This window comes from Caulobacter sp. DMC95, assembly GCF_056313785.1.
This window is the reverse complement of record NZ_JBQUZP010000001.1, coordinates 485,178-540,361: the sequence shown is the minus strand read 5'-3', so window position 1 is coordinate 540,361 and position 55,184 is coordinate 485,178. Positions and strand designations below refer to the sequence as shown.

Below are 55,184 nucleotides of genomic sequence, written 5' to 3'. Positions count from 1 at the left end.
GCGCCGTACTTCCGTGGCTTCCCGAAGGACGGCGACAACGCCCATCCGATCGGCCCCGACTTCGCTCATCGCGCTGCCCCGACCTACTTCAACGTCCGCAAGACGTCGATCTATGGCGGCTCGAACGAGATCCAGCGCAACATCATCGCCAAGATGGTGCTGGGGCTCTAGCGCTCAAAGACAACGATCCGGGCCGCCGAGCGGCCCGGTCTCGCTTCTCATGATTTCAACGACCCGGCGCGAAAACCGGGCGACAGAAGAACGGAAACCCAGGGATGGATTTCAACTTCACCGAAGAGCAGTCGATGGTCCGCGACTCCGTCGCGAGCTTCCTTCAGGACAAGTACGACTTCGACACTCGCCGCAAGATCGTCAGCTCGGACGCCGGTTGGCGCGCCGATTACTGGAAGGCCTTCGCTGAGGAGCTCGGCATTCTGGGCGCCTCGTTCAGCGAGGAACTGGGCGGCCTGGGCGGCGGCGCGATCGACAACATGATCATCATGGAAGAGTTCGGTAAGGCGCTCGTCATCGAGCCGTACCTGGGCACCGTGGTGATCGGCGGCGGCTTCATGAAGCACTCGGGCTACGCCGGCGCGGCGTCGGTCATCGAAGGCATTGTCGGCGGCTCGACCACGATCGCCTTCGCCTACGCCGAACCGCAGGCCCGCTACACCTGGCAAGACCTGAAGACGACGGCCAAGAAGGACGGCTCGGGCTGGGTGCTGAATGGCCACAAGGCCGTCGTGGTCGGCGCGCCGTTCGCCACCCACCTGATCGTCACGGCTCGCACGGGCGGCGCTCAACGCGACGCCGGCGGCGTGGGCGTGTTCATTATCGACAAGAGCCTGCCGGGCGTCGTGACCCGCGACTATCCGACGGTCGACGGCAACCGCGCCTCGGAAGTCTATTTCGAGAACGTCTCGATCCCGGCCGAAGCCCTGATCTCGGAAAGCGGTCTGGCCTTGGTCGAGCAGGTCATGGACGAAGCCACGGCCGCCGTTGGCGCTGAGGCGGTCGGCGTGCTGCGCAAGCTGCATGAAGGCACGCTGGACTACGCCAAGCAGCGCAAGCAGTTCGGCACCTCGATCGCCAACTTCCAGGTGCTGCAGCACCGGATGGTCGACATGTTCATTGAGGTCGAGCAGTCGGTGTCGATGACCTATATGGCCACCATCAAGGTTGGCGAGAGCGCCGCTGAGCGCGCCAAGGCCGTCTCGGCGATGAAGGTCCGGATCGGTCGGGCCTGCAAGTTCGTCGGCCAGAACGCCATCCAGATCCACGGCGGCATGGGCATGACCGACGAGCTGGCGATCGGCCATTACTTCAAGCGCGCGACCATGATCGAAGGCCTGTTCGGCTCGGTCGACCATCACCTGAAGCGCTACGAATCCCTATCGTTCGACGCGGCGGCCTAACGCCGCCTACGGACCAACGGGTTGAAATGAAGAAGCCGCCTGCGTCATCGCGACGCGGGCGGCTTTCCTTTGCGCGGTAGCCATCTGCGCCAGGTCCAGCCCGTTGTCAGCTTCGGTGGTCGGGAAACGCCGGCGGTGCAAAGTCTGCCTCAAAACTGACAGTATGCGGACTAAAATTCGGAAGCTTTTCAGGTGTCTGCCTTTAGCTCATCCGCATACGGATATGCTCTCTATACGGACTAATTATGGTTGCGAGGCCTGGCCATGCGCGCATTCTTGGCGGTGACGCGCTGACGACTAGGAGGGTGAAAACCCCTGTAAGCCGCGCGCGTCTCCTGGTCCTAACGGCAATGTCTGGGAGACGCCGCCATGAACGTATCGAAGATGAACCACGCCATGCTTTCGTTCGCCTTGCTGGGCGGCATGCTTGTGGGCGGCAGGCCCAGTTCGAAGCCGCCGAAGTCTTCCTCGCCAAAGTCTGGGCGAAAGTAGCAGGCGTCATCCAACAAAGAACAAGGCCTCCGCCAGCCAAGGCGGAGGCCCCTGCCTCTTGGTCTGATGAAGAGCCTCAGCCCTTCTTGGCGGCCGTGTTGCACTCGGCCAGCGCTTCGCCCTCGATCGCGGCGCCGCGATAGGTGAACGCCGTCAGTTCGCCGACTTGGGCGGCCAGTTTACGGCAGGCGCGAGCGGCCGGCAGCGAGCGGGCCTTGGTCGTGGTGCAAGTGTCGCCGATGCAGCGCCAAGCCGAGCCATCGTGAATGAACGACTCGGTCGTCGGGGCGATCTTCAGCTTAAGCGAGGCGCTCTCGGTGTCAGCGGCGAAGGCCGGCGTGACGAGCGCGCAGGCCAAAAGGCCCGCGAAAATGGCGGTACGCATTCCTACAGTCTCCTATCCCCGCGCTGGATGGGAGTTCCAGCGCATGAGCGCGCGATCGGGAGCGTCGCGCGCCTGCGGCATAGTTCGTTTTCTTTGAAAACTAAGTCAAGCGCCGAAGCGTGTCTGGCGCGCCCGATTGATAGATTTCGGTGTCCCAAGCCAGAAGGGCGGGCGTGACGTCCTCGGCCCGTTCGACAGAACGCCAAGCGTTCGCGAGATCGGGTGGGGTAAGCCCTTGGTCGATCGTATGCCGGATCAGGGCGAACAGCGGATCCCAGAAGCCGCCGGGGTTATGGAACACAATCGGCTTCTGGTGAAGATCTAAACGGCGCCAAGATAGAAGTTCGATGATCTCTTCCAGAGTGCCGATGCCGCCGGGCAACACGACGAAGGCGTCCGAGCGCTCGAACATCATCATCTTTCGCTCGTGCATGCTGTCGACGATGACCGTCTCCACGTCGTCGAAGGGCTGTTCTCGACCGCGCAGGAAGGTGGGAATGATCCCCAGAACCGCCCCGCCGGCCGCGTGAGCGCCCCGAGCCGCGGCCCCCATCAACCCAACGCCGCCTCCGCCATAGACCAGCTTCAAGCCTGCCTTGGCGAAGCTCTCGCCGACGGCGAAGGCCGCAGTGATGTAAGCCGGGTTGGCGTCGTTCGACGAGCCGCAGTAGACGCAGACGGCGTCCAGGCGCATGGACTCGTGGGACATCGTCGTCCACTCCAAAAAGACAATGGCGCACGGGGATCGCGCGCCACCAGTTCGTTCCTATTTGAGGCCGCATGATCAGGATTCGCTCGCGGGGTTTCAAGCTATCGATCACGGTGCTCGCCGCAGCTACGCTACTCGGCGCCTGTGATCCTGGCGCGTCGAGCGACCCCAAGCGCTCCGAGAAGGCGGATAGCGCCGAGGCGGGCTATCTCCCGCCGCCGGCGCTCCAGAGCGTTCAGCGAACCAGCGGGCGCCTAACCCTGGCGGGCGTGGCGCTTCCCAACGCCGACCTGCGTCTAGGCTCGCCCGACGGTGAGGTCGTCTTGGGCAAGGCGGACGGCGAGGGACGGTGGACCGTTGTCGTGCCGATCCAGGCGGGCGTCCGCCTGTTTGGGCTCTCGATGACGCGTGACGGGCGCACGGTGCAGGCGGAAGGCTATGTGATGGTCTCCGAGGAGGGTCATGTCGCTCTGCTCCGTGCAGGCGCCGGCGCATGGCGGCTGGCGCCATCGTCGACCGCGCCCAGAATTCTGGCGGTCGACATCGATCGCGCCGGTGGCGCGGTCGTCTCGGGTGTCGCTGCGCCAGGGGCGGGTTTGAATGTCCGGGTTGATCGCGTCGTCAGCGGCGGCGGTCGCGCGGATGACGCTGGCCGCTTCTTTGTGGCGCTGAAAGACCCGATGTCTCGGGGCGCTCACGACATCCAGGTCGGCGGCGAGGGCGGTGAAGATCAGGTGACGATCCCGGCCACGCCGCCCTTGGCGCTCACCTCGGGTCCCGTTCGGTCCGAGCGAGTCGCGACGGGTTGGCGCATCGACTGGGTGACGCCGGGCGGCGGCGTTCAGACCACCCTGCTGATCCACGGCGATCGTCGATGAGGGGGCTGGGCGGTCCGCCGTCACCCGGCCGCGAAGCGGTGGCCGGAGCGATCGCCAAGGCTGATCAGCCTGTTCGCTTCTGGAAGGCGATGGGCGATCTCGCTCAGCTGGTGCTGCGATCCAAGGCGCCCGGCCTGCGTTGGCGGGTCGCCGTCGCCTTGCTGCTGACCTTGGTGGGTAAGGTGCTCGGCGTCCTGGCGCCGCTCATGCTGGGCGAGGCGGTGAATCGGTTGTCCGTGGGGCAGGGCGTGGCGGTGACGGTCACCCTGACCTTCGCAAGCCTTGCGGCGGGCTGGGCTCTGGTGCGTTTCATTTCGGCGGCTGCGCCTCAGGCGCGCGACACGATCTTCACGCCCGTGGCCCAGGCGGCGCAGAACCGCGCAGCGGTCGAGACCTTCTCGCACGCTCTGTCGCTGTCGATCGATTTCCATCAGTCCAAGCGCACCGGTTCGCTGTCGCGGGTCATCGATCGCGGCGCGCGGTCGATGGACTTCTTGCTTCGCAGCCTGGTGTTCAACCTGGCGCCGACCGGGATCGAGCTGATCCTGGCCGCCGCCGTCCTGGCCAAGGCCTATGACTGGCGGTTCGCTGCGGTCGCGCTGGTGACGGTCGCCATCTACGGCTACCTGACCTTCGCCATCTCGGACTGGCGGATCGGTCATCGTCGCGCACTGAACGAGGCCGACGCCGAGGCGGCTGGTCGCGCAGTCGACGCGCTCTTGAACTATGAGACGGTCAAGTCATTCGGCGGCGAGGCGCGAGCGGTCGCGGGTTATGAGCGCGCATTGGACGTCTATGGCCGGGCTAACATCAAGGCGGCGCAGTCCCTCAATCTGCTGAACCTTGTCCAATCAGCGGTCATGAGCGTCGGTTTGGGCGTGATGGCGGTGCTGGCCGGATCGGAAGCCGCGCACGGCCGGATGGGCCCCGGGGACGTCACGGCGGCCGTCCTGATCCTGATCAACCTCTATGCCCCGCTGAACATCCTCGGCTTCGCCTACCGCGAGATCCGCCAGTCGCTAATCGACATGGAAGCGATGCTAAGCCTTCGCCGGCAATCGGCCGACGTGGCCGATGCGCCGGACGCCAAGGATCTGCCGCCTTGCGCTGACCAACGCGGCGGAGCGGTAGCGTTCGAAACGGTGTCGTTCCGCCATGGCGCGCGGTCCGAGGGACTCAGCGACGTTTCGCTCACCGTCGCCCCAGGCTCCACCGTTGCGATTGTAGGGCCTTCGGGAGCAGGCAAGACAACGCTGGTGCGCCTGGCGTTGCGGATGATTGATCCTCAAGCCGGACGGGTCACGCTGGACGGCCAAGACCTCAAGGCCCTGACTCAAACGTCGCTGCGCAAGGCCGTTGCGCTGGTGCCGCAAGATGTGGCGCTATTCAACGACACGCTCGCGGCCAATATCGCCTTCGCCAGACCTGAGGTCGGCGAAAGCGAAGTGTGGGCGGCCGCTGAAGCGGCGGAGCTCGGCGACTTCATCCGCAGTCTCCCGGAGGGCATGGCGACCAAGGTCGGTGAGCGGGGTTTGAAGCTGTCGGGCGGTGAGCGCCAGCGCGTCGGGATCGCCCGTGCGCTGCTGGCCGAGCCGCGCGTGCTCATCCTGGACGAGGCGACCAGTGCGCTCGACAGTCGCACAGAAGCGGCCATCCAGGCGACTTTGCGTAAGGCTAGGGCGGGGCGCACGACCCTGGTGGTGGCGCACCGCCTTTCGACGATCGCTGACGCCGATGAAATTGTCGTGCTTCGCCGGGGAAAGGTTGTCGAGCGCGGTCGTCATGAGGCCCTGCTGGCCGCCGGGGGCGAGTACGCCGCGCTATGGCGTCGTCAGACCCGTGAACGCGAACCGGTTTAGGGATTGCCGCCGGCCCAGCGGGACCTATATCGCCATCAACCGACTTCCTGGAGCCCCGCCATGCGCTACCTGCACACGATGATCCGCGTTCGCGATCTGGACGCCTCGCTGCGGTTCTACTGCGAAGGTCTGGGCCTGCAGGAAATGTATCGCATGGAGAACGAGAAAGGCCGATTCACCCTGGTCTTCCTCGCCGCTCCGGAGGACGTCGAACTGGCCAAGGCGCGCAAGGCGCCGCTGGTCGAGCTGACCTACAACTGGGACGACGAGGAGTACGGCGGCGGTCGCAATTTCGGCCACCTGGCCTATCGGGTCGACAATATCTATGAGACCTGCCAGCGCTTGATGGACATGGGCGTTACCATCAATCGTCCCCCCCGCGACGGTCACATGGCCTTTGTGCGCTCGCCCGACAACATCTCCATAGAGCTGCTGCAGGACGGCGATTTGCCCGCAGCCGAGCCCTGGGCGTCGATGCCGAACGTGGGGGTCTGGTAGGTCAGGAGACCTGCGGCCGAGCCAGCTCCTCCAGCCGGCGACGCGGCGCGTCTGCGATCGCCGCCCAGAGAATGCGCGCCAGTTCAAGCCGGTACGCCGTGGCGTAGCCCGTGAGCAGCATGCTGTGAGCGCCATCGAACATGGCGCGCGCGAGATCCTTGCGGGCCAGAATGGTCGCCCGATCGACGGGCGGCTCGCAATCCGCGTTCCCCACCCGGCGATCCATCTCGATCGCAGCTTGAATCGCCAAGTTCACCAGAGCTGGGAGTTGGCTGGCGTCGTCCTTCGGCTCTGCGCGGATCTGCAACTGGCTGCGGCCGGGGTTTTCAATCTCGAAGCTCAGCGCGCCGACGACGCGCTGAAGCGTGGTCGGCCAATGGTCATCGGCAGTCGTCATGAAAAATCGCGCCCCCCCGAGCGTGTGGTTTATATCGGATAGCGATGTTCGCTCTGTGATCAAAGGCGACAGAGCCTTCTCTCCCCGTTTCGGGGGCTCTGGAAAATCAGACGTGGCGTCTCCAAATGCGGGCGGCCTTTCTGCGCTCGCCCCAAGGATTGTCCATGTCCGACTTGTCCGTCTTTCCAATCACCCAGCGCTGGCCCGCCGCGAGGCCTGACCAGATCCAGCTCTATTCGCTGCCGACGCCCAATGGCGTGAAGGTCTCGATCATGCTGGAGGAGACCGGACTGCCCTACGAGCCGCACCTGATCGACATCGGGAAGAACGAGACCTGGGGCGCGGAGTACCTGTCGCTCAATCCCAACGGCAAGATCCCCGCCATCATCGATCCCTCGGGACCCGATGGGAGGCCGATCGCGCTGTTCGAGAGCGGAGCCATCCTGGTCTATCTCGCGGAAAAGACCGGCAAGTTTTTGCCGACAGGGCCGACAGCTCGCTACGAAACCCTGCAATGGGTGTTCTTCCAGATGGCGGCCATCGGCCCGATGTTTGGGCAGCTAGGCTTCTTCCACAAGTTCGCCGGCCGCGAGTACGAGGATAAGCGACCCCTGCAACGCTATGTCGCGGAGTCAAAGAGGTTGCTGGGCGTGCTGGAGGGGAGGCTGGCTGATCGGCGATGGATCATGGGCGATGACTACACGATCGCCGACATCGCGACCCTTGGCTGGGTCCGGAATCTGATCGGCTTCTATGAGGCGGGCGACCTCGTTGACTACGGCGGCCTTGAAAATGTTCCGCGTTGGTTGGAGACGGGGCTCGCCCGTCCGGCCGTCCAACGCGGATTGCAAATTCCAGCGCGCGCTTGAGGCGTTCTCCGTCCTGCGACCCTTTGGCCTCGCCGTTAAGAATTAGGGATACATTAACCATGATGTGGCGATTTTTGGCCTGTCTTCTTTGAAGGCACCCACCATCACTGACTTCCACAGCCCGGCCGCCAAGCCGGGCTGCTTTTTTTGGATTAGGCGCTTGCATCGGCGCCATGAGGCGGCTATCACGCGGCCTCTTCTGAGAGCGACCTGTTCCGCGGTAGCTCAGTGGTAGAGCAGCCGGCTGTTAACCGGCTGGTCGTAGGTTCGAATCCTACCCGCGGAGCCACTCTCTGATTTCCTGAAAACCAGCATATTTCCTGCCAGCGTGTTCGCGTGGTTGGTGCGGAGTTGGCGCGTTTTTCTCGCTTGCATCGACTCGACGAGATGGCTATTTCCCGCCCTCTCTTGAGAGCGACCTGTTCCGCGGTAGCTCAGTGGTAGAGCAGCCGGCTGTTAACCGGCTGGTCGTAGGTTCGAATCCTACCCGCGGAGCCACTCTCCGACCGCCGTGTCGGACAACTCGCTGAACAAGCTCCAACGTCAGCGCATCCGTTATTGTCGCCGCTCACGCTGTTTGCGGCGCCAGCGGCCGTAAGCGCGCTTTAGCTTTTCGTCGATCCACGGCAGGAAATAGATCAGCACTAAGGCGATCACCGCGAGTACGATCACGATCGGCGCACTATGCATGACAGAACCCCAAGTCGTCGTGCTGCGAGCGATTTCCTCCGTCGCCGATCATGTCGGCGACGTACCCTTATGTTGCTTGGCGTAGCGGCGATCAACCAAGCTTCAATGACAACGCTCAATTGAAAGCTCCATCGCTCCTGATTTGCTCTATGGGTGTATCCGCCCATCGCCGTGTGATGATTTTCCAGCCTCGGGGGAGGGGGCTTTACGTCGCTGAGCTCTGGGATCGCATTGCGTTTCAATGAGCGGCGGACCTATAAGCCTGCTCGAAAGTCCAGTCCTTCGAGGGATTCCATGAGCACCGACTTCGCCGCCGCGCGGCTGAACATGGTCGAGAGCCAAATTCGCACCGCTGACGTGACCGACCTGCCACTGCAGGACGCCTTGCGTGTCGTGGCTCGCGAGCGCGTGGTGCCGGCCTCGAAAGCCTACTTGGCCTACGCTGACGCCGATATCGAGTACGCGCCCGGTCGCTGGCTCCTGCGTCCTCGGGAGGTCGGCAAGCTGCTGCAGGCGCTGAAGCCGCGCGAAGGCGAGACCGCCCTGGCCATCGCCGCGCCCTACGCGGCCGCAGTTCTGGAGAAGATGGGTCTCTCGGTCACGCGGCACGACGGCGATGATCTGAAGACGGTTCCCCTCGGCGCCTACGACGTGATCGTCTGCGAAGGCGCCGTCGCTGTGGCGCCCAAGGCTTGGCAAGAGGCCTTAGCCCATGGCGGTCGCTTGGGTGTTGTCGAGCGCACCGGTCCTGTCGGCCGCGCCGCGATTTATCTACGCGCCGAAGACGGCGTGGGCCGTCGCGCCGCGTTTGACGCTGCGCCGCCCGTTCTGGCTGGCTTCGAAGCCGAGACCGGCTTCAGCTTCTGATATCGTGGGCTCAGGCGAGCCGCCGCAACGTTTGCGTGAAAAAAGCTTAACTGGCGACGACTGGCGGAGCGACTTACACGCGATCATATTGTGGCGAGCGCGGGCTTCGCGTGATTGGGGATAGAATGTTGATGTCGTACCGTCGACGGGCCGGGTTGCTGGCCGCCGCTTGCAGCGCTGGCCTCCTGGCCGGGGCCTTTTCCGTCGCGAACGCAGAGACCCTCGCCGATGCGATCGCGCTCGCCTATCAGACCAATCCTACGCTGCAGCAACAACGCGCCAGCGCGCGGGTGACGGATGAAGGCGTCGTCCAGGCTAAGACGGGTTTCCGTCCGACTATCGGTGCGACCGCCGACATCACGGGTTCGGAGACCAACCCCGCCGCTGCAGGCGCAAATGTGAAGGTCTCGGGCAGCAGTGCAGCTCTGTCGATCAGCCAGCCGCTCTACACGGGCGGCCGCGCCTCCGCGAGCGTGAGCGCCGCTGAGGCTGACGTGCTGTCGGCGCGCGAGGGCCTCCGGTCGGTCGAGCAGAGCGTGCTGGTCAGCGTCGTTCAGGCCTATGTCGACGTCCGCCGGGACCAAGAGCGCCTTCGCATCGCCAAGGAAAGCGTCGCGGTTCTGCAGCGGCAGCTCGACGAGTCGAACGCCCGCTTTGATGTGGGCGAGATCACCCGGACCGACGTCGCGCAGTCGCAGGCGCGCCTGGCCTCAGCCAAGGCGGCGCTATCCGCAGCGCAGGCGCAGCTGGAAGTGAGCCGCGCCTCCTACGCCGCCGTCGTGGGGCAGACCCCCGGCGAACTGGCTCCGGAGCCCAGCCTGGCGGGCCTGCTGCCGTCCAGCGTTGATCAGGCCTTCGAGGCCGCCCAGACGACCAATCCGGGGGTGGCGTCCGCGAAGTTCAACGAGGAGGCCGCAGCAGCGCGTGTCGCCGTGGCCAAGGCTGGCTATCGTCCGACGGTTTCCGCGCGCGCTTCGGTTGGTTACGCCGCCGATAAGCGCTCGGGCGTCGGCAGCCAGTTCGACGACTACGATCGTAGCGTCTCAGGCGCGATCACCGCTTCGATTCCGCTGTTCACCGGCGGTCTGACCACCTCGCAGGTTCGCGCCGCCACCGAGCGTGAAAACGCCGCCCGAAGCGCCGTGGAAGGCGCCAAGCGCACGGCGATCCAGCAGGTCTCCAACGCCTGGAGCAACCTCCTGGCCTCGCGCGCGGGTCTTGTCTCGAATGAAGAGCAGGTCCGTGCGACCCGCATCGCCTTCGAAGGCGTGCGCCAAGAGCAGCAGGTTGGCTTGCGCACGACGCTGGACGTACTGAACGCTCAGTTGGAACTGTCCAACGCCGAGCTGGCGCTGGTCTCCGCCCGTCGCGACGAGTATCTGGCCGGCGCCGTCGTCCTTCAGGCCATGGGCCAGCTGGATGTCGCCAAGCTGTCTTCCTCCACTGCGGCCTACGATCCCAAAGCCTCGTACAACCGAGTCACGCATGGCGTGGGCTGGGTGCCGTGGGAGCCTGTTGTGCAAGCGATCGACAGCGTCGGCGCGGCTTCGACCAAGCCCAAGGGCGCGTCGAAGTAGGTTTGATCCGCGTCGATTCCGCCCAGGCGCGGACTTGCGCTTGCTTAACACGCGTAAGTCTGCACCATCGCGGCTAAGCGCGCCCCAAGGCGCGCAAGGATTCGTACCTCTTTACGACGGCCCCGCACATGTCCGATCAGTCTCAAGAACCTACAATGGAGGAAATCCTCGCCTCCATTCGACGCATCATCTCGGAGGATGACGCGCCGGCGGAGCCTGCGGCCGAAGCGGCGCCTCCGCCGCCCGAGCCGGAACCTGAGCCGGAGCCTATTTCGTTCGATGATGATGTTCTCGAACTGACGGATCCGATCTCGCCGGAACCCGAACTGCCGCCACTGGAAACCGTCGGCGACATTGACGTCTATTCGCCGCCAGCGCCGGAGCCGGAGCCGGCTTACACGCCGCCGCCCGCCGCGCCGGTCTTTGATCGCGACGAAGTCGCCGACCAGTTGGTCGGTGTGTCCGCCGCTTCGGCCGCCGCGAGCGCCTTCGGAAGCCTGAGTTCGGCCCTGCTGATGCCCAAGGATGGGCGGACGCTGGAAGACGTCGTACGCGAGCTGCTGCGTCCGCTGCTCAAGGAGTGGCTGGACCAGAACCTGCCGCGCATCGTCGAGACCAAGGTCGAGGAAGAAGTGCAGCGCATCTCTCGAGGGCGCGGCGTCTAAAGCTTCCGAACCTTCGAAAAATCGAGGCGGTCGCTGCGGCGGCCGCCTTTTTCGTTGCTCAATCCTTCAGAAAACCTAGGCCCGCCGGTTCCCCGGGCGGGCCGCAGATGGCATATCCGCTCCGCCATGCTCGAAAAAACCTTCGATCCCAAATCCGTCGAACCCCGCCTGTACGCCGCCTGGGAGGCCTCTGGAGCCTTCAAGCCCAGCGATGATCCGAACGCCGAGTCGTTCGTGATCGTGATCCCGCCGCCGAACGTGACGGGCTCGCTGCACATCGGCCACGCGCTGAACAACACGCTGCAGGACGTTCTGACCCGTTTCCACCGCATGCGCGGCAAGGCCGCCCTGTGGCTGCCGGGCACCGATCACGCGGGCATCGCCACCCAGATGGTCGTCGAGCGCCAGCTGGCCGCCGCCGGCAACATCGGCCGCCGCGACATGGGCCGTGAAGCCTTTGTCGACAAGGTCTGGGAATGGAAAGCCGAAAGCGGCGGCGCCATCACCAACCAGCTGCGCCGGCTTGGCGCGTCGTGCGACTGGTCGCGCGAGCGCTTCACCCTGGACGAGGGTCTGTCGGCCGCCGTCCGCAAGGTTTTTGTCCAGCTCTACAAGCAAGGTCTGCTTTATCGCGACAAGCGTCTGGTCAACTGGGACCCGCAGTTCCAGACCGCCATCTCCGACCTCGAGGTCGAGCAGAAGGAAGTCGACGGCGCCTATTGGCACTTCGCCTATCCGCTGGCCGACGGCGTCACATACCAGCACCCGATCGCCTTCGACGAGGACGGCAAGCCGACCGAATTCGAGATCCGCGATTACATCGTCGTGGCGACCACGCGTCCGGAGACGATGCTGGGCGACACCGGCGTCGCGGTCCATCCCGATGACGAGCGCTACAAGGCCCTGGTCGGCAAGTTCGTGACCCTGCCGATCGTCGGCCGCCGCATCCCGATCGTCGCCGACGACTACGCCGACCCGACCAAGGGCTCGGGCGCGGTGAAGATCACGCCCGCCCACGACTTCAACGACTTCGGCGTCGGCAAGCGCGCCGGCCTGGAAGCCATCAACATCCTGACGGTCGAGGCCAAGCTGAACGAGAACGTTCCGGCAGAGTACGTTGGGCTGGACCGCTTCGTCGCGCGCAAGGCCATCGTCGCCCGCGCCGAGGAGGAGGGCTGGCTGAAGGAGATCGAGAAGACCAAGCACATGGTCCCGCACGGCGACCGTTCGGGCGTGGTCATCGAGCCCTTCCTGACCGACCAGTGGTACGTCGACGCAAAGACCCTGGCCCAGCCGGCCCTGAAGGCCGTCGAGACCGGCGAGACGGTCTTCGAGCCCAAGCACTGGGAAAAGACCTACTTCGAATGGCTGCGCAACATCGAGCCGTGGTGCGTCTCGCGCCAGCTCTGGTGGGGCCACCGCATCCCGGCCTGGTTCGGTCCGGAAGGCTCGATCTTTGTCGAGGAGAGCGAAGAAGCCGCATACACGGCCGCCCGCGCGCAGTTTGGCGCTGATGTTGTCCTGACCCAGGACGAAGACGTCCTCGACACCTGGTTCAGCTCGGCCCTGTGGCCGTTCTCGACTCTGGGCTGGCCGGAGAAGACCGCGGATCTCGCCAAGTTCTACCCGACCAGCACGCTGGTGACGGGCTTTGACATCATCTTCTTCTGGGTCGCCCGGATGATGATGATGGGCATCCATTTCATGGGCGAAGCGCCGTTCAAGCAGGTGTTCATCAACGCCCTCGTCCGTGACGAGAAGGGCGCCAAGATGAGCAAGTCCAAGGGCAACGTGATGGATCCGCTGATCCTGATCGACGAACTGGGCTGCGACGCGGTGCGCTTCACCCTGACGGCCATGTCGGGCCAGGCGCGCGACATCAAGCTCTCCAAGCAGCGCATCGAGGGCTATCGCAACTTCGGCACCAAGCTGTGGAACGCCTCGCGCTTTGCTCAGATGAACGAGTGCGTCCGTGTCGAGGGCTTTGACCCAGCTACCGTCCAGCAGCCGGTCAACAAGTGGATCCGCGGCGAGACGGTCAAGACTGTCGCCGAGGTGACCAAGGCGCTGGAAGCCCCGTCGTTCGACGAGGCTGCCGGCGCGCTGTACCGCTTCGTCTGGAACGTGTTCTGCGACTGGTACCTGGAGCTGGCCAAGCCGATTCTGAACGGCGATGACGCGGCGGCCAAGGCCGAGACGCGCGCCACCGCCGCGTGGGCGCTGGACGTGATCCTGAAGCTGCTGCACCCGGTGATGCCGTTCATCACCGAGGAGCTGTGGCAGAAGACCGCCGAATTTGTGGGTCCGGCTCGCGACACGATGTTGATCTCGGCCCAGTGGCCGGAGCTGCCCGCCGACTGGATCGACGCCGAAGCCGAGGCCGAGATCGGGTGGCTGGTTGAGACCGTTGGCGAGATCCGCTCGATCCGCGCCGAGATGAACGTGCCGCCGTCGGCCAAGCCAGGCCTGACGATCGTCGGCGCCGGTCCGGAGACCAAGGCGCGCCTGGCCCGTCACCGCGACCTGCTCCTGACCCTGGCGCGCCTCGACAGCGTCCGCGAAGCCGACGCTGCGCCGGCTGGTTCTGCGCCAGTGGTCATGGATGAGGCGACCGGCGCCCTGGGTGTGGCCGAGTTCATCGATATCGCCGCTGAAAAAGCTCGCCTGACCAAGGACATCGCCGGTCACGCCAGCGAGATCGAAAAGGTCAACAAGAAGCTCGGAAACCCCGACTTCCTGGCCCGCGCCAAGGAAGAGGTCGTCGAGGAAAACCGCGAGCGTCTGGCTGAGGCGGAAGCCGCCAAGGCCAAACTCGAAGCCGCTCTGGCGCGCTTGGAATCAGTTGGCTGAAGCTCAAGGCGATTGAAGAGTTGGGGGCGACGTCTCACACGAGACGCCGCCCTTTTTCTTGGCTGTATGACGTCGCGGAACCGTGCAAGTCGCGCTTCTAACTTATCAATGTTCTCTTAGGGTCAAACGGACGTTTGCATCCCGCTTGCGGCTGTGCTCTCTGGTCACTGAACGCGCTCAGCAAACAAGGCGCGACACGATACCGGGAGAGTAAGCATCATGACCCAGGCCGCCCCCGCGTCCATTCCGTGGCCCGCCATGTCGGTGCAGCAAGCCTATGCGCTGATCACTCAGCCAGGCACGCCAGGCGAGATGGAGGAGGTCGAGATCCGCGGCGTCAAGACGCGGACCTGGAAGAACGCGCCGCCCACGCTGCGTGACACCTTGCTGCTGGGTCGGGCCCACGGTGAGAAGGTTTTCCTGGTCCACGAGGACGAGCGGGTCACGTTCGAAGCCTTCTACCGCGCCGTCACCCATATGGCGGCCGAGCTTGAAGCCTTCGGGATCCAGAAGGGCGACCGTGTCGCCATCATTATGCGCAACCTGCCCGAATGGCCGGTGGCCTTCTACGGCGCGCTGTCCCTGGGCGCGATCGTCACGCCGCTGAACGCCTGGTGGACGGGACCGGAGCTGGAGTACGGCCTGGTCGACTCCGGCGCCAAGGTCGCCATCGTCGATGTCGAGCGCTATGAGCGTCTGGCCGAGCACCTGCACAACTGCCCAGACCTCCAACGCGTCTATGTGAGCCGCGCCAAGGAGGAGATCACCCATCCGTATGTGATTCCGCTCGAGTCCAAGATCGGCTGCCCGAACGACTGGGCGAAGCTTGAAGAGAAGCCGCTGCCGACCGTCGCAATCGCGTCGGACGATGACGCCACGATCTTCTACACCTCGGGCACGACCGGTAAGCCCAAGGGCGCGATCGGGACCCATCGCAACATCAACAGTAACATCTTCGCTGCTGCGGCTGCGGGCGCGCGCGCGTTCCTGCGTCGCGGCGAGGCGCCGCCTCAGCCCGATCCCAGCCTGCCGCAGAAGGGGTCGCTGATTTCGGTCCCGTTCTTCCACGCCACCGGCTGCTTCGCCGTGCTGAACCCGTCGCTGTTCGGCGGCGCCAAGCTGGCGATGATCCGCAAGTGGGATCCCGAAAAGGCGATGCAGCTGATCCAGGACGAGAAGCTGACCCAGATGGGCGGCGTTCCGACCATCGCCTGGCAGATCATCGAGCATCCCAATCGCGCCAACTACGACCTGTCGTCGATCGAGGCTGTGGCCTATGGCGGCGCGCCATCGGCTCCGGAACTTGTGCGTAAGATCAAGGAGATCTGGCCCAAGTCCTCGCCGGGCAACGGCTGGGGCATGACTGAGACCTCGGCCACCGCGACCAGCAATTCGGCCGAGGACTATGAGAATCGTCCTGACAGCTGTGGTCCCGCCGTACCGGTGACCGACCTGAAGATCATGACTGTCGAGGCGCCGTATCGCGAACTTCCCATCGGTGAGGTTGGCGAGCTGTGGTGCAAGGGGCCTCAGGTCGTGCGCGGCTACTGGAACAAGCCCGAAGCCACCGCCCAGACGTTCGTCGATGGCTGGGTGCGTACGGGCGATCTGGCCCGCCTCGACGCCGAGGGCTTCTGCTTCATCATTGACCGCGCCAAGGACATGCTGATCCGCGGCGGCGAGAACATCTACTGCATTGAGGTCGAGAACTGCCTCTACGACCATCCGGCGGTGATGGACGCCGCTCTGGTCGGTATTCCCCACAAGACGCTGGGCGAAGAGCCTGCCGCCGTCGTCACGCTCAAGCCGGGCGCCGAGGCGACCGAGGCCGAACTGCGCGCCTTCGTCGCCGACCGCCTGGCGGCCTTCAAGGTGCCGGTGAAGGTGGTGTTCTGGCACGAGACCCTGCCGCGCAACGCTAATGGCAAGATCATGAAGAACGAGCTCAAGAAGGTGTTCGTGGAGGGGTAGGGGCTATGGTCCAGTCCAAGGCGGCGACCGTCGACGACTTCATGCAGGAGGTCGCGCCGGAGCGCCGCCCGGCACTGGACCGGCTTCGCGCCCTGTGTTTGGAGCGCTTCGGCGCTGACAGCGAGGTGATGGCCTTCGGCATGCCCGCTTATGGTGATCCCAAGACGCCTTTGGTGGCGTTCAACAGCCAGAAGCAGCACATCGCCGTCTATCCGGGACGCGCTGCGCTCGACGCCTTCGCCGAACGCTTGGCTGGCGTCGACCGGGGCGGTGGCTGCGTGCGCTGGAAGAAGCCCGACAAGATCGATTTCGAGCTTCTGGCGGACATCCTGGATCATGTTCGTGAAACGGGGCGTGGAGGCTGCTGACCCGCCTTGTGCGTTTAGCCCAAATAAAAAGAGCGCCCAGCTTTCGCGGGGCGCTCCTCTGTTTTCCGGCTAGGCTAAGCGCTGACCGGCGGCTTGCGATGCGCCCAGGGCGCGGCGGTTTCTAGCTGATAGGCTAGGCCAAAGAGCGTGGCCTCATCACCCGCGCGCCCGGCGAATTGTACGCCGACAGGGAGGCCGTCCGGCGTCCAGTGCAGCGGTACGCTCATCGCGGGCGCGCCGGCCACGTTCTGCACCGGGGTATAGCCGACATAGGCCATCAGGCGCGCCTGAAGCTCCTCGAACGGCACCCAGCCTGCGACATAGCCGAGTTCCACCGGAGGCTTGCCCAGCACGGGGGACAGGATGATGTCGTACTTGGTCAGCCAGGCGTCGTAGGCCTTGATCGTCGCCTGCAGTCGTTCCAGGGCTGCCTGAAGCGCCCCTTGCGGCAGGGTGTTAACCAGCTCCGCCATGCCGAGGCTGAAGGGCTCCAGCACACTGGCGTCAGGCTTGCGGCCCATCGCCTTGCCAATCCCCGCCACCAGCTCGGCAGCGCCGCTGGCCCAAAGCACCGTGAAGTCCTGCCCAAACTGATTGCCGTCCATGGGCCACGCTGTCGGCTCGACACGGTGTCCGAGATCCTTCAGCAGCTTTGCGGCGTTGTTGACGGCGGTCTGGACCTCCGGGTGCGGCGTCAGGCCCGTGCCGGTGTTCATCACCAGGCCCACCTTCAGCTTCCGCTTCAGCGGGGTGGTCACCACGCCGATGGGCTTGAACGCTGCGCCCGCGTCGGTGCGCTCCGAGGCTGCGAACAGGGCGGCTGAGTCGCGCACGCTGTGGGAGACGCAGTGCGACACCGATAGGTCGATGCCTCTGTTAGTCGGCCGGTTGGGGATCATCCGGCCACGCGAGGGCTTCATGCCAAACAGGCCGCAGTTGGCGGCCGGGATGCGAATCGAACCGCCGCCGTCGCTGGCGTGCGCAATCGTCACCATGCCGGAAGCCGTGGCCGCCGCAGCGCCGCCGGAAGAGCCGCCCGACGAGTGCTTGACGCTCCAAGGATTGCGCGTGGGCAAGAAGCCCATAGGCTCGGTCGTGGGGAGGAAGCCGTACTCGGGTGTCGACGACTTGCCGATCGTCACGAAGCCGGCGGCGTCGAACGAGTCGACATAGGCGGTCTGCTCCGTGTCGGCCTTGGCGCCCAAGCTCGCGCGGGTGCCGTAGCGCGTGCGCATGCCCTTGTAGGGATCCAAGTCCTTGACGAGGAAGGGCACCCCGGCGAACGGACCGGCCAGTTGACCCGACTTGGCCTTGGCCAGGGCCCGCTCGAAATCGGATGCTACGACCGCCTGGACATGGGGTTGCAGAGTCTCGACCTTGCGGATGGCGTACTCTACGGCCTCGGCGGCGCTGATCTCCTTGCGGCGAATCCGCCCCGCAATCTCGGTGGCGTCCGGAGTCCAAGGCGCGGGGGCGGCGGACGACTTGGGCTTGGCGAAGGCCGAAGGCGCGGCGGCGATGGCGGCGGAAGCGGCCATCAGGCCACGGCGGCTGAAACGCATGGAATTCCTCCCGACAGGACCGACGTCTCCGCGCCGGTGATCGCTGTTCAGTTGACCCTGAAGAGACCTTCACCGCAAGCCTGTGCTAGAGCCCTGCTTCGACTTTTCGGGGAAGGCCCGTGGCCAGGAAACGCATCGACCAGTTGCTCGTCGAACGCGGCGTCTTCGACAGCCGCGCCAAGGCGCGCGCGGCCATTGAGGCGGGCGGTGTCTCTGTGCTCGGCCGGATCGTGGCCAAGCCCTCCGAACTCGTCGATGAGGAGGCCGAGATCGCGGCGGAAGCGGCGCACCCTTGGGTGGGGCGCGGCGCGCTGAAACTGGTCCACGCCCTGGATGTCTGGCCCATAGCGGTCGAAGGTCGGGTGGCTGTCGACGTCGGCGCGTCGACGGGCGGCTTTACCGAGGTGCTCCTATCGCGGGGAGCGGCTTTCGTGTTCGCCGTCGACGTGGGGCGCGAGCAACTGCACGCCAGCCTGAGGGGCAGCAATCGGGTGGCCGATCTTTCGGGTGTGGATGCGCGCAGTCTGGACCCCGATCTAGTCGACCGAGCGCCCGGCCTGATCGTCAGCGACGTCAGCTTCATCTCGCTGACCAAGGCTCTGCCGGCCGCACTCGATCTGGCGACCCAGGGCGCTGACTTGGTGGCGCTCATCAAGCCTCAGTTCGAGGCCGGTCGCGAGCATGTCGGCAAGGGCGGACTGGTCAAGGACCCTGAGGTGATCGCTCGCGTCGAGCAGGAGATCGTGACGTTCCTGGAGGTGGCGGGTTGGTCGGTGCACGGCCTCGTTGAAAGCCCGATCACCGGTGGGGAAGGGCAGGTCGAGCGGTTGGTCTGGGCGACCAAGCGCTAAGCTAACCCGAAACGAAATCGGCCGCCCGGAAGGGGCGGCCGATAGTCTTCCACAAGAGATCGTCGCGCTTAGTCGACGACTTGATACTTGCCATTGGCGTCCGGGCAGACCCGGACAAAGCGCTTCTGGACGCGGCCGTCCGGCAGATAGATCGGGCTTTCGGCCAGGGTGCAGCCATTGACGTCGGCCTGTTGAGACCGGTTATCGACGCGGTAGCCTTCCTGACGTTCGTAGCTGCGCTCGTAGTAGGTGTCGCGGCTCGCCTCGCGACGGGCGTCGTCGTAGCCGCTCGAGCGATAAGCCTGATCCTCGTAGGCGCCGTTGTAGGCGGTCGGCGGGGGCGGGGCGCGACCCGGGGCGCAAGCCGCGGACTTCTTGCCAATGCTGGAACCGATCACAGCACCCAGCAGGCCGCCGAGCACCGCGCCTTCGGTCTTGGCGCCGCGCGCGGCAACGCCGCCGCCGATCGCCGCGCCGAGGCCCGCGCCCGCCAGGCCGCCGCCCGTGCCGCGCTGCGTCGTCGAGCGCTGGCAGGGATCGTAGTAGTAGCCCTGACGGTCGTAGGCGCCGCTGTAGCTTTGCGAGCCATAAGCCTGGGCCGAGGCCAGGGTCGGCGTCAGCACGCCGCAGACGAGGGCGGCGGTCACGCCCAGAACGGTCTTCATCTTGGAGGTCCTGCTCTTCGAGGCGGTCATGGTCATGAGAGAAGCTTGTCTTTTTGAGGGCTGCCGTCGCCTTGCGCCGGCCGCCACGGCCCATCCGTTGGTCCAAGTTCTGGCGCCGCCAACATGAACAGCGCCTGACCGAGGTATTCAGCTTCGTTCACAGCGACACAAAAACTTCTCCCTCGCGCGCTCAATCCCCGTTTTTGGGGTATGGACTGCGGATGCAAGACCTGACGATCAACGCGGTGGGCGCCCAGGGCGACGGCCTCGCGCGCACCGCCGACGGCAAGCCCGCCTTCATTCCGCTTACGCTTCCCGGCGAGCGGGTTCGCGCGCAACTGGACGGCGCGCGCGGTGAGGTCGTCGAGATCCTGACGCCGAGCACTGAGCGGGTTGCGCCGCCGTGTCGTCACTATGGAACATGCGGAGGCTGCGCCCTGCAGCACTGGGCGGGCGAGCCCTATCGGGCCTGGAAGGCCGAACAGGTTCGCGTTCAGTTGTCGATGGAGGGTCTGGAAACCGAGATCCTGCCGACCTTCGCAGCGCCGCCGGCCTCGCGGCGTCGTGTGGCGCTGCACGCGCGCAAGGGCGCAAAGGGGCAGGGCGCGCGTCTGGGCTTCAAGGAGCGCCGCTCCTGGAACCTCGTGCCGATTGAAGAGTGCCCCGTCACCGATCCGCGCCTCGTCGCGGCGCTGCCGGCCCTGGCTCGCTTGGCTGACCCCTTTCTTGAACACCCCAAGTCCGCGCCAACTCTCCATGTCACGCTGACCGCCACGGGTCTCGACATCGACATCACCGGCGTGGAGCGCAAGAGCGGCGGGCTGTCGGCGGACGCTCGGATGCGTGCGGCTATGGCGGCGGGCGAAGGCGACTTCGCCCGGGTCACGCTCGCCGGAGAAACGATCTACGGCGCGCGCCAGCCGCTCGTTAAGTTGGGATCCGCTGTCGTGGCCTTGCCGGCGGGAAGCTTCCTGCAGGCCGTCCCCGCCGCCGAAAGGGCTATGGTGGAGCTCGCGGTGGTGGAGGCCCAGGGCGCGAGCCGCGTGGCTGACCTCTACTGCGGCGTTGGCACCTTCACCTTCCCGCTCGCCGAAGTGGCGCAGGTCTACGCCGCCGAAATGAGCGCGCCTGCCATCACCGCTCTTAAAGCCGCTATCGGCGGCGCGCCCGGGCTCAAGCCGATCACCGCCGAAGCGCGTGATCTGGTCCGGCGTCCCGTGCTCAGCACCGAGCTGGCCAAGACGGAAGTCGTGGTCATCGACCCGCCACGCGCTGGCGCCGCTGAGCAGACCGTCGAGATCGCCAAGTCCAAGGTGGCCAAGGTAGTGGGGGTGTCGTGCAACCCGCAGACCTTCGCCAAGGACGCGCGCGTGCTGGTCGACGCCGGCTTCAAGCTTGTGAGGGTGACGCCTGTGGACCAGTTTGTCTGGTCGCCCCATATTGAGCTGGTCGGAGTCTTCACGCGGTGAGGCGGCTATGGTCGAAACCAGCAGCAGACACGGGCGGCCGGCCTTCGCGCTTGATGCGGTAGGCCAGGGCGCCAAGGCGGCGGTCAAGGCCGTGTGGTGGACCGCTACGGGCGGTTTGGCTCGATCCCTGACCCGGCCGACTGAAGGGCCGCAGGCCCAGCGCTTTTCGCCGACGACCCCAGCGCCGATCAGGACCAGCCTGCGGCGCGCGTATCTCGAGGCCTTCGAGAAGGACGCGCGCGATGTTTCGGCCGGTCTCTATCCCGCCATCGAGGATGGGGTGGTCCGGCCTTCGGCCGCCCTGCGAGAGGCGGCGGACTTCATTGCGGATGCGTTCGAGGTCGATCTACGCCGGCGTGCAGGAAATGGAGTCGAAGTTCGCGGGGCGGCTGATCCCTCAATCTATCCAAACTACTATCGGCAGAACTTCCACTACCAGACCGGCGGCTGGTTCACTGCGGAAAGCGCCCGCCGCTATGACGCCCAGGTCGAAGCGCTGTTCTCCGGCACGGCGGGCGCGATGCGACGCCGCGGACTTTCGCTCCTGGCGAGGCGCTGGCGCGGTCGCGATCATCGCGACGCGAAAATCCTTGATGTGGCATGTGGTTCTGGCGCCTTCCTGAAAGATCTGAGAGCGACCTTTCCACGCGCCGCGCTGGCCGGACTGGATCTGTCCGAGGCCTATCTGGCCAAGGCGCGAAAGCGTGCGGGCGTCGGCGGCGTCAAGGCTAAGGCCGAGGCTCTGCCGTTCGCGGACTCCTCCATTGACGCTGTAACTTGCGTCTATCTCTTCCATGAGCTGCCGCCGCGCGTTCGGCCCGTCGTCGCGGCAAGCTTGGCGCGCGTTCTTAAGCCAGGCGGGGTGCTTGTGCTTGTCGACTCGGTCCAGCCGACTGATACGCCGGATTTGGCCCGCCTGCTCGAGGCGTTCCCCGTCTATTTCCACGAGCCTTACTACGGCAGCTACGCCGAAACCGATCTATCCGGCCTTTTTGACGAGGTTGGACTCAGACTCATCTCTGAAGATCGCGCTTTTCTCACCAAGGCTCTGCTGTTCGAGAAGCCGGCCGGCTGAGTTGCCAGCAGCGCGGCGCCCCGGCTAATCAGAGGCGGGCGCGAGGGCGAGAGTTTGCGGGTTTACGAGGCGGGGCGGCGGTATGAGGCCCTGGACGGCCTGCGCGGTGTCGCCGCCGCAGGGGTCATGCTCTACCACATCGGCAGTTGGACGGGCCGGCCGTGGCTGGTTCCGCACGGCTATCTGGCCGTTGACTTCTTCTTCTGCCTTTCCGGCTTCGTGCTGGCCCACGCCTATGGGACTCGTCCCATCAGTTGGATGGGTTTCATGCGCCAGCGCCTGGTTCGCCTTTGGCCGCTGATCGCCCTCACCATGCTGGGCGGAGCCTTCGTAATCATCCAGCATCGCGAGGCCGTGCCCGGCTGGCTGGCCTTGGGCCTACTGATGATCCCGCGGGTCTGGATCGACGAGAACGGCTTCTCGCCGCTCTTTCCCTTAAATCCGCCGGCCTGGTCGCTGTTCTTCGAACTGGCGGTGGGCGCAGCATGGTTCCCGTTGCGCCGGTTGGGCGTCCTGGGACATGTCCTGCTGGTCGTGCTGCTGCTGCCGGTGATGCTCTATGTCGCCCACGGCATGGGCGGCGTCCTGACGGGCTGGGATCGCGGCACCTTCGTCATCAGTTTCCTGCGCACCATCTTCGCGTTCCTGCTGGGCTGGGGCTGCTACCGCATGCAGGCCTTCGTCGCTTGGACGGCGCCGGTCTGGGTGCTGGCGATCCTTCTGGGCGCGGTGGTCTGCGCGCCCTGGACGCCGCTGAACTGGCTCTACGACTTCGTCTGCGTCAGCGTCGTGTTTCCGCTGATGGTTCTGGCGGGGCGGCAGGATCCCACCGGCCTTGTCGGCGAAGTCAGTCGTGTCGCGGGGGCAATCTCCTATCCGCTCTATGCGCTGCACTGGCTGGCCTGGGAGCTGTTGCTGCGGGCGTACCGGGCCCTCGGGGGAGAAGGATATCCCCTTGGTTTCGCGATCACGGCGATGCTGCTGATCGTCATCGGGGCGTGGGTCGTGCTCAAGGTCTATGACGAGCCCGTCCGTCGTCGCCTTCGCGCGCTCGGGGGCTGAACTCAAAATCTTCCCGTGCGCTGTCGGAAGACGCCATAGTCCGCCGTCCTTGTGACGGGAGAAGAGGACCGCCCATGCTCTACGCCATTCTTTGCTACAACTACGAAGACGTCGTCTGCGCCTGGTCCAAGGAGGAGGACGCGGCGGTGATGGAGAAGCTGGGCGTGGTCCAGCAGCGCTTGGTCGAGCAGGGGCGCCTGGGGCCGGTCGCGCGGCTGATGCCGACCACGGCGGCGACAACTCTGCGCAAGGACCGCGAACCGCCCCTGGTGCTGGACGGTCCCTTCGCCGAGACCAAGGAGCAGCTGCTCGGCTTTTACATCGTCGACTGCGACTCCCTCGACGGGGCTTTGCAGATCGCCAAGGATCTGGGCCAGGCCAATCCCGGCGGGTCCTATGAAATCCGTCCGATCGCCATGTTCCAGCATGGGCCTGCAGGCGCGTGACCGATCTCGGTTGGATCGAGGGCGCGATCGCCGCCGCTCGGCCTCAGGCCATGGCGGCGTTGCTGCGTTACTTCCGCGACATGGACGCGGCCGAGGAGGCCTTTCAGGACGCCTGCCTGCGCGCCCTGAAGGCCTGGCCAAAGAACGGTCCGCCGCGTGATCCGACCGCCTGGCTGATCATGGTCGGCCGCAACGCCGCCATTGACGCGGTCCGCAAGACCAGCCGAAACACAGTGTTGCCGCCCGAGGCGTTACTCTCCGATCTGGAAGACGCCGAGACCGAGGCGGCCGAACGGCTGGACAGTGCGCACTATCGTGACGACGTCCTGCGGCTGCTGTTCATTTGCTGCCATCCGGATCTTCCGGCCACGCAGCAGATCGCCCTGGCGCTGCGGATCGTCTCGGGCCTCTCGGTGAGGGAGATCGCGCGGGCCTTTGTCGTCAGCGACGCGGCGATGGAGCAGCGTATCACGCGCGCGAAGGCCAGGATCGGCGCTGGAGACACGCCGTTCGAGGCGCCTGGTCCCATCGAGCGCGCTGAGCGGTTCGCGGCGGTCGCGGCGATGATCTATCTGGTCTTCAACGAGGGCTACTCAGCCAGCGGCAAGGCGCTGGAGGCCAAGGGCGGTCTTTGCGACGAGGCGATCCGCCTGGCCAGACTGTTGCTGCGCCTGTTTCCGGCCGAACCCGAGATGATGGGTCTGACCGCGCTGCTGCTGCTCCAACATTCGCGGTCCGACGCCCGCTTCGCCAATGACGGCGTGGCGATCCTGCTGGAGGATCAGGACCGAAGTCGCTGGAATCGCAGGATGATCGATGAAGGGCTTGCCCTGATCGACAAGGCGATGCTCAAGCAAGCCCCGGGGCCTTATCAGGTGCAGGCCGCGATCGCCGCGCTGCATGCGCGGGCGGCGCGGGCCGAAGACACCGACTGGGCGGGGATTGACCGCCTCTACGCCGTTCTGGAGATCATGCAGCCTTCGCCCGTGATCACCCTGAACCGGGCGGTGGCGGTCGCCAAGGTTCGCGGGCCCGACGCCGCGCTCGAGATGATCGAGCCCCTGGGCGAGCGGCTCGACGCGTATTTTCACTATCACGGTGCGTGCGGGGCTTTCCTGATGCAGGCAGGGCGAACGGCCGAGGCGCGACAGTCTTTCGATCGCGCCATCGCTCTGGCCGGCACGGCGGCGCAGGCGGCGAACATCCGCGAATATCTGGACAGGCTGGCGGCGAGAGGCTGAGCGAACGCTGGTGACAGTCGATAATTGTTCTTGTTATGTTCTAAATGGTCGCGCATCATGCGGGCATGGCTGAGGCAGCGAAATTTGGGCCCGCCGCGCGCGGGCGGGGCGCGAAATCGAACCGGACGGGGCGTTTTGAGTCGCAGGTGCGCGAGAGCTTTGACGATGGCTGGAGCGGCGACGAAGAGCCCGCTCAGATCCTCACCCAACTGCAGCCGATGAAGTCGCGGACGATCATCGCCCGCAACCAGAGCCCGGACGTAGGCTTCGACCGTTCGATCAATCCCTATCGGGGCTGCAGCCATGGCTGCATCTACTGCTACGCCCGGCCGGCGCATGCCTATCTGGGCCTGTCGCCGGGCCTGGATTTCGAGAGCAAGATCTTCTTCAAGCCGCAGGCGGGCGAACTGCTCGCCAAGGAGCTGTCCAAGCCCGGCTACAAGCCGGCCACGATCCATATCGGCGGCGACACCGATCCTTATCAGCCTGACGAGAAGACGCTGCGCGTTACCCGGCAGGTGATCGAGACCCTGGAGCGGTTTGGTCACCCCTTCACGCTGATCACCAAGTCGGCGCTGATCCTGCGGGACCTGGATGTGCTGAGCCGCATGGCCGAGCGGGGACTGACGCGGGTGGCGATCTCGATCACGACCCTGGATCGTCGACTGGCGCGCAGCATGGAGCCGCGCGCCGCCACGCCCGGTAAGCGCATCGAGGCGGTGCGCCGGCTGACCGAGGCGGGCGTCCCCGTCACCGTCATGTTCGCACCGGCGATCCCGGGCCTCAACGACCACGAGGTCGAGGCGGTGCTGGAGGCGGCCGGCAAGGCGGGCGCGCAAGGGGCGGGCTATGTGGCGCTACGCCTGCCTCGGGAGATCGCTCAGCTCTTTGAGGAGTGGCTGGAAAACGACCATCCGGATCGCGCGCGGAAGGTGATGTCGCTGGTTCGCCAGATCCGATCTGGCGAGGTCTACAGGGCCGCCTGGGGCGACCGCATGGTCGGCGACGGTCCGGTCGCGGAGGTGCTGCGACAGCGCTTTCATCTCGCCGTAAAGCGGTTCGGCCTTGATCAACCTTGGACCGCTCTGGATATCAGCCAGTTCAAACCGCTGCGCCCCCCGGCCGCGCAGATGGATCTCTTTGGCTAGTCGCGCCATCGGTAGGCTCTTGACCGCGCGGTCCTGGCTCGCGAAGCAGAAACATGATCTCCGTCTTACTCGTCGCTTCCGAAGACCTGCCGGGCGTTGCTGCGCAGTTGGCCATGCTGGTGCCTGCCGCGGTCGATGGTCTTGTGAAGGAAGTGGTGCTGGTCGCCGATGACGAGCCAGGCGTTGAGGCCTTGGCCGAGGACAGCGGCGCTCGGCTAATGCGCGCCAAGGGCGAGGTCAAGGATCGCCTGGCGGCGGGCGCAGGGGCGGCGCGGGGCGACTGGATTCTGACGTTGCGGGCGGATCCGGTTCTGCGCGAGGGCTGGCGCGAGCCGGTGGAGCGGCATCTGGCCGGCGGCGCTGGCGCGCCGGGGCTGCTGATCGCGCCGGGCGGCTGGCTGGGGCGCTTTGCCCGCAAGTCTCATGGCGTGTTGCTGCGTCGCCTGGACTGGCCCGCAGGCGCGGCGATGGACGAGAAGGGGTTGGCCAAGGCCATCAAGACCAAGGTTCTGGCCTACTAGCGATTAATAAGCGCCAGAAGGGGCTAGGGCCCGAGGCCTTAAGGCAATTGCGCCATCAGTTGGTCGATGGTCGTGGGCATCTCGACCTGCGGATCCAGCCGGAAGTCCACGGTACGGGCCCCGCTGGCCACGGCGTCCAGCGTCCTGTTTTCCGCGCCCATCAACCGGCGGTAGGTCCAGTAGCTGGCCATAACCTTTTCGACGTAGTTGCGGGTTTCCTTAAACGGCAGGCTCTCGATCAGCAGCAGGCTGTCGCAGTCGGCGCCCAGTTGGGCGAGAGTCCGGTTCAGGGTGGCGGGGCCGCCGTTATAGGCCGCCACGGCGCGCAGGACGTCCGGGCTCTTGAGGCCACGGTCCATCAGCCAGGTGAAATAGTCCTGACCCGCCCGCAGGTTGAAAGCGGGATCAAACAGGGGGGTGTTGTCGGAGCGCAGCTTATCGTCGCCCACCACGTCGGCGGCCGAGGTCGGGCGCACCTGCATCAAGCCCACCGCGCCTGCGTTGGAGACGGCAAGGGGGTCAAAGCGGCTCTCCTGGCGCACCAGGGCGTAGACCATCGCCTTGTCGATCGTGAACCCGCCGATCGGGTCCAACGGCGGCAGCGGATAGTCCTCGCCGCCCACCCGCCGGACCGGCCGGCCCGCGTTGAGCGGCGCCTTGGCGTTGAGCGCCAAGGCCAGGGTCGTCCAGTCGGCGCGAAGGGCCTCGGTGTCGGCCAGGGAAAGCCCGGCGCGAAGCTCCTCTCCAGCCTCGCGCCAGCGACCAATCTGCGCCAGGGCGGCTGCGCGGCGCGCGCGCGGATCGGCGATGACCAGGGCGTTCAGCGACTCGGTGTCGGGGCCGGTGTATGCGGCGCGCGCCAGCAGCGTGGCGATGGGGTCTTCCTGCGGCTCCGTCACCGGGACGCCCGCGAGGGTCAGTTGGCGCGCGGCGATCATGCCATAGAAGGTGTGAGGCGCATGAGCGGCCCTGAGAAGCAGATCGCGCGCCTGAACGCCATGTCCCTGCTGGGTGGCGGCGCGTGCGGCCCAGAAGGCCCCGGCGGCGCGGAGCCACTCATCTTCGTGGTCGTCGTCAGCAACCTGCTCGAAGAAGCGTTGAGCCTGGGCGGGGTCGCCGAGTCGTATGGCCGAGAGTCCCGCGATCCAGCGTTCACCCCCGGCGATGGCCATCGCTAAGGCCTGCTGAACGTCGCCAGAATAGTAAGCTTCGCGCGCCGCACGGCCCTTGTCGGCTGGCGGCGGACCGCTCTCGTTGGCGATGAACAGTGCGGGGACTGTCGGATCGATGACGCGCTTGCCCTTAGGCTTGCGCTTGAGCGCCAGGCTGTAGACGCGATCGGCGCCGGCTTCTTCACCATAGCTGTCCAGCCAGCGCGTCAGTTCGCCATAGCTCGCCGAATAGCGCGTCGGATGCATGATTTTCGCGAACGTCAGACGTCCGGCCAAGCTGCGATCGCGGGTGTTGGCGAAGGCGGCTTCGGCGCTGGCGAAGTCGCCGCGATCGGCGGCGGAGAAGGCCGCGCGATAGTACCGAACATCATCGGGAGACAGGGGTTCCAGCCCGCTGGCTTGAGCGGCCAGGGCGGCGACGGACAACACAGAGGCCGACAGCACGGCCAGAAGGCGAGCCCAAAGCTGCAAAAGCAATACGCGCTCTCCCGAAAGATGCGCGTCCCCGTTCCGACTGGTTGCGCGGACCTTAGTGCGGGCGGTCCGGTCGATCAAGCCGCTCGGTCAGGGTCAGCAGGTCCTGCCAGGCCTTCTTCTTCTGAGCCGGCGTTCGCAGCAGGAAGGCCGGATGCAAAGTCGGCATGGCCGGGAGTTCAATAGACTGGTCTTCGGAGACCCACTCGAACCAGCGCCCGCGCATCGACAGAATGCCTTCATCGCGCTTGAGCATGGCCTTGGCGGACGCGCCGCCGGCCAGAAGCAGCATCTTCGGCTTCACCAGCGCGATGGCCCGCTCGACGAAGGGCGCGCAGACGGCCTGCTCTTGTGGCGTCGGAGTGCGGTTTCCGGGCGGGCGCCAAAATACGGTGTTGGTGATGAACACACGATCTTCGAGGCCTGCAGCCTTGAGCATCCGATCGAGAAGCTTGCCCGCGCGCCCCACAAACGGTTGTCCTTGCGCGTCCTCGTCGGCCCCGGGGCCTTCGCCGACAATCATCAACGGGGCGTCGCTGACGCCGCGCGAGAACACGGCCTGCTTGGCGCCCTGGCCCTTGAGCGGGCAGCCCTCGAAGGCTGCGATGGCGGCGGAAAGGCTTTCCAGATCCTGGCAGGCGGCGGCCGCAGCCTTGGCCGCAGCGACCGCCGAGACGACATCCGACGAGCGCACCGCGACCAAACCGGAGCGCGCGACTGGCGGCGGAGGCTGGCTCTTGGCGCGAAGCATCGCCGCGCCCTCCGCCAGGCGATCAATCGGGGCTTCGGCGTACAGGGCCTCGACGCCCGCATCGGCCCAGAAGGCCAGCAGGCTTTCGACGGCGCGTTGATCGACGGCGAGGCTCATGCGACCGTCTTAACTCGGATTGTCGCCGGTCTCCACGCTGCGCTGCAGCAAAAAATCCGGCTAGGTGCTTGACCACCCCCGCGTCACGTTCGGATAAGCTGTGATTCAAACAGTCATAAGAGCGGCCGTAGGGCCTCACCGGGAGATCCCATGAGCGAAGACCTCGAACGCGAGTCGATGGAATACGACGTCGTCATCGTCGGCGGCGGTCCCGCGGGCCTCTCTGCGGCGATCCGTCTGAAGCAGATGGCCGCCAAGGCCGGGACCGAGATTTCGGTGGCCCTGCTCGAAAAGGGCTCCGAAGTCGGCGCGCACATCCTGTCGGGCGCGGTGATCGACCCCAAGGGCTTGGCCGAACTCTTCCCCAACTGGAAGGAAGAGGGCGCGCCGCTGGAGACGCCGGTCACCAAGGACCGCTTCAAGCTGCTGGGCCCGCAAGGCGAGCTGAGCCTGCCGATGTTCGCCATGCCGCCGTTCATGCACAACCACGGCTGCTATATCGCCTCACTGGCCAATCTGACCCGCTGGCTGGCCGGCAAGGCCGAGGAGCTGGGCGTTGAGATCTATCCGGGCTTCGCCGCCTCGGACCTTGTCTGGAATGATGACGGCTCGGTCAAAGGCGTGGTGGTCGGCGTGGTCGGCATCGGCAAGGACGGCGAGAAGAAGCCCGACTACCAGCCCGGCATGGAGCTTCACGGCAAGTACGTCTTCATCGCAGAGGGCGTGCGAGGCTCGCTGGCCAAGCAGCTGATCGCCAAGTTCAAGCTGGACGAAGGCAAGTCGCCGCAGAAGTACGGCATCGGCATCAAAGAGCTCTGGCAGGTGCCGCCGGAGAACCATCAGCCGGGTCTCGCCGAGCACACCACGGGCTGGCCTCTGGACGACCAGACGGGCGGCGGCAGCTTCATGTATCACTTCGGGGACAACTACGTAGCCATCGGCTACGTCGTGCATCTGAACTACAAGAACCCCTGGCTGTCGCCGTTTGACGAGTTCCAGCGCTTCAAGCAGCATCCCGCAGTCCGTCCGCATCTGGAAGGCGGCAAGCGCATCGCCTATGGCGCGCGCGCCATCACCGAAGGCGGTTATCAGTCGGTGCCGAAGCTGACCTTCCCGGGCGGCGCGCTGATTGGCTGCTCGGCCGGCTTCGTGAACGTTCCGCGCATCAAGGGCAGCCACAACGCCGTCAAGACCGGTATTCTGGCCGCCGACGCGGCTTTTGAAGCCGTGCAAGCCGGTCGCGCCAGCGACGAACTGACCGCCTATCAGACGTCTTACGACAAGTCGTGGGTGGCCAAGGAACTGAAGATCGTCCGCAACGCCAAGCCGCTGCTGGGCAAGTTCGGTACGGCGCTCGGCGGCGCGCTCGGCATGGCCGACATGTGGGTCAATCACCTGACGGGCGGCGCTTTCGGTCTTTTTGGCACGCTAAAGCACGACAAGACCGATGCGGCCTCGACCGGCCTGGCCAAGGACTACAAGCCGATCGTCTATCCGAAGCCTGACGGGGTGATCAGCTTCGACAAGCTCAGCTCGGTGTTCCTGTCGGCGACCAACCACGAGGAAGACCAGCCGGCGCACCTGCGCCTGAAGGATCCTTCGGTGCCGATCCAGGTGAACCTGCCCAAGTACGGCGAGCCGGCGCGTCTCTACTGTCCGGCAGGCGTCTACGAGGTGCTCTACAACGAGCAGGGGACCGATCCGCGCTTCCAGATCAACGCCCAGAACTGCGTCCACTGCAAAACCTGCGACATCAAGGACCCGTCGCAGAACATCGTCTGGACCACGCCCGAAGGCGGCGGCGGACCGAACTATCCGAACATGTGATGAAGCAGCCTCCCGCCCCTCAGGTCGGGAGGCTTTTTCTTGCGGACCGTCTCGAAACCTCAGAGGGTGGCGGCATGACGCGTCTCAAAGTCCTGCTCGCTTGCGTATCCGTCTCCGCCTTGGCCGCCTGCGCTTCAGCGCCTGGCTCGGTCTCTATGCGCGGCCCTGTGGGGCAGAGCTATGCTCTGTTCGACACGCGCACGTCTTACGGACAGTTCCTGGCGGGGCAGGCGGCGCTGCGCGACGGTAATTCCAAGGACGCGGCGACATATTTCGGCACTGCGGCTGTATTGGGCGATGACCCCGGCGTCATCGCCGAGCGATCGTTCACCGCGCTTTTGCTGTCAGGAGAGATCAGCCGCGCCGCAGCCGCCGCGCCCACCGAGGCCGGCGGAACCGAGGCCATCCGGCGCTTGGGCGTCCTGACCCGTGTGGTCGAGGCGCTGGCGCTCGGCAAGGGTAAGGAGGCGCAAGCCCTACTGAAGTCCGATCCGCCCGGCTTCCCGCACCAGCAGGCCGTCGCGCTGCTTGGGCCCTGGACCGCCGCCGCCGCTGGCGACAAGGATGGCGCGATCGTCCAGCCTGTGCTGCGTAATGACAAGCTGGTGCAGTACTTCGGTCAGCAAGGTCAGGCGCGCTTGTTTGAACGCGCCAAGCGCTATGACGAGGCCGAGACCGACTACAAGGCGCTGACGTCCAACGCCGCGACGGCCAGCATCTTCACGCTGGACTATGGTGCGTTCCTCGAGCGTCGCAAACGCCATGACGATGCCATCGCGCTATATGACGCCGCGCTACGCGCCGCGCCTGCCGACACGGGTTTGCAGCGCGCCCGCGCCCGCGCGGTCGCCCGAGGCGCGCCGCCGCCAGCACCAACAGTTCGCCAGGGCGCGGCCGAGGGTTTGATCGCCTGCGCCGCCACATTTGCCGGCGAGCGGCAGACCCAGTTCGCTCTGGCCTATCTGCGCCTGGCTTTGCGTCTCGATCCTGAACGTGATGAGGCGTGGGTTCTGGTCGGTGATCTGCTGAACCAGGCTGACGATAATCAGGCGGCGATCGAAGCCTATGGTCGCGTTCCGCCTGGTTCCCCGCACTATGCCTCGGCCCAGAGCAAGATCGCCTGGGCCTGGAACGAATTGGGCGACAAGACCAAGGCGCTGGAAGTGGCGCGAGCGGCGACGGTGGCCGCGCCGAATGACCGGGACGCCGCAGTCGCGTTGGCAGATCTCCTGCGGGCCAGCAGCCGTTGGGACGAGTCGGTGGCTGTGCTGGATCCGATCCTTGCGCGTGAAGCTACAGCGCCAGATTGGCGCCTGCTCTACCTGCGCGCCGTCGCGCTGGAGCAAGGCGGACGCTGGTCTGAGGCCGAACGGGACCTTCAAGCGGCTCTGAAGGTCAATCCCGATGAGCCCGAGCTTTTGAATTTCCTGGGCTATTCCTGGATCGATCGCAATGAGCGCCTTCCCGAGGCCCTGGCCATGGTGGAGAAGGCCGTCGCAGCGCGACCGCAGTCGGGCGCCATGCTGGACTCGCTGGGCTGGGCCTATTTCCGTCTTGGCGACTACAAGACCGCGATTGAAAAGCTGGAGGCGGCGGTCGAGCTCGAACCCGGCGATCCCGACATCAACGGCCATCTGGGCGACGCCTACTGGAAGGCGGGTCGCACGATCGAGGCGCGGTTCCAGTGGCAGCGTGTCCTGAGCCTCGAGCCGACGGACAAGCAGAAGGTCGACTCCGAGGACAAGCTGAAGAACGGTCTGGGTCTCTCCGCACCAGCGACGACGTCGACGATCGCCCACAACTGAGCTATCGGCTTGAGCCTCTCTAAGCCTTGAGTCACGAGATCATGCGGCTGTCAGCGTTCGCCCCGGCCAAGGTCAATCTGTTCCTGCACGTCGGCGGGCCGGACAGTGACGGCTATCACCCGATCTCGAGTCTGATGGTCTTCGCCGATATTGGGGATCGGGTGAACATCCAGCCGAGCGACGCGCCGGCCTTCGAGACGTCAGGACCGTTCGGGGATGAAATTCCCCAGGGCGGCGACAACTTGGTGGTCCGTGCGGCGCAAGTTTTCCACCGCCGCCTTGGGGGGCCAACGCCGCCTTATCGGCTGATCCTAGAAAAGCACCTGCCGATCGCTGCGGGCCTGGGCGGCGGGTCCAGTGACGCCGGCGCGGCGTTGAAGCTGTTGCGGGACGCTTTGGCGCCGGCGCTCTCCGACGACGAGCTTGAGCCGCTGGCCGCGAGCCTCGGCGCAGATGGCGCAGCGTGTCTGCGCGCCCGCGCCTTGATCGCAGAGGGGCGCGGCGAGAAGCTTTCCTCCGCGCCCGGACTGCCCGAGTTGAACGCGGTGCTGGTCAATCCCGGCGCGCCGTCGCCGACCGGCGCGGTGTATCGCGCCTACGACGCGGGCGTGCATCCCGACGGCGCCGCTCCGCCGCCCATGCCAGACCACCTGGAGAGCGCTGAAGAGGCGGCGGCTTGGCTGGCCTTGGCCACCCGCAATGACCTGGAGGCTCCCGCCGTGGCCCTGGAGCCCCGCATCGCCGAAGTCCTGGGCGCGCTGCGCGAGGAACCCGAGAGCCTGCTGGTGCGCATGTCAGGCTCGGGCGCGACCTGTTTCGCACTCTGCGCCAGCGATATCGAAGCCGAAGGTCTGGCCGAGCGTCTTGAGACGATGCGCCCAGATTGGTGGGTGCGACGTTGCCGCCTGAGTTGAGGAGACGACGATGATGAAACGCCGCGACGTCCTGGGAGCCCTCGGCGTCTTCGCCGTTCCGCCGAGCCTGGCCTCTGCGCAGATCCTCAGCTTGCCCGCGACGCCAATCGTGCCCGGCGCCGGTGATGTGCTGGTCCGGCTCGACACCAGCCTGGGCCCGATCATCATTGCGCTGAAGGCGCGCCAGGCCCCGCTGACCGCAGCGAATTTCCTGCGCTATGTAGATGAGAAGCGCTACGACGGTTCGAGCTTCTGGCGCTCGGCCAAGGCGCCGAGCGCGGTGGACTATGGTTTGATCCAAGGCGGTCTGCAGGGGGATCCGCAGAAGCTCCTGCCCCCGATCGCCCATGAATCTACGACCCAGACGGGCCTTAGACATGTTGACGGGACCCTTTCGCTGGCCCGTAAGGCGCCGGGCACTGGCGATAGCGACTTCTTCATCTGCGTGGGCGACGCGCCCTATCTCGACGCCAATCCGGCGGGGGAGGGGGATAACCTCGGCTTCGCCGCGTTCGGGCAGGTGGTTCAGGGGATGGAGGTCGTTCGCAAGATCCTGAACCTGCCGACGCCAGGCAAGGCCACCAACCCCGTTATGGAAGGCCAGATGCTGGACCCGGTGGTCCCGATCATCACTGCGCGCCGCCTCTAGACCGCCGTCGCGGCGAAAAGAAAGGGCGCGGAGGTTTCCCTCCGCGCCCTTCGGCTTTGAGCCTGACCCCAGCCTTAGCTGTGGTAGGCGCGTTCGCCGTGTTCGGAGATATCCAGACCGTCTTCTTCGGCTTCCGGCGCAGCGCGCAGGCCGATCACCAGCTTGATCACGAAGAACACGATGACCGATGCGACCAGCGACCAGACGACGGTGACACCCACGCCCTTCAACTGCGCCATGAGCTGGACGCCCATGTCGTAGACGGCGGTGTCGCAGGTCGACAGGTCGCCGTCCTTGCCGCAGCTGGTGTAGTCGACGACGCCAGCGCCGCCCCAGGCGGGGTTGACCACCAGGCCGGTGCCGATAGCGCCGACGATGCCGCCGACGCCGTGGATGCCGAAGGCGTCCAGGCTGTCGTCGTACTTGAGGGCGTTCTTCACGACCGAGCAGAAGACGATGCAGATCGGCGAGACCACGAGGCCCAGGAGCAGCGCGCCCATCGGACCGGCGAACCCGGCGGCCGGGGTCACGGCGACGAGGCCGGCCACGATGCCCGAAGCCAGGCCCAGGGCCGAGGGCTTCTTGCGGGTGACCCACTCAACGAGGATCCACGACAGACCTGCGCCGGCGGTGGCGATAAAGGTGTTGACCATGGCCAGCGAGGCGTAGCTGTTCGACTCGAGGTTCGAGCCGGCGTTGAAGCCGAACCAACCCACCCACAGCAGACCAGCGCCCACCAGGGTCAAGGTCAGCGAGTGCGGCGGCATCGGCTCTTTGCCGTAGCCTTGACGCTTGCCCAGGATCACGGCGCCGACGAGAGCGGCGATACCGGCGTTGATGTGAACCACGGTGCCGCCGGCGAAGTCGAGCGCGCCGAAGCTCCAGATCAGGCCGGCCTTGACCGTCTCTTCAGGGGCGAGAGCGATCGCGTTCGGGCCCGGCCACCACCAGACCATGTGCGCCATCGGATAGTACGAGAGGAGCGGCCACAGCACGGCGAAGGCGACGATGGCGGCGAACTTCATGCGCTCGACCAGCGAGCCAACCACCAGGGCGGCGGTGATGGCCGCGAAGGTGGCCTGGAACGCGATGAAGGTCAGTTCGGGGATCACGACGCCCGTGGAGAAGGTCGCCACGTTGCTGGCCGGGGTCACGTCCTTCAGGAAGACGCGGCCCAGACCGCCGACGAACTTGTCCCAGCTGCCGCCATCGGTGAACGCGAAGCTGTAGCCCCACAGGAACCAGGCGACGAAGCCGATCAGGGCGACGGTCGAAACCTGCATCATGACCGACAGCATGTTCTTGGAGCGCACCAGGCCGCCGTAGAACAGCGCCAGGCCCGGCAGGATCATCAACAGGACGAGCAGGGCGGAGGTCAGCATCCAGGCGTTGTCGCCCTTGTCCATCTTGTCTTCGATGGTCGGCGCGGCGGCCGGAGCGGGCGCGGCTTCAGCAGGCGCAGCGGCGGCCGGGGCCGGCGCAGCCTCGGCGGGCGCGGCGGCGGCCGGCGCGGGCGCGGCTTCCTGAGCGAATGCGGTCACCCCCAGCGGGGCCCCCGCGAGGGTCGCGGCGAGCATAAGCCCGGCCAGCGGTTTGAAGGTGAGTTTCATCGTCGGTATCCCCTTTTCCCGATGCGTTACAGAGCGGCCGAGCCGGTTTCGCCGGTGCGGATGCGGACGGCTTCCTCGACATTGAGGACGAAGACCTTGCCGTCGCCGATCTTGCCGGTGGCGGCCGCGCCCTTGATGGCCTCAACGGCCTTGGCGGCCGAGGCGTCATCGACGACGGCCTCCAGCTTCACCTTCGGCACGAAATTCACCTGGTACTCAGCGCCCCGATAAATCTCGGTCTGGCCCTTCTGGCGGCCGTAGCCCTTCACTTCAGACACCGTCAGGCCTTCGACGCCGGCGGCGACGAGCGCTTCGCGCACCTCGTCCAGCTTGAAGGGTTTGACGACCGCTATGATCAGTTTCATCCGCCTTACTCCGGCCCGCCGAGACGCGGGCTTGATTTGCTTGATTGTTCGGAGGCGAAGCCGCCCCCGTTTGTGATCACCGCCGACGCCGCCCTTACGCGCTGCATCGTTTCCCCGGCCTGGCCACGCTATCGGCGACGGTTCCGTGACGGGGCGCGCGAGAAAGGTTTTGGAAACGAAAGGGGCGCGGCGCCCAAAAAAAGGGCTTCGAGACTCGTGAGTGCGACAGAATTCGGCGTTTTTGCCGGACGGGATGACTGCTGGTGCGCGACCAGCGCCTTGGCCTAGGTTGCGCCCCTTGTCCGACAGACCCGGAGTTCATTCCCATGCCGCCCATCGTCCTGAAGATCGCGCCCTGGCTGATGCTGGTGGCGTCCAACATCTTCATGACCTTCGCCTGGTACGGTCACCTCAAAAACAAGAGCATGGCGCTGCCGCTCGCCATCGTGACCAGCTGGCTGATCGCGCTTCCCGAATACATGCTGGCGGTTCCCGCCAACCGCCTTGGGAGCACGATGTATTCGACCGCCCAACTCAAGACTGGGCAAGAGGCGATCACGCTGATCGTCTTCACGCTGTTCTCGGTGTTCTATCTCGGTGAGCAGATCAAGCTGACGACCCTTCTCGGTTTCGCCCTGATCGTCTGCGGTGCGGGCCTGGTCTTCTTCTTCAAGTGATGCTTTCCGAGATCCCGGGTGGCTGATCAGGGAACCGACTCTCGGCGTCGAGCGTACATCGCTCGAACCGAAAGGAACGCGACCATGATCTCCAAACGTCTCCTGACCGCCGCCGCCGCCATCGCTCTGACGGCCGGCGCCGCTCATGCCCAGACCACGATCACCGAGGCTCCGGCCATGACGGCGCCCGCTGCGCAGGCGCCGGTCGTGGCCAAGGGCGACCTGATCGACACCGCCCAGGCGTCCGGTCAGTTCACGACCTTCCTGAAGGCCGTGTCGGCGGTGAACCTCACCAACGTCCTGAAGACCAACCAGAACCTGACCCTGTTCGCGCCGACCGACGCGGCCTTCGCCGCTCTGCCGGCCGGGACACTGGACACGCTGCTGTTGCCGGAAAACGGACCGATGCTGCAGAAGGTGCTGACCTATCACCTGATCAACGCCAAGGTGGACTCCAGCAAGATCAAGGGCGCCAAGGGCGAGGTGAAGAGCGTCGAAGGCTCGCCCTTGCTGCTGGACGGTAGCGGCGCGACGCCGATGGTGGACGGCGCGACGATCACCCAGGCCGACGTGATGGCCAGCAACGGCGTGCTGCACGTCGTGGACAAGGTTCTGCTTCCCAAGGACGTGCCCGGTCTGCAAGCCGCCGTCTCGGCGACCGACGCCTCCACGAACGTCGCGGCCAGCGAGTCGATGACGTCTATGGTTCGGGCGGCGACCAACCCGGCCTCAGACACGCCGGCCATGAGCACCGACATGGCTTCGGACCCAGCGGCGTCGCCGACCGCGATGGCTGCGCCGTCCGCCGGCGTGAACGCCTCGGGCGTCGTGCCGGTCTCGTCGAAGTCGCCGGACGAACAGGCCACCTTGAAGGCAGGCGACGCGAATGTGGTGTCGAACCCCCCCGTGGCCGACACCCCCGAAAATCGCGCCAAGTACGGCAAGCCGGCCTCGAACGCCGGCAAGCGCACCGCGCCCAAGGGCAACTAAGGCCTTTTGCGGCAAGGACATCGCTTGAAGCACCGGTCGGCGGGCCCTATGGTCCGCCGACTTTTTTCTAGGCCTGCTTCGATCGATGTCGCGCGAAAAACCCAAGTCCTTCCAAAGCCTGATCCTGACGCTCCATGACTATTGGAGCCGCCAGGGCTGCGTGATCCTGCAACCGCACGACGTCGAGGTGGGGGCGGGGACCCTGCACCCGGCCACGGTGCTGCGCGCCCTGGGCCCCAAGGCATGGAACGCGGCCTATGTGCAGCCCTCGCGCCGTCCGGGCGATGGCCGCTATGGCGAGAACCCCAACCGCCTGCAGCACTATTACCAGTATCAGGTGATCCTGAAGCCGAACCCCGAGAACATGCAGGACCTGTATCTCGGCTCGCTGGAAGCGATCGGCCTGGATTTGCGCACCCACGACATTCGCTTCGTCGAGGACGACTGGGAAAACCCCACCGTCGGCGCCTGGGGCCTGGGCTGGGAAGTCTGGTGCGACGGCATGGAGGTGTCGCAGTACACCTACTTCCAGCAGGTCGGCGGCCTGGACGTGAACCCGGTCGCGGGCGAGCTGACCTATGGCCTGGAGCGTCTGGCCATGTACGTGTTCGGCGTCGACAACGTCTATGACCTGCCGTTCAACGACCCGGACGCCCCGCTGGGCGCGACGACCTATGGCGACGTGTTCCTCGAGAACGAGCGCCAGCAGTCGGAAGCTAACTTCCACGGCTTCGACGTCGCCGTGCTCAAGCAGCAGTTCGAGCAGATGGAACAGCAGGTCCCGCTGATGCTGGCCCGCTCGTACCAGAACAAGGCCCTGGTGCTGCCCGCCTATGACATGGTCCTGAAGGCCAGCCACCTCTTCAACCTGATGAACGCCCGCGGCGCGATCGCCGTCGCCGAGCGCGCCAGCTACATCGGCCGCATCCGCGACCTTTGTAAGATGTGCGCCAGCGCCTGGGTCGAGCAGCAGGAAGCCGCGTAAGTTAAGATGCCCCAACTTCTCCTCGAACTTTTCTCGGAAGAGATCCCCGCCCGCATGCAGGCCCAGGCCGCCAAGGACCTGGAGCGCATGGCGCGCGAGCACCTGGCCGCCGCTGGCTTCCTGCCCGAGGCCCTGAAGACCTTCGCCGGTCCGCGCCGCCTGACCCTGGTGGCCGAAGGCCTGCCGCTGGCCCAGGCCGACCGCAAGGAAGAGCTGAAAGGCCCTCGCGTCGGCGCCCCGCCGCAGGCCATGGAAGGCTTCCTGCGCAAAGCGGGCCTGACGCAAGACCAGCTGGTGGAGCGCGACGGCGTCTATATGGCCTTCATCGAAAAAAAGGGCCGACCGACCGCCGAGATCATCGCCGAGATGGTCGAGGCCATCGTCCGCGGCTTCCCGTGGCCCAAGTCGATGATCTGGGGGACCAAGAAGCTGCGCTGGGTGCGTCCGCTGAAGCGGATCCTCTGCGTGCTGGACCGCGAGGTTGTGCCATTCACGATCGAAGGCATCGAAAGTGGCGACGTCACCGAAGGCCACCGCTTCATGGGCGAGGCCAAGCCGTTCACGGCCAAGGACTTCGACGAGTACGCGGCGGGCCTGGAAGCCCACTACGTCGTGCTGGACGTCGAGGAGCGGAAAGCCCGCATCCTGGAAGGCTGCAAGACCCTGTGCTTCGCGCGTCACCTGGAACTGGTCGAGGACCAAGGCCTGCTCGAGGAAGTCGCGGGCCTGGCCGAATGGCCGACGCCGGTGCTGGGCGACATGGACCCGGTGTTCCTCAGCCTGCCGCCCGAGGTCATCCGCACCTCGATGCGCACCCACCAGAAGTACTTCGCCGTCCGCAAGGCCGGGGAGGAGGGGCTGGCCCCGCACTTCATCACCATCGCCAACATCCAGGCGGCCGACGGCGGCGCGGTGATCTCGGCCGGCAACGCCAAGGTGCTGTCCTCGCGCCTGTCCGACGCCCGATTCTTCTGGGACGAGGACGTCAAGGTCGGCTTCGAACCGTGGCTCGAAAAGCTGAATGGCGTGACCTTCCACGCCAAGCTCGGGACGATGGCCCAGCGCGTCGAGCGTATCGTCGCCCTGGCCGCTGTGGTCGCCGAAGAGATTGGCGCGGATGCCGTTAAGGCAAGGGAGGCTGCACGCCTAGCCAAAGCGGATTTGGCCTCGCAGATGGTAGGTGAGTTCCCAGAGCTGCAAGGCATCATGGGTGGCTACTACGCTCGCCAGTTTGGAATGGACGCCGAGATCGCTGCCGCGGTCGAAGGGCACTACAAGCCCCAAGGGCCTTCGGACGCCGTACCGACAGCCCCGGTGAGCATTGCCGTGGCGTTGGCAGACAAGCTCGATACGCTGGCAGGCTTCTTCTCGATCGACGAGAAGCCCACCGGCTCAAAAGACCCTTACGCGCTTCGCCGCGCCGCCTTGGGTGTAATCCGTATCATCCTTGAGAACGGATTGAGCCTGCCGCTAGCCTCTATCCTTCGTAAAGCACTGCATATCATTTCAGAAGTTTCGGATGGTTTCACGGGTGGCGGCCCTGAGGTTGCGCCCGAGATCGTCACGTTCTTCGCCGACCGCCTAAAAGTCACTCTCCGCGACCAAGGCAAGCGTCACGACCTCGTCGACGCCGTGTTCGCCCTGGGCGACGACGACCTGGCGCGCATCGTCGCGCGGGTCGAGGCCCTGGACGGCTTCCTGAAGACCGACGACGGCAAGAACCTGCTGGCCGGCTACAAGCGCGCCTCCAACATCCTCAAGGGCGAGGAGAAGAAGGGCCCGCTGCCGACCGGCGAGATGCAGGCGCCGACCGCCGACAGCGCGGCCGAGGTGGGCCTCTACAACGCCCTGCGTCTGCTGGATAAGCCGCTGAAGGACGCGTTGGCGAAGGAAGACTTCACCGGCGCCATGACCCAGCTGGCCGAACTGCGCGGCCCGGTCGACGCCTATCTGGACGGCGTCTTCGTCAACGAACCCGAACACCGCGACAACCGCCTTCGCACGCTGGCAGCCGTGCGCGATGCGATGGGGCAGGTGGCGGACTTTGGGCTGATCGGGGGGTAAGGGGATCTCCCCCTCCGACTTCCCCGGCGAATGCCGGGGCCCAGATGCAAGAGCGCCCGCGTATCCGAAAGGATCGCGGGCGTTTCTGCATGAACCTCACAGCCTTAAGATCTGGGCCCCGGCATTCGCCGGGGAAATCGGATTTTTGACCCCTAAACCCGCACCGCCGCCGCGTTGAATTCCGCCATCCAGTCGGCGACCAGCGGGCGGTCGTCCTGGTCCCACGGGTGGAAGCCCGGACGGTACCAGGCGAAATAGGTCTTCCAGCCGCGGCGGAAGATGCCCGGGTCGCCCCAGACGAACCGCTTGACCGCCTTCAGCGCCGCCTTGGGCGTATAGCCGTCGGCCTCCAGCAGGCGCGCGGCATAGCGGCTGATGTTGCGGGTGAACATGATGGTCACAAAGAACATCGCCCGGCAGCGGATCATGTAGCGCTTCAGCGGCGACCAGTCCTTGGTCACCTCCAGGAAGACGTCATAGGCCACGGCCTTGTGCTCGGTCTCCTCGACCGCATGCCAGCGCCACAGCTTTTCGATCTCGGGGTCGGTGGTGTCGAAAAGGTTGCGGTGGCGGGCGTGCATCTCGGCCATCATGGCCGTGAAGTGCTCCAGCGCGATGGTTGAGATCAGCATGGCCATCGGGCCGCGATCGCGGGCCATCTTCACGCGGCCGCGAATGGTCTCCTCGATCTCGGCGACCGGATAGCGCTCGCGGTCGATCAGGCTGTTGAGGTGATGGTGCTCGCGCGAGTGGATGGCTTCCTGGGCGATGAAGCCCTTGGCGTCTTCAAGGAGCTTGCCCGACAGGCGGTCGCGATAGGCCTTCACCGCATCCATGAACATGCGCTCGCCGTCCGGGAAGGTCAGGGACATGGCGTTGAACACGGCGGTGCCGACGGGATCGCCGCCCAGCCAGTGGCCCTTCTGGGCCGAGGCCAGGTCGAAGCGGATGTCGCGCGGGGCGACGGCGAGATCATCGGGCGTATGCTTGGTCGCAGCGGTCATGGGCGTTGTGTCCTGGGCCAAGTTGAGGCTTGGTCAGCCTCTGTTGCTCCTGAGATTTGGTTGTACTGACAAAAATGTCAATAGAGACTTCGCCTGTCCGCGCCCCGCGCGTTCGCCGCTCGCCGGAAGCCGCGCGCGAGAACATCTTGGCGGCCGCAGAGGCGATCCTGGTGGAGCAGGGGCCCCAGGCCCTGAAGCTGGCCGACGTGGCCAAGGCCGCCGGCGTGGTCCACGCCAATGTCATCCACCACTTTGGCTCCATCGGCGGGGTCGAGACGGCGCTGATGGAGCGGATGATCCGCCAACTGGCCGACAAGGTGATCGCCGGACTGCAGCAGGATCGGGCCCAGATCGGCATGGGTGCTCAGGCCCTGTTCGACGCCTTTGAGGCCAAGGGCGCGGCGCGTCTAGCCGCCTGGCTGGAGATGACCGGCGAGGGGCGGCGGATGACGCTGGTGCGTGACGTGGTCGACGAAATTATCGAGACCCGCGTCGCCCGTGACGTGCGTATCGACCGTGACGGCGTGGTCGACTTCATCTTGCTGAACATCATCCTGGCGGTGGGCGTGGGTCTGTTCGGTCCGACCTTGAGCGAACTGCTCGGCCGGCCGGCGAGTCGCGCGCGCGAGCTGGCTCAGGCCCTGATCCAGCAACGCATTGACGAGGCGGTGTCTGGCTGAGGTCCGAGCTACGGATCGCGCATCCGCAGCGCAGGTAGCACCGCCTGGGTGAGGAGTGGAGCCAGACGCAAGTCGCCGGGCTTGGCCGGATCAACCCAGGCCAGTTGCTCGATCTCGGCGCGCGGGGCGATCTCGCCTGTCACGTCAGCGAGATAGGTCGCGGATTGCACGGTGAAGCCGGCTTCGTTGGCGGCGGGCGCGCTGAAGCAGCCCAGCAGGGTCGCCGAAACAAGCTCGCAGCCCAGTTCCTCGCGCAGTTCGCGAGCCAGGGTGGTCAGGTCGTCCTCACCAGCGTCGCGCTTGCCGCCGGGCTTCATGAAGATCGCGGTCCCGCGCTTGCGGACCAGCAGAAGCCGGCCGGCCTCGTCGCGGATCACGGCGGTGACGATATCGAGGACGCGGCTCATGATCAGACCCTAGCCGCGCCCGAGAGTCGCGTCGCTATTTCTCGACCGCCGCCAGGATGTGTTCGACGATCAGCTTCTCGGAGATCGCGTGGGGCTGACGGACGCCAAAGTTTGTTGTGGTGACGACGGCGACCAGATCCAGGTCCGGGATGATCACGACCTTCTGGCCGCCGGAACCGTTCATTACCCAGGCCTTGTGACCCGCGAAGGTCAGCAGCCAGATCAGGTAGCCATAGTCGGTGTCCTGGCGGGCGTTGGCGTGCGGCGTGATGGAGGCCTTGATGAAGTCGGCCGACAGCACCGCTTTGCCGTTCCACTGCCCGCCGTTGGCGTAGAGCTGGCCAAGCTTCAACAGATCGCGGCTTCGCAGACCAAGGCCGCCGCCACCCATGGCAAGGCCCAGCGGCGACATCTGCCAGTGGGGCGCTACGATGCCGAGCGGCTTGAACAGCGCTTCGTCGGCGAAGACCGGCAGAGGCTTGCCGACCGCGTTCTGGACCACTTGACCCAGGGTCACGACCCCAGCGGTGCAATAGCTGAAGCTACGGCCGTAGGGGGCGGTTTCCGGTTTCGGAACCCATTCTGGAAACCCACGCACGGGCAGATCGAGATAGAAGCCGACCCAATCCTCGATCAGGTACATGCGCTCTTCGTTGCCACGAGAGAATTGATTTTCATCGTCGCATTCGGCGATCGAGCTCATGGTCAGAAGGTCCTCGACCGTGACCTTGTCTTTGCGAGGGTCGGGATGGGCCGCCGGCGGGCGGTTCTTGAGGTAGGGCTTGATCGGAGCCTGAACGCTCGGCAGCGCCTGCCGGTCGATCGCAGCGCCGGCCAAAAGGGCGGTGACGGTCTTGGTGGCCGAGCGCGTATTGCGCCGCGCCTCTGGACCGCCGTCGGGTTTGTCCTCGTCATAGTAGGCTTCGAACACCAATTTGCCGTGGCGGGCGATCAAGACGCTGGTGATCTGCTGGAACTGCCCCGCTCTGATCGCGGCCGACATGGCGTCAAGCTTCGGGGCGGAGAGCCCTTCGGCGACTGGGGTCGCGGTGAGCATCTCTGGGGCGGCTTGGGCGCTGAGCGGCGCAAGGGCCAGGGCGGCGGCGAACGCGAGAACTTTCAACGGGGAACTCCAAAATCTGCCGTCGCGGTCTAGGTCGCGCGGAAGCCCGCGTCTTGGACATCTGAAACATGCGAGCGCCGTCCGCACAGCCGCGCGAACTCTCCGGGGGTGACGCCATAGGCGCGGATGAACTGGCGATTGAGGTGGCTCTGGTCGCAGAAGCCGGACGCCAAAGCGATGTCACCGATCGAGTCCCGTCCACGCATCAGGAGGTCGGCGGCGCGCTCCAGTCGTCGCGTGCGCAGGCGATCTCCGGGGGGCGCGCCTATCCAGCGTCGATAGCCTCGCGCAAGGTGGACAGGGTGGACGCCGGCCACGCGCGCCAGGTCGGCGACGCCGATCGGTTGGTCGAAGGTGTCGGCCAGATAGGTCTCGGCGAGGTCCAGCCAGCTAGGCCGCTTTTCGCTTTGGGGAGGCGGCGCCAGGGCCTGGGCCGCCAGTTCCAGACTCAAGCCTTCCAACGACAGCGACTCGGCGTCACGGATCAGCAGGGCGCGCGTCAGACGCAAAGCCGCGCTGCGGGCTTGGGGCCCCGTGAGGCGAAGTGCGTCGATTGCGGGGCCGGCGCCGGCTTCGGCCAAGGCGCGCCAGTCCGTCGCATCGAAGCTGACCGCGAGAAAGCAACCGCCGCCATCGAAAAAGCGGTCGCGGTGGACGACGCCTGGCGGGTTGTAGACCAAGACCGGACCTTCGGTCTCCGGACCGGAGGCGGTGGTGATGTAGCGGCCGTGCGTGGCCAGTACGAAGTGAGCGTCGTCGTGGCTATGCTCATCGACGTGGTCGGCGCGCTTGGTGGCTTCCAGGTGCGCCAGACGCACGCCCGGCAGTTGGCGCTCAACGTTCGGCGCGCCGTAGAACCGGCCTTGGCTGAAGTCGGTTCTTGGGGCTGTCATTTCAGCCCAGCTTCTCCGCCGCCCACGGGGCGAAATAGGTGATGATCCCGGCTGCGCCGGCGCGCTTGAAGGCGGTCAGGCTTTCCAGGATGGCGCGGTCCTTGTCGATCCACCCGTTCTGGGCGGCGGCCATGATCATCGCGTATTCACCCGACACCTGGAAGGCGTAGGTCGGCATGCGGAACTCGTCGACGATGCGGCGGACGATATCGAGGTAGGGCATGCCCGGCTTGACCATGACCATGTCAGCGCCCTCGGCGATGTCGAGCGCGACCTCGCGGATGGCCTCTTCGGTGTTGGCCGGGTCCATCTGGTAGGTCTTCTTGTCGCCCTGGCCGGCCGACAGCTTGGCCGAGCCGATCGCGTCGCGGTACGGGCCGTAGAAGGCCGAGGCGTACTTCGCGGCGTAGGACATGATCATCACGTCCTGGTAGCTGGCGGCTTCCAGCGCCGCCCGCAGCTTGCCGATGCGGCCGTCCATCATGTCGGACGGCGCCAGGATGTCGGCGCCGGCCTCGGCCTGCATAAGGCCCTGCTCGATCAAGCGCTCGATGGTGGCGTCGTTGAGGATCTTGCCGCCCTCGACCACACCGTCGTGACCATGGTCGGTGAAGGGGTCCAGCGCCACGTCGCACATGATCCCGACCTCGGGGGCGGCGTCCTTCATGGCCTTGACCGCGCGGGGGATCACGCCGTCCGGATCGGCGGCGATCGAGCCCGTGGCGTCCTTCCGCGACCCGTCGATGTGCGGGAAGATGGCGATAGCCGGGATGCCCAGATCGCGGGCCCGCACAGCGGCCTTGGCGGCTTCCTTCACCGATAGGCGTTCGACGCCCGGCATCGAGGCGACCGGGATCGTTCCTTCGCCCTCATGCACGACCATCGACCAGATCAGGTCGGACGGGCGCACCTCGTGCTCGCGAACGAGACGACGGATCCAGTCGTTCTGGCGCACGCGGCGCAGGCGAGTGTGCGGATACGGGGCGAGGGGCGGCGTGGTCATGGCTTTGATGTGAACCGCGCCGCCGGTCGAGGCAAGACCAGGGTGTCCTTAAGCGTCCTCATGAATAGCGGAACGCCGCATCGTCCAGGTCGATGGTCGGGAAGAGATCCTTCTCGGTCCAGTAGTCCTGGGTGTGGCGCCATTCGGGCTTGTCGCCGGCCTGGGGCAGCAGGTGCATGTTGCGCATCAGGTAGCCGGGATTGAAGTCCTCGGGATCGATCCAGCTCCCGATCTTCATGTCCTTGTCCTCTGGTCGTAGGGCGACCTCGACCTGGCGGACATGCTTGTCTTCCATATGCGCGAGCAGGCGGCAGACGAAGTCGCCGATCAGATCGGCGCGCAGGGTCCAGCTGGCGCGGAAATAGCCGAACACCCAGACGAGGTTGGGCACGCCGGTGAACATCATGCCGCGGTAGGTGACGGTCTTGGCGAAGTCGAGCGGCTGGCCGTCGATATCGAAGGCGATGTCGCCCAGCACCGAGAGGTCAAAGCCCGTGGCCGTGATGATCACGTCGGCGTCCAGGGTTTCGCCAGACTTGAGCAGCAGGCCCGTCTTGGTGAAGCGCTCGATCTCGTCGGTGACGACGCTGGCCTTGCCCGAGGCGATGCCCTGGAACAGGTCGCCGTCCGGCACGAAGGCGATCCGCTGGCGCCAGGGGCGGTAGCGTGGCGTGAAATGCTTGGCGACGTCGAACTCCTCGCCGAGGAACATCTTCACGCCCTCGAGCAGTTCGGTCTTGACGGTGTCGGCCTCCTCGATCGCGCGGCGCGTGAAGTCATGCTGGTCGAACAGCACTTTCCTGCGGACGATCTCGTGGATCCAGGACTCGTCGATCTCCAGCTGGCGCAGCGTATTGGCTAGCTCGTTCTCATTGCGGCCCGGCACGAAGTAGGTCGGCGAGCGCTGCAGCAGCGTCACGTGCTCGCAATCGCCGGCGATGTTGGGCACCAGGGTGGCGGCGGTGGCGCCGGAGCCGATGACGACGACCTTCTTGCCCTTCAGGTCGAGGTCGGCCGGCCAGGTCTGCGGATGGACGATACGGCCCTCGAACTGGTCCATGCCAGGCCAATCGGGGGTGTAGCCGACCGAGTGGCGATAGTAGCCCTGGCACATCCACAGGAAGTTGGTCGTGTAGGTCTCGACGCCGTCGGGGCTGGTGACCTCAAGCGTCCAGAGCTTGTCCTTCGACGACCAGCGCGCGGCGCTGATCCGGCGACGATAGCGGATGTGCTCGCCAAGCCCGTTCTCGTCGATCACCTCGCCCATATAGCTGAGGATTTCGGCGGCCGTGGCGATCGGCGGGCCGACCCAGGGCTTGAAGCGATAGCCGAAGGTGTAGAGGTCGCTATCGGAACGAATACCCGGATAGGTGTGTGTCAGCCAGGTGCCGCCGAAGCCGTCGAGGGCCTCAAGAACACAGTACTGCGTTCCTGGCCTCTGGGTCGTCAGATGATAGGCCCCGCCGATCCCGGATATGCCCGCGCCGACGATGATCACATCGAAATGCTGTGTCGCCGCGCCTTGCGCGGACTTCTGAAGCGTCGCCGCCTCGGCCATGCCCGTTCCTCCCGTGTCGGCCGCTACGCGGCCTGTCAAACCGAGCGCCTCTGACGGGCGCTTAGGTTATCAACGTACACTTAGAGGGTCGCGCGGGCTTTGCGCTTAATCAAGCCCGTTCGCGCGGGAAACGCTTGTCGCGGCCTACGGAGCGGCGCGAGAGGCCAGCACCGACGGTCCGTCCAGACGCGTCCAGACCTGGGACTTGCAAAGCAGGTTGCCGATCACGCAGCCCTTGGCGCGCATGGTCTTGGCGTCGAGCACGTCAGCGGTGCCGACCAGAGTGATCCTCAGGGTCGGCACCCACACGCGGCCCTTCAGCGAGCCGTTATCCTGAGCCTCAAATTCGCGAAGCAGCTGCTTGCCGATCAGCGTGTCGGCGCCGGCCTTGCGGGCGTCGGCCTCCGCCTTGGCGCTGGCCCACACCACGACGCCGCAGGTCGCCGGGCCGCAGTTCTTGATCTCGAGGTGGACCGTGTTCTTCGGGTTGCGCCAGACGCCATAGCTTCGTGTGATGTCGCCGCCGGCGTAGGCGGGCGCGGCGAATGCAGTCACGGACAGGGCCACGGTCAAGGCGGCGAGGACGGATTTGAAGAAACGCATCACGGTCAGTGTAAAAGTGTTGTGGAGGACGCCATCCCCGGAGCAGCGCATTTGGAGCGAAAGGTGATGGTTATCAAGAGGGTGCGCCCCAACGGGCGATTCACACCGTGTAACGGAGGATTTCAGGTCACACGGGCCTCGGCCTTCCCATAGTCTGGATGACGCCGTGAAATGGCGGTGGCCCATGATTGACAGCGCGTCGCTGGCGCGGCACGTCAGCCGTCAACGAGGCGAGGGCGGTTCTGCCCCGAACGGGAGGAAGTGCGCATGGATTTCGCGCTGAACGAAGATCAAGTCGCAATCCAAGACGCCGCTCGCGCTTTCGCTGAAGGACAGCTTGCCCCGCATTCGGCGCATTGGGATGAAAAAAAGCACTTCCCCGTTGACGTCCTGCGCCAGGCCGCCGAGCTGGGCTTCGCCGGCATCTATGTGAACGAAGATGTTGGCGGCTCCGGCCTGTCACGGCTGGACGCTTCGATCATTTTTGAGGCCCTGAGCTACGGCGATGTCCCCGTCGCGGCCTATCTGACGATCCACAACATGGCGTCGTGGATGATCGACCGCTTCGGTTCGGACGATCTGCGCCAGCGCTATCTGCCGCGCCTGACCTCCATGGAGCTGATCGCCAGCTACTGCCTGACCGAGCCGGGCTCGGGCTCGGACGCCGCAGCGATGCGCACGAGCGCCAAGCTGGATGGTGATCACTATGTCCTCAACGGCGGCAAGGCCTTCATCTCCGGCGGCGGCGTTTCGGACATCTATGTCGTGATGGCCCGCACGGGCGGCGAGGGCGCAAAGGGCGTCTCGGCGTTCGTAGTCGAGAAGGGAACGCCGGGCCTCAGCTTCGGCGCCAACGAGCGCAAGATGGGCTGGAACGCCCAGCCGACGGCTCAGGTCAATTTCGACAACTGCCGCGTACCGGTCGCCAACCGCATCGGGCAGGAGGGCGAGGGCTTCCGCTTCGCCATGATGGGGCTGGACGGCGGTCGCCTGAACATCGCTTCGTGCTCGCTGGGCGGCGCCCAGTTCGCGCTCGACACCGCCAAGGCCTACCTCGAAACCCGCAATCAGTTCGGCCGACCGCTCAAGGACTTCCAGGCCCTGCAGTTCAAGCTCGCCGATATGGCCACGGAGCTGGAGGCGGCCCGCCTGATGGTGCGCCGCGCGGCCCATGCGCTGGACAGCAAGCACCCTGAGGCCACCAAGCTGTGCGCCATGGCCAAGCGCTTCGCGACCGACGCCGGCTTCCAGGTGGCCAATGACGCCTTGCAGCTACATGGCGGCTACGGCTACCTCCAGGACTATCCGCTGGAGCGCATCGTGCGCGATCTGCGGGTGCACCAGATCCTGGAAGGGACCAACGAAATCATGCGCGTCATCATCGCCCGCGAGATGTTCAGGCAGTGACCGTCGGATGATCTTTCTCTGTCGCCACGGCCAGACCTTTCACAATCGCGAGGGGCGCCTGCAGGGACGGACGGAGTCTGACCTGACGCCGCTGGGCGTGCTGCAGGCCAAGGCCATGGGGACGTTGCTGCGCGACCTCGTGCGGCGCGAGCCGCCTGCGCCTTGGCGGCTTGTCTCCAGCCCCCTCCGCCGGGCTCGCGCGACGGCGGAAGCGATCGGTGAGCGGCTGGGCCTTGAGGTCGGTTTCGATGAGCGTCTTGTCGAGATCGATGTCGGAGAATGGTCCGGACGCCTGCGCGAAGACGTGCATGGCGAGAATCCGCATCTGGTGGGCGACGACGCCTGGGGCTTCCAGGCGCCGGGCGGCGAGACCTATGAGGCCATGATGGCGCGTCTGATGTCGTGGTTGGGCGAGCAGATCGCCGAACCCGACCGGCGCCTCATTGTTGTCAGCCATGGCGTCGCAGGCCGGCTGCTCCGCGGCGCCTATGCCGGCCTGAGGCGGGAAGAGACGCTGCGGCTCGATATTCCTCAGGACGCCATCTATCGCCTCGCTAACGGCCAGATCGACCGCTTCGACTGCGCGCCGATCGACGAACCCGCCTAGGACCTGCCATGACCGACGATCCAGAAGTTCTCATCCGCGTCGAGAAGAATGTTGGGCGGATCACCCTCAATCGCCCGAAGGCGCTGCACGCTCTGACGTTAGGGATGTGCGAAACCATGATCGGCGCGCTGCTGGATTGGCAGGATGATCCCGAGATCTACATGGTCCTGATCGACCACGCCGGCGAGCGCGGCTTCTGCGCGGGCGGCGATATCCGCATGCTGGCTGAAAGCGGGGCCAAGGACGGTGTCGAGGCGCGACGGTTCTTCCACACTGAGTACCAACTCAACCATCTGCTGTTCACCTACGAGACGCCCGTTGTCGCGATCATGGACGGCGTCGTTATGGGCGGGGGCGTCGGAATTTCGATGCCGGCCCACATCCGCATCGCCACCGAGCGGACCACTTTCGCCATGCCGGAGACGGGCATCGGCCTTTTCCCTGATGTGGGTGGCGGTTGGTACCTGCCGCGCCTGCCCGGGAAGGCTGGGCTTTGGCTCGCGTTGACCGGCGCCCGGATCAAGGGCGCTGACTGCATGCGGCTCGGCATTGCCACGCACTTTGTGGAGTTCGGTGCGGTTGAGGGTCTGAAGAAGGCGATCGTCGCCGATCCGCGCCGCATCGAAGAAACGTTGCGCAAGTATCGCGCCGACGCGGGCAAGGCCTCGCTCCTGGGCTTCGAACAGGATCTGAATCGGCTGTTCGTGGGCGAAAGCGTTGAAGAGATCTTCGAGTTCCTGACCCTCGACTCCAGCGACTGGGGCAAGGCGCAGCTGGAGGTCATGAAAGCCAAGTCGCCCCAGACCCTCAAGGTGGCCTTCGAGCAGCTCAAGCGCGGCGCGGCTCTGGAAGACTTCGCCGAGAACATGGCAATGGAGTACCGGATCGGCTCTCGCGTGGTGATGAAGCACGACTTCATCGAAGGCGTGCGGGCCGTCATCGTCGACAAGGACAACGCGCCGCGCTGGTCGCCGGCCCGTGTGGAAGACGTGACCGAAGCGGCGCTGGCCGAGATCTTCGCGCCGCTTCCGGCCGAAGAGGAATGGACACCGCTGACGTAGCGGACGTCGTGCGCTAACGTGCCCGCAAAGAAGAACACGTCGGTTCGGAAGGATTGCCATGCGTAAGCCGCTTCTAAGTCTCGTCGCCGTGCTGGGTCTGGCGGCCTGCGCGAGCCAGCCGATGATGGAGCCCCCGCCGCCACCGCCGTCTGGGCCCGTCGCGATCGCGCTTCCCGCCAATATCGCTGCGGCGCTGAGCGATCCTTCGCGGCCCGCCGCCGACATGATCCGCGACAAGGATCGTCATCCTGGCGAGATTTTGGCCTTCGCCGGCGTGAAGAGCGGCGCGAAGGTGGCTGACCTGATCCCGGGCGGCGGCTACTTCACGCGGATCTTCTCGAAGGCTGTTGGGCCCAAGGGCAAGGTCTACGCCTACGTGCCCGATGAGCTGACAAAGCTGGCCAAGCGCGAGCCTGCTGTGAACGCGATCGCGCGCGATCCGGTCTATTCAAACGTTCAGGTGATCCTCAACACGCTTCCGAATTTCGGGGCGCCCGAGAAGCTGGACTTGGTGTTTACGGCCCAGAACTATCACGACATGCACAACAAGTTCATGGGCCCCGCCGACCTGGGCGTCGTGAACCGCCAGGTGTTCCGGGCTCTGAAGCCGGGCGGCGTCTATCTGGTGCTGGACCACGTCGCAAACGCCGGCTCGGGCTTGCGGGACACGGAGACGCTCCACCGCATAGATCCTGCAGTGGTCAAGGCCGAGGTGACGGCCGCCGGCTTTGTCTTCGAGGGCGAGACGCGGGTGTTGCGTAACACCGCCGACCCTCGCGCCGCCAACGTCTATGACGCAGGCATTCGCGGGAAGACCGACCAGTTCGTCTACAAGTTCCGCAAGCCTGTTCGCTAAGAAAGCCGAACAGGATCAACGATAAGAGCCGCGCCCATGAGGCGCGGTTCGCTTTTGCAGGGAGTTCCGGGATGACGCGTATCGCCTTTATCGGCCTAGGCAACATGGGCGGCGGCATGGCCGCGAACCAGGCGAAGGCTCAGCATCAGGTCCGTGCTTTCGACCTTTCGGCGACCGCTGTCGCGCGCGCCGTGGCTGCGGGGTGCCTTGCGGCCGATTCGGTCGCTGAGGCGGTGGCGGACGCCGAGGTGGTCATCACCATGTTGCCGGCGGGGCCGCATGTGCGAGTGGTCTATGGCGAGCAGATCCTCGCCCATGCGCCGAAGTCCGCCTTGCTGATCGACTGTTCGACGATTGATGTCGACAGCGCCCGCGCTGTAGCCAAGCAAGCCGCTGAAGCCGGCTTCCGTTTCGCCGATGCGCCGGTATCTGGCGGGATCATGGCCGCCGAGGCCGGGACGCTGGCCTTCATGGTTGGCTGCGCTGCCGAGGACTTCGCCGCTGTCGAGGCCGCCCTGGCGCCGATGTCGCGAGTGACCATTCATGCTGGCGATCATGGAGCGGGCCAAGCCGCCAAGATCTGCAACAATATGCTGTTGGGCGTCTCCATGCTGGGGACCTGCGAGGCCTTCGCCTTGGCGGAGAAGCTCGGCCTGGCGGCCGATCGCTTCTTCGAAATCGCCAGCAAGTCTTCAGGTCAGTGCTGGTCAATCACGTCCTATTGTCCCGTTCCGGGCGTGGGGCCTCAGACGCCAGCCGATCGCGGCTATGAGGGGGGCTTTGCCTCGGCGATGATGCTGAAAGACCTGAAGCTGGCTCAGGAAGCGGCGGCCCGCGCCGGCGCCTCCACGCCCATGGGCGCACAGGCCGAGGCGCTGTACGCGCTATTCGACGCCAACGGCTTCGGCGGCAAGGACTTTTCGGCCGTCATCGAGTTACTGCGCGGAAGGGTGGCCGATCTGCATTGAATCGGCCATGCGGCGATAACTTAGGGCGTGTATTGAGAAACTCGATGAGGGCCATCAGGCCTTTCGATTTGCTAGGTAAACGCCCTTAGATGGACACTGCGGGCGACTGGTGCGAAAAGCCGAGCCTGGACTTAGGGGACCGCCGACCCGCCTGGGCGGTGGTTTAGAGATCGACATGGACTACAAAGCCGCGTTCCGCAGCGCCGTTGAGCAGATCCGCGAAGAGGGTCGCTACCGGGTGTTCGCCGACCTGAAGCGTCAGCGCGGCCAGTTCCCGCGCGCGACCTGGACACGCCAGGACGGCTCCGAACAGGAAGTCGTTGTCTGGTGCAGCAACGATTATCTCGGTCAGGGCCAGAACCCGGTCGTGGTGGACGCGATGAAGGCCGCTGTCGATGAGCACGGCTCGGGTTCGGGCGGCACACGCAACATTTCCGGCACCAACCACGACCACGTCCTGCTGGAGCAGGAACTGGCTGACCTTCATGGCAAGGAAGCCGGTCTGCTGTTCACCTCGGGCTACGTCTCGAACGAAGCGACGCTGTCAGTCGTGCAGAAGATCCTGCCCGGCCTGATCATCTTCTCGGATGAGTTGAACCACGCCTCGATGATCGCGGGCATCCGCAACGGCGGTGGTCCTCGCAAGATCTTCAAGCACAACGACCTAGCGCATCTGGAGCAGCTGCTGGCCGAAGCGCCGGCCGACGCTCCGAAGCTGATCGCCTTCGAGAGCGTCTATTCGATGGACGGCGACATCGCCGATCTCGCCGGCACTGTGGCGCTGGCCAAGAAGTACGGCGCGATGACCTATCTCGACGAGGTCCACGCGGTGGGCATGTATGGTCCGCGCGGCGGCGGCGTCGCCGAGCGTGACGGCCTGATGGGCGAGATCGACATCATCGAAGGCACGCTGGGCAAGGCGTTCGGTGTGATGGGCGGGTACATCACTGGCGACGCCGAAGTGATCGACGCGATCCGCCTGATGGCGTCGGGCTTCATCTTCACGACGTCCCTGCCGCCAGCCTTGACGGCAGGCGCGCTGGCCAGCGTCCGCTGGCTCAAACAGCATCCGGAAGTGCGCGAAATTCATCAGGAGCGCGCCGCGACCCTGAAGGCCATGTTCAAGGCTGCGGGCCTGCCGGTGATGGACAGCGTCAGCCACATCGTGCCTGTGCTGGTCGGTGATCCGGTGCACTGCAAGATGATCAGCGACATGCTCCTGGCCGATTTCGGCGTCTATGTGCAGCCGATCAACTACCCGACCGTGCCGCGCGGTACGGAGCGTCTGCGCTTCACGCCGACGCCGTTCCACACCGACGACATGATGCGCAAGCTGGTCGCGGCGATGGAGAAGCTCTGGGCTCACTGCAACGTCGCCCGGATGGGCGGCTACGCGGCCTAGAGGGGAAGACGAGCACTTTCAGCTTCCGACGCGCCCAAAGCCATAGAAACCAAGAACGCCGCTGGAGGCCAGCGGCGTTCTTTTTCGTATCTCGTAGCTCAACTGCCTCGCCGCACGCCCTTGCCAAGACCGATTTGCTTGGCGAAGTCCGAACGTCGAGCCGCGTAGGCCGGCGCCACCATCGGATACTCAGGCGGCAGGCCCCATTTGCGACGATAGTCTTCAGGGCTCATGTCGTAGTGAGAGCGCAGATAGCGCTTGAGCATTTTCAGCTTTTTGCCGTCCTCGAGGCAGACGATGTAGTCGTGTTGCACGGAGCGGCTTACGGGAACAGCGGGCTTAGCTTTTTCTGCGGGGCGTGGCGCCTCAACCCCATTGTTCAGCGTAGCCAGCGCCTCGTGAACAGTTCGGATCAGGTCTGGGATGGCCGCTTGAGCGACTGTGTTCTGACCGACATAGGCCGCCACGATCTCCGCGCTGAGCCCCAGAATGTCGACGTCGTTGCTGTTCGCCGCATCTGTGCTTCCGCCGCCCTGAGACGCCATGAGATACCCCACTCCTGTTGTTATCGCCGCCGTTCGTGCAGGGGCGAGACGCGCCCTGCGGCACGACAACGCGCAACATCCCGAGTGGTTCCGAGATTGATCGCTGCGCCTATCCCGTTAAAGAGGGCGCCTCTGCC

At 65.6% G+C, this 55,184-nt stretch carries 53 protein-coding genes, 2 tRNA genes and 1 pseudogene (1 of these 56 only partly in view); 38 read left to right on the top strand and 18 right to left on the bottom strand.

Annotated elements, in window-relative coordinates; all coding sequences use genetic code 11:
* The 3 genes from ACT53N_RS02635 to ACT53N_RS02625 form a co-directional block, all read left to right on the top strand.
* A protein-coding gene (locus ACT53N_RS02635) for an acyl-CoA dehydrogenase family protein (protein WP_476062418.1) crosses the window boundary here: on the top strand, positions 1-171 show its final stretch. It extends 1,044 nt beyond the left edge of the window; the window shows 171 of its 1,215 coding nt (coding positions 1,045-1,215); its start codon lies off the left edge, out of view; the stop codon is at positions 169-171.
* Positions 172-275: 104 nt separating this feature from the next.
* The gene (locus ACT53N_RS02630) at positions 276-1,415 is read left to right on the top strand and encodes an acyl-CoA dehydrogenase family protein (RefSeq protein ID WP_476062417.1); all 1,140 of its coding nucleotides are present in this window, start codon (positions 276-278) and stop codon (positions 1,413-1,415) included.
* A gap of 354 nt (positions 1,416-1,769) precedes the next feature.
* A complete protein-coding gene (locus ACT53N_RS02625; RefSeq protein ID WP_476062667.1) occupies positions 1,770-1,907 on the top strand; it encodes a hypothetical protein in 138 nt (45 codons plus the stop codon).
* Positions 1,908-1,983: 76 nt separating this feature from the next.
* Here the strand turns inward: ACT53N_RS02625 and ACT53N_RS02620 are convergent, their stop codons facing one another.
* Both ACT53N_RS02620 and ACT53N_RS02615 read right to left on the bottom strand, forming a co-directional pair.
* Positions 1,984-2,292, bottom strand: a complete 309-nt coding sequence (locus ACT53N_RS02620; protein WP_476062416.1) for a DUF8200 family protein — start codon at positions 2,290-2,292, stop codon at positions 1,984-1,986.
* A gap of 100 nt (positions 2,293-2,392) precedes the next feature.
* Entirely contained in the window at positions 2,393-3,001 is a 609-nt protein-coding gene (locus ACT53N_RS02615) for an LOG family protein (protein ID WP_476062415.1), read from the bottom strand.
* 71 nt (positions 3,002-3,072) lie between these two features.
* Here ACT53N_RS02615 and ACT53N_RS02610 point away from each other — a divergent pair, with 71 nt between their 5' ends.
* Genes ACT53N_RS02610 through ACT53N_RS02600 form a run of 3 tightly spaced genes read left to right on the top strand, consistent with a single transcriptional unit; the run spans position 3,073 to position 6,236 of the window.
* Positions 3,073-3,879: a hypothetical protein gene (locus ACT53N_RS02610; protein ID WP_476062414.1), complete on the top strand. Its 807-nt coding sequence runs from the start codon at positions 3,073-3,075 to the stop codon at positions 3,877-3,879.
* On the top strand, positions 3,807-5,738 hold the full coding sequence (locus ACT53N_RS02605) for an ABCB family ABC transporter ATP-binding protein/permease (protein ID WP_476062413.1): 1,932 nt from the start codon (positions 3,807-3,809) through the stop codon (positions 5,736-5,738). Before ACT53N_RS02610 ends, ACT53N_RS02605 begins: the two co-directional genes overlap by 73 nt.
* A gap of 60 nt (positions 5,739-5,798) precedes the next feature.
* Complete coding sequence (locus ACT53N_RS02600) at positions 5,799-6,236, top strand: VOC family protein (RefSeq protein ID WP_476062412.1); 438 nt, start codon at positions 5,799-5,801, stop codon at positions 6,234-6,236.
* 1 nt (position 6,237) lies between these two features.
* On the opposite strand, the gene ACT53N_RS02595 is transcribed toward ACT53N_RS02600, so the two are convergent.
* Positions 6,238-6,633 carry a hypothetical protein gene (locus tag ACT53N_RS02595; RefSeq protein WP_476062411.1) on the bottom strand — a complete coding sequence of 132 codons (396 nt, stop codon included), beginning with the start codon at positions 6,631-6,633 and terminating at the stop codon, positions 6,238-6,240.
* 164 nt (positions 6,634-6,797) lie between these two features.
* On the opposite strand from ACT53N_RS02595, the gene ACT53N_RS02590 reads away from it, so the two are divergent.
* From ACT53N_RS02590 to ACT53N_RS02580, 3 genes are all read left to right on the top strand, one after another.
* Complete coding sequence (locus tag ACT53N_RS02590) at positions 6,798-7,502, top strand: glutathione S-transferase N-terminal domain-containing protein (protein ID WP_476062410.1); 705 nt, start codon at positions 6,798-6,800, stop codon at positions 7,500-7,502.
* Positions 7,503-7,716: 214 nt separating this feature from the next.
* Positions 7,717-7,791 (top strand) — tRNA-Asn (locus ACT53N_RS02585).
* Positions 7,792-7,925: 134 nt separating this feature from the next.
* Positions 7,926-8,000, top strand: a tRNA-Asn gene (locus tag ACT53N_RS02580).
* A 57-nt stretch (positions 8,001-8,057) separates the two neighbouring features.
* Here ACT53N_RS02580 and ACT53N_RS02575 read toward each other — a convergent pair.
* Positions 8,058-8,192, bottom strand: coding sequence for a hypothetical protein (locus tag ACT53N_RS02575; RefSeq protein WP_476062409.1), 135 nt, complete (start codon positions 8,190-8,192; stop codon positions 8,058-8,060).
* 294 nt (positions 8,193-8,486) lie between these two features.
* Between ACT53N_RS02575 and ACT53N_RS02570 the strand changes: the two genes are divergently transcribed.
* From ACT53N_RS02570 to ACT53N_RS02545, 6 genes are all read left to right on the top strand, one after another.
* Positions 8,487-9,059: a protein-L-isoaspartate O-methyltransferase family protein gene (locus ACT53N_RS02570; RefSeq protein WP_476062408.1), complete on the top strand. Its 573-nt coding sequence runs from the start codon at positions 8,487-8,489 to the stop codon at positions 9,057-9,059.
* 125 nt (positions 9,060-9,184) lie between these two features.
* Positions 9,185-10,636, top strand: a complete 1,452-nt coding sequence (locus ACT53N_RS02565) for a TolC family outer membrane protein (protein WP_476062407.1) — start codon at positions 9,185-9,187, stop codon at positions 10,634-10,636.
* A 128-nt stretch (positions 10,637-10,764) separates the two neighbouring features.
* Positions 10,765-11,301, top strand: a complete 537-nt coding sequence (popZ, locus tag ACT53N_RS02560) for a pole-organizing protein PopZ (protein WP_476062406.1) — start codon at positions 10,765-10,767, stop codon at positions 11,299-11,301.
* A 126-nt stretch (positions 11,302-11,427) separates the two neighbouring features.
* Entirely contained in the window at positions 11,428-14,151 is a 2,724-nt protein-coding gene (locus ACT53N_RS02555; protein WP_476062405.1) for a valine--tRNA ligase, read from the top strand.
* A 219-nt stretch (positions 14,152-14,370) separates the two neighbouring features.
* Positions 14,371-16,122, top strand: a complete 1,752-nt coding sequence (locus tag ACT53N_RS02550) for a class I adenylate-forming enzyme family protein (protein ID WP_476062404.1) — start codon at positions 14,371-14,373, stop codon at positions 16,120-16,122.
* 5 nt (positions 16,123-16,127) lie between these two features.
* Positions 16,128-16,490: an iron chaperone gene (locus tag ACT53N_RS02545; protein WP_476062403.1), complete on the top strand. Its 363-nt coding sequence runs from the start codon at positions 16,128-16,130 to the stop codon at positions 16,488-16,490.
* Positions 16,491-16,564: 74 nt separating this feature from the next.
* Here the strand turns inward: ACT53N_RS02545 and ACT53N_RS02540 are convergent, their stop codons facing one another.
* Positions 16,565-18,052, bottom strand: a complete 1,488-nt coding sequence (locus ACT53N_RS02540) for an amidase (RefSeq protein ID WP_476062402.1) — start codon at positions 18,050-18,052, stop codon at positions 16,565-16,567.
* 119 nt (positions 18,053-18,171) lie between these two features.
* Here ACT53N_RS02540 and ACT53N_RS02535 point away from each other — a divergent pair, with 119 nt between their 5' ends.
* Positions 18,172-18,903 carry a TlyA family RNA methyltransferase gene (locus ACT53N_RS02535; RefSeq protein WP_476062401.1) on the top strand — a complete coding sequence of 244 codons (732 nt, stop codon included), beginning with the start codon at positions 18,172-18,174 and terminating at the stop codon, positions 18,901-18,903.
* Positions 18,904-18,971: 68 nt separating this feature from the next.
* Here ACT53N_RS02535 and ACT53N_RS02530 read toward each other — a convergent pair whose 3' ends face one another.
* A complete protein-coding gene (locus ACT53N_RS02530) occupies positions 18,972-19,604 on the bottom strand; it encodes a hypothetical protein (protein WP_476062400.1) in 633 nt (210 codons plus the stop codon).
* Between the two features lie 185 nt (positions 19,605-19,789).
* On the opposite strand from ACT53N_RS02530, the gene ACT53N_RS02525 reads away from it, so the two are divergent.
* The 7 genes from ACT53N_RS02525 (at position 19,790) to ACT53N_RS02495 (ending at position 26,530) form a co-directional block, all read left to right on the top strand.
* Positions 19,790-21,037 carry a class I SAM-dependent RNA methyltransferase gene (locus ACT53N_RS02525; protein WP_476062399.1) on the top strand — a complete coding sequence of 416 codons (1,248 nt, stop codon included), beginning with the start codon at positions 19,790-19,792 and terminating at the stop codon, positions 21,035-21,037.
* 7 nt (positions 21,038-21,044) lie between these two features.
* On the top strand, positions 21,045-22,112 hold the full coding sequence (locus tag ACT53N_RS02520; RefSeq protein ID WP_476062398.1) for a class I SAM-dependent methyltransferase: 1,068 nt from the start codon (positions 21,045-21,047) through the stop codon (positions 22,110-22,112).
* Positions 22,113-22,166: 54 nt separating this feature from the next.
* Positions 22,167-23,174, top strand: a complete 1,008-nt coding sequence (locus tag ACT53N_RS02515; protein ID WP_476062397.1) for an acyltransferase family protein — start codon at positions 22,167-22,169, stop codon at positions 23,172-23,174.
* Between the two features lie 74 nt (positions 23,175-23,248).
* Positions 23,249-23,620, top strand: coding sequence for a YciI family protein (locus tag ACT53N_RS02510; RefSeq protein WP_476062396.1), 372 nt, complete (start codon positions 23,249-23,251; stop codon positions 23,618-23,620).
* Positions 23,617-24,861, top strand: coding sequence for an RNA polymerase sigma factor (locus tag ACT53N_RS02505; protein WP_476062395.1), 1,245 nt, complete (start codon positions 23,617-23,619; stop codon positions 24,859-24,861). Before ACT53N_RS02510 ends, ACT53N_RS02505 begins: the two co-directional genes overlap by 4 nt.
* A 65-nt stretch (positions 24,862-24,926) precedes the next feature.
* Positions 24,927-26,009 (top strand): PA0069 family radical SAM protein, encoded by a 1,083-nt coding sequence (locus ACT53N_RS02500; protein WP_476062394.1) that lies wholly within the window; start codon positions 24,927-24,929, stop codon positions 26,007-26,009.
* Positions 26,010-26,062: 53 nt separating this feature from the next.
* On the top strand, positions 26,063-26,530 hold the full coding sequence (locus ACT53N_RS02495; protein ID WP_476062393.1) for a cell wall biosynthesis glycosyltransferase: 468 nt from the start codon (positions 26,063-26,065) through the stop codon (positions 26,528-26,530).
* 38 nt (positions 26,531-26,568) lie between these two features.
* Here ACT53N_RS02495 and ACT53N_RS02490 read toward each other — a convergent pair whose 3' ends face one another.
* Together ACT53N_RS02490 and ACT53N_RS02485 are read right to left on the bottom strand one after the other, a co-directional pair.
* On the bottom strand, positions 26,569-28,179 hold the full coding sequence (locus tag ACT53N_RS02490) for a lytic transglycosylase domain-containing protein (protein ID WP_476062392.1): 1,611 nt from the start codon (positions 28,177-28,179) through the stop codon (positions 26,569-26,571).
* A gap of 52 nt (positions 28,180-28,231) precedes the next feature.
* The gene (locus ACT53N_RS02485; protein WP_476062391.1) at positions 28,232-29,044 is read right to left on the bottom strand and encodes a uracil-DNA glycosylase; all 813 of its coding nucleotides are present in this window, start codon (positions 29,042-29,044) and stop codon (positions 28,232-28,234) included.
* Positions 29,045-29,194: 150 nt separating this feature from the next.
* On the opposite strand from ACT53N_RS02485, the gene ACT53N_RS02480 reads away from it, so the two are divergent.
* The 4 genes from ACT53N_RS02480 to ACT53N_RS02465 all read left to right on the top strand — a co-directional run bounded on the left by ACT53N_RS02480 (position 29,195) and on the right by ACT53N_RS02465 (position 34,239).
* Positions 29,195-30,871: an electron transfer flavoprotein-ubiquinone oxidoreductase gene (locus ACT53N_RS02480; protein WP_476062390.1), complete on the top strand. Its 1,677-nt coding sequence runs from the start codon at positions 29,195-29,197 to the stop codon at positions 30,869-30,871.
* Between the two features lie 74 nt (positions 30,872-30,945).
* Positions 30,946-32,676 carry a tetratricopeptide repeat protein gene (locus ACT53N_RS02475; protein WP_476062389.1) on the top strand — a complete coding sequence of 577 codons (1,731 nt, stop codon included), beginning with the start codon at positions 30,946-30,948 and terminating at the stop codon, positions 32,674-32,676.
* A gap of 41 nt (positions 32,677-32,717) precedes the next feature.
* Positions 32,718-33,590 (top strand): 4-(cytidine 5'-diphospho)-2-C-methyl-D-erythritol kinase, encoded by an 873-nt coding sequence (locus tag ACT53N_RS02470; RefSeq protein WP_476062388.1) that lies wholly within the window; start codon positions 32,718-32,720, stop codon positions 33,588-33,590.
* 10 nt (positions 33,591-33,600) lie between these two features.
* Entirely contained in the window at positions 33,601-34,239 is a 639-nt protein-coding gene (locus ACT53N_RS02465) for a peptidylprolyl isomerase (protein WP_476062387.1), read from the top strand.
* 74 nt (positions 34,240-34,313) lie between these two features.
* On the opposite strand, the gene ACT53N_RS02460 is transcribed toward ACT53N_RS02465, so the two are convergent.
* Entirely contained in the window at positions 34,314-35,849 is a 1,536-nt protein-coding gene (locus ACT53N_RS02460) for an ammonium transporter (RefSeq protein WP_476062386.1), read from the bottom strand.
* Between the two features lie 26 nt (positions 35,850-35,875).
* Positions 35,876-36,214: a P-II family nitrogen regulator gene (locus ACT53N_RS02455; protein WP_010919216.1), complete on the bottom strand. Its 339-nt coding sequence runs from the start codon at positions 36,212-36,214 to the stop codon at positions 35,876-35,878.
* A 326-nt stretch (positions 36,215-36,540) separates the two neighbouring features.
* Here ACT53N_RS02455 and ACT53N_RS02450 point away from each other — a divergent pair, with 326 nt between their 5' ends.
* The 4 genes from ACT53N_RS02450 to glyS all read left to right on the top strand — a co-directional run bounded on the left by ACT53N_RS02450 (position 36,541) and on the right by glyS (position 40,930).
* Positions 36,541-36,891 carry a DMT family protein gene (locus ACT53N_RS02450; protein ID WP_476062385.1) on the top strand — a complete coding sequence of 117 codons (351 nt, stop codon included), beginning with the start codon at positions 36,541-36,543 and terminating at the stop codon, positions 36,889-36,891.
* Between the two features lie 84 nt (positions 36,892-36,975).
* Entirely contained in the window at positions 36,976-37,881 is a 906-nt protein-coding gene (locus ACT53N_RS02445; RefSeq protein ID WP_476062384.1) for a fasciclin domain-containing protein, read from the top strand.
* Between the two features lie 85 nt (positions 37,882-37,966).
* Complete coding sequence (locus ACT53N_RS02440; protein ID WP_476062383.1) at positions 37,967-38,866, top strand: glycine--tRNA ligase subunit alpha; 900 nt, start codon at positions 37,967-37,969, stop codon at positions 38,864-38,866.
* Between the two features lie 6 nt (positions 38,867-38,872).
* Entirely contained in the window at positions 38,873-40,930 is a 2,058-nt protein-coding gene (glyS, locus tag ACT53N_RS02435; protein ID WP_476062382.1) for a glycine--tRNA ligase subunit beta, read from the top strand.
* Positions 40,931-41,082: 152 nt separating this feature from the next.
* Here the strand turns inward: glyS and ACT53N_RS02430 are convergent, their stop codons facing one another.
* Positions 41,083-41,934 carry a metal-dependent hydrolase gene (locus ACT53N_RS02430; protein ID WP_476062381.1) on the bottom strand — a complete coding sequence of 284 codons (852 nt, stop codon included), beginning with the start codon at positions 41,932-41,934 and terminating at the stop codon, positions 41,083-41,085.
* A gap of 56 nt (positions 41,935-41,990) precedes the next feature.
* Between ACT53N_RS02430 and ACT53N_RS02425 the strand changes: the two genes are divergently transcribed.
* Positions 41,991-42,614, top strand: a complete 624-nt coding sequence (locus tag ACT53N_RS02425) for a TetR/AcrR family transcriptional regulator (protein ID WP_476062380.1) — start codon at positions 41,991-41,993, stop codon at positions 42,612-42,614.
* An 8-nt stretch (positions 42,615-42,622) separates the two neighbouring features.
* Here ACT53N_RS02425 and ACT53N_RS02420 read toward each other — a convergent pair whose 3' ends face one another.
* The 6 genes from ACT53N_RS02420 to ACT53N_RS02395 all read right to left on the bottom strand — a co-directional run bounded on the left by ACT53N_RS02420 (position 42,623) and on the right by ACT53N_RS02395 (position 48,201).
* Positions 42,623-43,021 carry an NUDIX hydrolase gene (locus tag ACT53N_RS02420; protein WP_476062379.1) on the bottom strand — a complete coding sequence of 133 codons (399 nt, stop codon included), beginning with the start codon at positions 43,019-43,021 and terminating at the stop codon, positions 42,623-42,625.
* Positions 43,022-43,055: 34 nt separating this feature from the next.
* Entirely contained in the window at positions 43,056-44,144 is a 1,089-nt protein-coding gene (locus ACT53N_RS02415; protein ID WP_476062378.1) for a serine hydrolase domain-containing protein, read from the bottom strand.
* Positions 44,145-44,173: 29 nt separating this feature from the next.
* The gene (locus tag ACT53N_RS02410; protein WP_476062377.1) at positions 44,174-45,037 is read right to left on the bottom strand and encodes a helix-turn-helix transcriptional regulator; all 864 of its coding nucleotides are present in this window, start codon (positions 45,035-45,037) and stop codon (positions 44,174-44,176) included.
* Between the two features lies 1 nt (position 45,038).
* Complete coding sequence (hemB, locus tag ACT53N_RS02405; RefSeq protein WP_476062376.1) at positions 45,039-46,040, bottom strand: porphobilinogen synthase; 1,002 nt, start codon at positions 46,038-46,040, stop codon at positions 45,039-45,041.
* 58 nt (positions 46,041-46,098) lie between these two features.
* Complete coding sequence (locus ACT53N_RS02400; protein WP_476062375.1) at positions 46,099-47,598, bottom strand: flavin-containing monooxygenase; 1,500 nt, start codon at positions 47,596-47,598, stop codon at positions 46,099-46,101.
* 144 nt (positions 47,599-47,742) lie between these two features.
* Positions 47,743-48,201, bottom strand: coding sequence for a DUF2147 domain-containing protein (locus tag ACT53N_RS02395; protein WP_310211782.1), 459 nt, complete (start codon positions 48,199-48,201; stop codon positions 47,743-47,745).
* 261 nt (positions 48,202-48,462) lie between these two features.
* On the opposite strand from ACT53N_RS02395, the gene ACT53N_RS02390 reads away from it, so the two are divergent.
* From ACT53N_RS02390 to hemA, 6 genes and pseudogenes are all read left to right on the top strand, one after another.
* A complete protein-coding gene (locus tag ACT53N_RS02390; protein ID WP_476062374.1) occupies positions 48,463-49,608 on the top strand; it encodes an isobutyryl-CoA dehydrogenase in 1,146 nt (381 codons plus the stop codon).
* Positions 49,609-49,615: 7 nt separating this feature from the next.
* Positions 49,616-50,215 carry a histidine phosphatase family protein gene (locus tag ACT53N_RS02385; protein ID WP_476062373.1) on the top strand — a complete coding sequence of 200 codons (600 nt, stop codon included), beginning with the start codon at positions 49,616-49,618 and terminating at the stop codon, positions 50,213-50,215.
* Between the two features lie 8 nt (positions 50,216-50,223).
* Positions 50,224-51,276 (top strand): enoyl-CoA hydratase/isomerase family protein, encoded by a 1,053-nt coding sequence (locus tag ACT53N_RS02380; protein WP_476062372.1) that lies wholly within the window; start codon positions 50,224-50,226, stop codon positions 51,274-51,276.
* A 58-nt stretch (positions 51,277-51,334) separates the two neighbouring features.
* Positions 51,335-52,132, top strand: coding sequence for a class I SAM-dependent methyltransferase (locus tag ACT53N_RS02375; protein ID WP_476062371.1), 798 nt, complete (start codon positions 51,335-51,337; stop codon positions 52,130-52,132).
* A gap of 11 nt (positions 52,133-52,143) precedes the next feature.
* Positions 52,144-53,100 (top strand): annotated as a pseudogene (gene mmsB, locus ACT53N_RS02370) (3-hydroxyisobutyrate dehydrogenase); the annotation flags it as partial.
* 175 nt (positions 53,101-53,275) lie between these two features.
* Entirely contained in the window at positions 53,276-54,502 is a 1,227-nt protein-coding gene (hemA, locus tag ACT53N_RS02365; protein WP_476062370.1) for a 5-aminolevulinate synthase, read from the top strand.
* Positions 54,503-54,600: 98 nt separating this feature from the next.
* Here the strand turns inward: hemA and ACT53N_RS02360 are convergent, their stop codons facing one another.
* A complete protein-coding gene (locus ACT53N_RS02360) occupies positions 54,601-55,047 on the bottom strand; it encodes a Ros/MucR family transcriptional regulator (protein WP_476062369.1) in 447 nt (148 codons plus the stop codon).
* Positions 55,048-55,184: the final 137 nt, after the last annotated feature.

What these genes read in the sequence shown, in the direction of transcription:
- ACT53N_RS02630 (WP_476062417.1), top strand. Translation starts at nt 276, where the DNA reads ATGGATTTCAACTTCACCGAAGAGCAGTCGATGGTCCGCGACTCCGTC.
- ACT53N_RS02620 (WP_476062416.1), bottom strand. Translation starts at nt 2,292, where the DNA reads ATGCGTACCGCCATTTTCGCGGGCCTTTTGGCCTGCGCGCTCGTCACG.
- ACT53N_RS02615 (WP_476062415.1), bottom strand. Translation starts at nt 3,001, where the DNA reads ATGTCCCACGAGTCCATGCGCCTGGACGCCGTCTGCGTCTACTGCGGC.
- ACT53N_RS02610 (WP_476062414.1), top strand. Translation starts at nt 3,073, where the DNA reads ATGATCAGGATTCGCTCGCGGGGTTTCAAGCTATCGATCACGGTGCTC.
- ACT53N_RS02600 (WP_476062412.1), top strand. Translation starts at nt 5,799, where the DNA reads ATGCGCTACCTGCACACGATGATCCGCGTTCGCGATCTGGACGCCTCG.
- ACT53N_RS02595 (WP_476062411.1), bottom strand. Translation starts at nt 6,633, where the DNA reads ATGACGACTGCCGATGACCATTGGCCGACCACGCTTCAGCGCGTCGTC.
- ACT53N_RS02590 (WP_476062410.1), top strand. Translation starts at nt 6,798, where the DNA reads ATGTCCGACTTGTCCGTCTTTCCAATCACCCAGCGCTGGCCCGCCGCG.
- ACT53N_RS02575 (WP_476062409.1), bottom strand. Translation starts at nt 8,192, where the DNA reads ATGCATAGTGCGCCGATCGTGATCGTACTCGCGGTGATCGCCTTAGTG.
- ACT53N_RS02570 (WP_476062408.1), top strand. Translation starts at nt 8,487, where the DNA reads ATGAGCACCGACTTCGCCGCCGCGCGGCTGAACATGGTCGAGAGCCAA.
- ACT53N_RS02565 (WP_476062407.1), top strand. Translation starts at nt 9,185, where the DNA reads ATGTTGATGTCGTACCGTCGACGGGCCGGGTTGCTGGCCGCCGCTTGC.
- popZ (WP_476062406.1), top strand. Translation starts at nt 10,765, where the DNA reads ATGTCCGATCAGTCTCAAGAACCTACAATGGAGGAAATCCTCGCCTCC.
- ACT53N_RS02555 (WP_476062405.1), top strand. Translation starts at nt 11,428, where the DNA reads ATGCTCGAAAAAACCTTCGATCCCAAATCCGTCGAACCCCGCCTGTAC.
- ACT53N_RS02550 (WP_476062404.1), top strand. Translation starts at nt 14,371, where the DNA reads ATGACCCAGGCCGCCCCCGCGTCCATTCCGTGGCCCGCCATGTCGGTG.
- ACT53N_RS02545 (WP_476062403.1), top strand. Translation starts at nt 16,128, where the DNA reads ATGGTCCAGTCCAAGGCGGCGACCGTCGACGACTTCATGCAGGAGGTC.
- ACT53N_RS02540 (WP_476062402.1), bottom strand. Translation starts at nt 18,052, where the DNA reads ATGCGTTTCAGCCGCCGTGGCCTGATGGCCGCTTCCGCCGCCATCGCC.
- ACT53N_RS02530 (WP_476062400.1), bottom strand. Translation starts at nt 19,604, where the DNA reads ATGACCATGACCGCCTCGAAGAGCAGGACCTCCAAGATGAAGACCGTT.
- ACT53N_RS02525 (WP_476062399.1), top strand. Translation starts at nt 19,790, where the DNA reads ATGCAAGACCTGACGATCAACGCGGTGGGCGCCCAGGGCGACGGCCTC.
- ACT53N_RS02520 (WP_476062398.1), top strand. Translation starts at nt 21,045, where the DNA reads ATGGTCGAAACCAGCAGCAGACACGGGCGGCCGGCCTTCGCGCTTGAT.
- ACT53N_RS02510 (WP_476062396.1), top strand. Translation starts at nt 23,249, where the DNA reads ATGCTCTACGCCATTCTTTGCTACAACTACGAAGACGTCGTCTGCGCC.
- ACT53N_RS02500 (WP_476062394.1), top strand. Translation starts at nt 24,927, where the DNA reads ATGGCTGAGGCAGCGAAATTTGGGCCCGCCGCGCGCGGGCGGGGCGCG.
- ACT53N_RS02495 (WP_476062393.1), top strand. Translation starts at nt 26,063, where the DNA reads ATGATCTCCGTCTTACTCGTCGCTTCCGAAGACCTGCCGGGCGTTGCT.
- ACT53N_RS02485 (WP_476062391.1), bottom strand. Translation starts at nt 29,044, where the DNA reads ATGAGCCTCGCCGTCGATCAACGCGCCGTCGAAAGCCTGCTGGCCTTC.
- ACT53N_RS02480 (WP_476062390.1), top strand. Translation starts at nt 29,195, where the DNA reads ATGAGCGAAGACCTCGAACGCGAGTCGATGGAATACGACGTCGTCATC.
- ACT53N_RS02475 (WP_476062389.1), top strand. Translation starts at nt 30,946, where the DNA reads ATGACGCGTCTCAAAGTCCTGCTCGCTTGCGTATCCGTCTCCGCCTTG.
- ACT53N_RS02470 (WP_476062388.1), top strand. Translation starts at nt 32,718, where the DNA reads ATGCGGCTGTCAGCGTTCGCCCCGGCCAAGGTCAATCTGTTCCTGCAC.
- ACT53N_RS02465 (WP_476062387.1), top strand. Translation starts at nt 33,601, where the DNA reads ATGATGAAACGCCGCGACGTCCTGGGAGCCCTCGGCGTCTTCGCCGTT.
- ACT53N_RS02460 (WP_476062386.1), bottom strand. Translation starts at nt 35,849, where the DNA reads ATGAAACTCACCTTCAAACCGCTGGCCGGGCTTATGCTCGCCGCGACC.
- ACT53N_RS02455 (WP_010919216.1), bottom strand. Translation starts at nt 36,214, where the DNA reads ATGAAACTGATCATAGCGGTCGTCAAACCCTTCAAGCTGGACGAGGTG.
- ACT53N_RS02450 (WP_476062385.1), top strand. Translation starts at nt 36,541, where the DNA reads ATGCCGCCCATCGTCCTGAAGATCGCGCCCTGGCTGATGCTGGTGGCG.
- ACT53N_RS02445 (WP_476062384.1), top strand. Translation starts at nt 36,976, where the DNA reads ATGATCTCCAAACGTCTCCTGACCGCCGCCGCCGCCATCGCTCTGACG.
- ACT53N_RS02440 (WP_476062383.1), top strand. Translation starts at nt 37,967, where the DNA reads ATGTCGCGCGAAAAACCCAAGTCCTTCCAAAGCCTGATCCTGACGCTC.
- glyS (WP_476062382.1), top strand. Translation starts at nt 38,873, where the DNA reads ATGCCCCAACTTCTCCTCGAACTTTTCTCGGAAGAGATCCCCGCCCGC.
- ACT53N_RS02430 (WP_476062381.1), bottom strand. Translation starts at nt 41,934, where the DNA reads ATGACCGCTGCGACCAAGCATACGCCCGATGATCTCGCCGTCGCCCCG.
- ACT53N_RS02420 (WP_476062379.1), bottom strand. Translation starts at nt 43,021, where the DNA reads ATGAGCCGCGTCCTCGATATCGTCACCGCCGTGATCCGCGACGAGGCC.
- ACT53N_RS02410 (WP_476062377.1), bottom strand. Translation starts at nt 45,037, where the DNA reads ATGACAGCCCCAAGAACCGACTTCAGCCAAGGCCGGTTCTACGGCGCG.
- hemB (WP_476062376.1), bottom strand. Translation starts at nt 46,040, where the DNA reads ATGACCACGCCGCCCCTCGCCCCGTATCCGCACACTCGCCTGCGCCGC.
- ACT53N_RS02400 (WP_476062375.1), bottom strand. Translation starts at nt 47,598, where the DNA reads ATGGCCGAGGCGGCGACGCTTCAGAAGTCCGCGCAAGGCGCGGCGACA.
- ACT53N_RS02395 (WP_310211782.1), bottom strand. Translation starts at nt 48,201, where the DNA reads ATGCGTTTCTTCAAATCCGTCCTCGCCGCCTTGACCGTGGCCCTGTCC.
- ACT53N_RS02385 (WP_476062373.1), top strand. Translation starts at nt 49,616, where the DNA reads ATGATCTTTCTCTGTCGCCACGGCCAGACCTTTCACAATCGCGAGGGG.
- ACT53N_RS02380 (WP_476062372.1), top strand. Translation starts at nt 50,224, where the DNA reads ATGACCGACGATCCAGAAGTTCTCATCCGCGTCGAGAAGAATGTTGGG.
- ACT53N_RS02375 (WP_476062371.1), top strand. Translation starts at nt 51,335, where the DNA reads ATGCGTAAGCCGCTTCTAAGTCTCGTCGCCGTGCTGGGTCTGGCGGCC.
- hemA (WP_476062370.1), top strand. Translation starts at nt 53,276, where the DNA reads ATGGACTACAAAGCCGCGTTCCGCAGCGCCGTTGAGCAGATCCGCGAA.
- ACT53N_RS02360 (WP_476062369.1), bottom strand. Translation starts at nt 55,047, where the DNA reads ATGGCGTCTCAGGGCGGCGGAAGCACAGATGCGGCGAACAGCAACGAC.